Genomic DNA, 40,931 nt, shown 5'->3' with positions numbered 1-40,931 from the left:
GCGCCGCGCGGGCGGCGCTCGATCTCCCAGGCGCTGCATTTGCCAAGGCGAACACCTCGGCAAGGCAACCTCACCGCATCAGAACCGAACCGTAACCCCCGCATTCACCGAATGGTACCGGGCGTCCGACCCAAACTGCCCCTGATACGACAACCCCACCTCAGTCTGGCGGTTCACCTTCACCGTCGCCCCCAATTCAGTCATCGCCACATCACGCGTCTGGGCAATGCCCTGTACCGCAAAGTCCGGCCCACCGGCAAAGGCCTGCGTACTACTCGGGTCCAGGTCACCATAAGCACGGCGCCACCCCAACGACCCGTAGAACCGGGTGTCATGGTCAGCCACACGGGTGCGGGTTGAAGCACGCATGCCCACGGTCGAGAACCAGGTATCTTGCTGCTCACTGGACACATCCAGCGCCGCAGCCCCGCCTTTCTCATGGAAGCTATCGGCATCGTATTTCACATACGACACCCCCACGAACGGCTCCAGCGCCACCGAGCCCAAGCCGATGCGGTAGGCCGCTTCGCCACTGGCCTGCAGGGTGTTGGCGTCGCGCTTGCCCTTCAGGTGGTCGCTGAACCCGGCAAAGGCCACGTTGCGTTTGCTGTCCAGCTTGTGCCAGGTGTAGCCGACGTCTGCACTCAGGCGCAGGGCATCGAGTTGGGCGCCGGTGTACAGGCCCAGGTGGTAGTTGTCGCTGTGGCCTTTGGCATCGGTGTCGTCGGCATCGAACTTGGTGCGGCTGTAGCCACCGTAGAGGCCGGCGCGCCAGTCGGGGGTGAGGCTGCCGTCGGCGCCAATCAGCACGCCGCCGGTCCGCTGGTGCAAACCGCCGGCGCCGTTGTTGCCGTCCAGCTTTGACCAGTTGCCGAAGGCCTGCGCCCAGGCGCCGCCTTCCAGTTCAGGGGCGGTGGGCATGAAGCTCGATGCACCCAGCGGCATGCGCACGCTGCTGCTGTCGAACAGGGTGCGCAGGCGGGTGCCCAGCACGCCGGAGACCACTTGGCTGTTGGCGATCAGCGCGGTGCCGGTGCTGCCGTGGTGGTCGCCGGCGAGCTGATCGATGGCGTTGCGGGCGCTGTCGGCATCCAGCACCAGCAGGTTGTTGTACAGGCGCAGCGGCTCGCCGCTTTGTTGCAGCTCGCTCAGGGCGCCTGCGGTATTCCACTGGTTCTCGGTCAGCGCCACGGTCTGGAAGATGCCGGGGGTGGCTGGCCCGCCGGTTTCTGGCGGCTGCACCGGGGGTTGTACGGGAGGCTGAACCGGTGGCTGTACCGGGGGTTCAACGGGTGGCTCGACCGGTGGCTGTACCGGGGGTTCAACGGGTGGCTCTACCGGCGGTTGAACCGGGGGTTCCACAGGCGGCTGGACCGGTGGCTGCACCGGGGGCTCTACGGGGGGCTCGACCGGTGGTTCGACAGGCGGCTCTGGGGTGGTGGTCTTCTGCGCGATGGTCAGGTTCAGTTCATTGGCCGTGCGCTGCAGGCTGACGTTGAGGAACGCCGAGTTGGTAAATGCCTGGGCATAGGCGGTGCCGGCCGCAGCGCCGTCCACCACGCCGCCCTGGGCGGCCAGCAGGGTGTAGGTCTGCCCGGTCTGGTAGCTTTGCGCGTCGTTGAGCGTGGTGACATCGACCCGGGTGCCACGCAGGGTCGCGGTGCCGCTGACGTTGACGCGGTCCGAGCCGCCGTCGCCGGCAATGTCGGCGGCGTAACGCGAGCCGGCCGCCATGTCCAGGTCGCCGTTGATCGTCAGGGTACCCAGCGCGCCTTCACCCGGCGAAAGGCTACCGCCCGAGGCAACCTGGGTGCTGCCGACCTGGCCGGTACCGGCCAGCACGCCGCCGTCCAGGACCTGGGCGCGGTTGCTGTAGTTGCCGGTGCTGTCGGTGTGGCCGACGGTGCCGTTGACCACCAGGGTGCCGTTGCCAACGCTCAGGAGCGAGGAGCCGCGTGGGTTGGTCTGGTCGACATCGCCGGCCAGCACCAGGCGCCCGCCACGTACCACCGTGCTGCCGCTCATGCCGGTCAGGTCACCGCTCAGGGTGGTGTTGCCGCTGAAGGCATACACCCGGCCCGCACCGCTGATGCTGTTGCTCACTTGCAGGTCGCTGTCGGTGTGGTTGAACGCCAATGCCCCGCTCCCGGCGCCGAAGCGTATTGCGGTTTGCGGGTCGAGGCGGCCGGCGGCTTGTGCGGCGCCGGCGGTGATTGCGTCGATATCGGTGCGGCTGTCGTCCCTGACCACTGCGCCACCGATGCTCAGGGCGCCGCGTGCGGCCGAGTTGAGGCTGGTCAGCTCGCTGATGTCGATGCCGTCGGTGCTGCTCAGCTCGGCGCCGTTGGCCAGCACCAGGGTAGTGCTGGAGGTGGTGGTGCCCAGGGTCAGCGCGCGGGTGGCCAGGCGCGTGCCTTCGCCAGATACGCTGACCACGGTATTGCGGCTGATGTTGGCCGAACCCAGTTCCATCGAGTCGCTGGTAAGCACCGCGCCATCGCTCAGGCTCAGGTCGTTGCGGTTGCGGAAGCTGCCGGTGTTGTCCCAGCGGGTGTTGGTGCCGGACAGGTCGCTGATCGAGTTGATGGCCACGCGCTCGCTGGCCAGCTGCCCGCCATTTTGCAAGGTAATGCGCGAGTCGTAGAGGAAGGTGCCGCCAGAGGTCACGTTCACGGCATCCACCTTCGAGCCCGGGCCGCTGACCACCAGGTTCGCCCGCGACAGGGCATTGCCGGCATTGCCGTTGTCGCTGAGCTGCAGGTCGCGCACAAACACTTCGCCGCCGTCCTGCACGTTGAGCGTGCCTTGGCCGGCGCCGCCGATGACGATGGTGTTACCCAAAACGGCTGTAGTGCGCGGCACCACCCAGCGGGTGCCTGGGCCCTGGACCGTGACAGTGGCCATGGCCGTGCTGGCTTCGTTGTTGGTGGCCGAGCCACCGATTCGCCCACCTTTGCTGGTCAGTTCGGCGCCGTTGTTGACGGTCAGGGTGGCGGGCACGCCGTTGCCGGGGCGCAGCGATACCGTGCCATCGTAGGCGCGATCGCTGCTGAAAGTGTCCTCGCCGCTGTCGAGGATGTAGTCCGCAGCGTGGGCGTTCGGCAACAGGGCGAGGGTGATCGAGAGTGCGAGCGGGGAGAGTCTGAATAGGGGATTCATGGCGATTCCAGATATTCCATTAGAGGCCACGCAAGTGGCTGCCAGCCCCGAGGGCGCTGGCGTTCCTTGGCTGCAACGGATAGACGCTGGGAGTATCGGGAGGGGGCATCGCGATGAGAATAGTACGCATGTACTAGCGGCTTTCGAAACGTGACGCTGCGCACATAGCGGCCTGCGGTGGTGCAGCCTTGGGTGGAACCATTTTTCAGTCCACGCATTCACAGTTCAGGGAACACGTGTGAGGACTATGCCATGACAGACCAGAAACAGGATCAGCAACAAACCGAGGTGCCGGCTCACTCGACCGAAGAGGAAAAAGCGCGGCTCAAGGACAAGAACAAGGACGGTATTCCGCCAGGCGCTGAGTGATGGATGATGCGGCAGTGGGTTGCCGTAGCTGGGGCCGCTTTGCGGCCCATCGCGGATAAATCCGCTCCTACAGGGGGGACGGTGCGGAAGGCGGGCAGGTCAGCGCTGGTAGGCCTTGCCAAAATGCCGCTCGAGCCGTGCCTGCACCAGCTCCAGCAGGATCGACAACACCCAGTAGATCACCGCGGCCGTGGTCAGCATCTCCAGGTACCGATAGCTCGATCGGCCATACGACTGCGCCAGGAACATCACTTCCCAAACCCCCATCACCGAGATCAGCGACGAGTCCTTGAGCATCGAGATGAACTGGTTGGCCGTAGGCGGAATGATCACCCGCATGGCCTGGGGCAGCACGATGCTGCAGAAGATCTGCACCGGCCGCATGCCCAGCGCCAGGGCCGCTTCGTGCTGGCCGCGGGCCACGCCGAGGATGCCGGCGCGGAAGATCTCGCTCAGGTACGCACCGTAGTTCAACGACAACGCAATGATGCCGGCGCTGATGGCGCCGGGCACCAGGCCCAGCTGCGGCAGCCCCAGGTAGATGAGCAGGATCTGGATCAGCAGCGGGGTGCCGCGGAAGAACGAGGTGTAGAAGCTGGCGATGCCCACCAGCACCGCGCTGTTCGACAGCCGCGCCAGCGCTGCGGCAAAGCCGAACGCTACCGACACCACCATCGAGCACAGGCACAGGAACAGGGTCAGCGCCGCGCCCTGCAAAAAGCCGTTGGGCCCGAGCTTGAAGCCGGCGAGGTTGGGGAATTTCTCCACGATGATCGCGAACTTCAAATCGAAGCTGAGGAAGAACGCCACGAACAGGGCGAACAGCGCCAGCCAGGTCAGGTACAGCCGGGTGCGAAAGCCGAACAGGCGTGCGCCCGTGGCGCGGGCCACGGGTTTGGGGGCAGGGGGGAAGGTGCTCATTTGCTGATGTCGGCGCCGATCCATTTCTGCGAGATCTGCGCCAGCGAGCCGTCAGCCTTCAGCTCGGCGAACACCTGGCGCACCTTGGCGTCCCACTCGGGGTCGCCTTTTTCGATGGCTACCGAGTTGGGTTCTTCATACAGCGGGGCGCCGGCCAGCTTGAAGCGGTTGTCCTGGTCCAGGCGCGGCTTGGCGGTCACCAGGTTGGTGAGGATGGCGTCCAGGCGCACGCCGGCGCCCAGGCCCAGGTCCTGGAAGGCGACGTTGTCGGTGTCGTAGGGGGCGATCTGCACGGCCTCGAACGGGTAGTCGATATGGCGGTCTTCGGCGCCTTCGATCACCAGGTTCTTGTTCAGGTAGCTCTCGTAGCTGGAGGCGGCGGTCAGGCCGACCTTGCGACCGTCCAGGTCCTTGGCGCCGTGGATGCGCTCATCCTTGGCGTTGACCACGATGACGGCAGGCGAGGCGTAGTACTCCACCGGGAAGGCGAACACTTCGGCGCGGGCCTTGCTCGGGGTCATCGAGCAGATGCAGATGTCGTAGCGGCCGCTCCAGCGGCCGGCGGCGATCACGTCCCAGGACGGTGTTTCCAGGCGCAGCTTGACGCCAAGCTTCTTCGCCACCGCCTTGGCCACGTCCACATCGAAGCCGTCGAGCTGGTTCTGCTCGTTGAGGAACGAGAACGGTGGGTAGCTTTCCATCAGCACGTTTACCAGTTCCTTGTTCGACTCGACGCGCTCAAGGGTGGTGCCGGCAAAGGTTTGAGTAGCAGTAGCGAGTAACAGAAGGCTCGCGCCGAACAGGGCTGGGATGCGCATGTAAATACCTGAAGTGTTGGCAAAACGGGACAGGAGGTATTAAATAGTTATAAATAAACCAAACATAATGAATTTTATTCATAAACACCTTTAGGAACGTTATATGACACAGCGAGCGTTGGTGGTTCTGGACGGTGGCATGGGGCGGGAATTGCAGCGCAGCGGTGCGCCGTTTCGCCAGCCCGAGTGGTCGGCGCTGGCCCTGAGCGAGGCCCCCGAGGCGGTAGTCGGCGTGCATGCGGCGTTCATCGCTGCCGGTGCACAGGTGATCACCAGCAACAGCTATGCGGTGGTGCCGTTCCATATCGGTGAAGCGCGTTTCGCCCGGGAGGGCCTGCAGCTGGCCACGGTGGCGGGGCAACTGGCACGTCAGGCGGCCGATGCCAGTGCGCAACCTGTGCAGGTGGCGGGCTCGTTGCCACCGTTGTTCGGCTCCTACCGGCCGGACCTGTTCCAGCCGCAGCGGGTGACTGAGGTGCTGACGCCGCTGCTGCAGGGGCTGGCGCCCCATGTGGACCTGTGGCTGGCGGAAACCCAGAGCTCGATTGCCGAAGTGCGGGCCATTCACAGCCATCTGCCAGCGGACGGCAAGCCGTTCTGGGTGTCGTTCACCTTGCAGGACGAAGACGTCGACAGCGTGCCGCGCCTGCGTTCGGGTGAGCCGGTGGCCGATGCCATCGCTGCGGTGGCCGACCTCGGGGTGGTGGCGGTGCTGTTCAACTGCAGCCAGCCTGAAGTCATCGGCGCGGCGCTGGATGTGGCGCGCGCGGTGATCGAGGCCCGCCAGGCGGATATCGCCATCGGTGCCTACGCCAATGCCTTCCCGCCGCAATCGAAAGAAGCGACCGCCAACGATGGCTTGAGCGAGCTGCGCGAAGACCTCGACCCGCCAGGCTACCTGGTATGGGCCCGCGACTGGCGTGCGCGTGGGGCGAGCCTGATCGGTGGCTGCTGTGGCATCGGCCCGGAGCACATCGCCGAGATCAAGCGCAACTTGTGAGCAACTAGCCCGAATAGCGGTCTATAGTTTTGCTAACGTCATCTGCCAAGGATGCCCAGAAGTGGCCCGATCATCCGTTGTCACCGCCGTGATCACCGCGCTAGCCATCGCCTTCGCCTCAGGCCCGACCCTGGCCGACCCTGGTAATGGCAAAGGCCAGGGGCAAGGCCATGGCAATGCTGGCGGCCACAAGCAGGGCGGCGGCAATAACGACTGGCACAATGGGCCCTCCATCGACCGTGGCGATGTGCTGGGCATTCTCGGCGGCCATCGCAGCTACTGGAGCCCGAGCCCTGCATTGCCACCCGGCATTCAGAAGAACCTGGCGCGTGGCAAGCCACTGCCGCCAGGTATTGCCAAGAAGCTCGATGGTCGCCTGCTCGGGCAGTTGCCTCACTATGACGGTTATGAGTGGATGCAGGCGGGCGCAGACCTGATCCTCGTCGCGGTGGCCACCGGCATCATCTATGAAGTGCTCAACGGCGCGTTCGACTAAGGACCTGAATTAATTTTTGTCCGGCTGGTCAGGTATTGAGCCCTTCCTCCGCCTTCGAGGTGCTCATGCCTGTGTATACCGTTAGCTACCGCCACAATGGCCAGCCGTCCACTCACACCTTTGAACTGAAGCAGCTTCGGCTGGCCACGCACGAGGTGGCCATGCACCTGATGCTGCTGCACTTCGGCGATGGCGAGAACAGCCTGGTCATGCCCCCTGCCGATGCCAGCCCTGAGCAGATACTGGCCCAGGCACAGGTTCTGGGGCTTTCGGATATACACGTCGCTTGACCGCTGCCGCTGACAGGGCCCGCCCGCCTGATCAGAACACCGACCAGCCAATGCGCGAAATGCTGGGCCTGTGCCTGTTCATCAGTGGCTTGCTGATCCTGGCGATCCCCGCTGGCATGCTGACGCGCTCGGGCGCCGAGCCGCGCAAGCCACTGGAGCTCAAAGCAGCTTGAGTGGCACCCCTCACAAGGTCGTGGACCTGCCCATGCGGTCCAGCTCGAACACCTTGCTGCGTTGCAGGCACTCGCGCAGGTAGCGCGCCGCCGGCCCAGGCTGGCGCTTGCGGTGCCACAGCAGGTCTACCCCCACCAGCCAGTCGGTGTGGGGGTAGGCCTCCAGCTGCAGCTCCACCAGTTGCCCGCTTGCCAACGCGTGCTGCACCAGCTGGCGCGGCAGCGTCGCCCAGCCAAGCCCCCCGCGCACCATCTCCACCAGCGCCAGGTAACTCTCCGCCCGCCACAGCTGGCCGGCGCGCAGGTATTCGCTGCTGGGCAGCTTGTCGGCATGGGCGAAAAAGGCCAGCCGGCGATGGGCGTTGAGGTCGGCAAAGCTCACCGGGCACTGCCCGGCCAGGGGGAACTGCGGGTGGCAGACGTGGGTCATGATCAGCTTGCCCAGCTGCTGGAAGGCAAGCTCTGGCGGGTAGTGGGGCTGGGCAAAGCTCACCCCAAGGTCGGCCTCGCCTGTCAGGATCATCTCGCTGACATCGCCGTGCAGCGGGTGGCGGATCAGCAGGTCGACGAAAGGAAACGCCGCGTCAAAGTCTTTGAACGGCGGTATCAGCGGGCCATAAGGCACCTCGATCGCCAAGGTCAGCGCGGCTTCCACCTGGCCCGCCAGGCTGTCGGCGCTGCCCTCCAGGGCATAGCAGCGCTCAAGAATGCCCTCGGCGCGCAGCAACAGCTTGTGTCCGGCGGCGGTGAGGGCGGGGATACGGCTGGTGCGGTCGAACAGCTGCACACCCAGGTCGGTTTCCAGGTTGCTGATGGCCGCGCTGACCGTCGACTGGGTACGCCCCAGCCGCCGCGCAGCGGCAGAGAACGAGCCGGCCTGCACGGCGCTGACGAACACCTGCAACTGATCCAGAGAAAAGCGCATGGCCTGATCCTTTCTACGCGTCGATCCATCGATAGTAACGATGGTTAATCATTTGCTCCATCGCTGATTTCGCAGGATTCTCCACGTCGACATCGCGGCAGCTGCCCCTGCTTCCCTGCGCTGAATGTCACTCCGGGCGCCTTCAACAATAAAAAGAGCCGCACATGAGGAGAGTCACGACATGAGCCAACCTGTTATCCACCCCGTGGATGAAGTACTGCCTGCGCGGCAGCTGTTCACCTTCGGCCTGCAGCATGTGCTGGTGATGTACGCCGGTGCCGTTGCCGTGCCACTGATCCTGGGTAGCGCCCTGGGCCTGACCCAGGCCCAGGTGGTCACGCTGATCAATGCCAACCTGCTCACATCGGGGGTTGCCACCTTGCTGCAAACCCTCGGGCTGTGGCGCTTCGGTGCCCGCTTGCCGCTGATCCAGGGCTGCTCGTTCATTGCCTTGGCGCCGATGATCATGATCGGCAAGGAATTCGGGCTACCTCACGTGTTCGGTGCAGTGATCGCAGCCGGTGCGCTCACCGTTGCCATCGCGCCGCTGTTCAGCCGCCTGCTGCGGTTTTTCCCGCCGGTGGTGATCGGCAGCCTGATCACCGTCATCGGCATTTCGCTGATGCCGGCTGCGGCCATCTGGCTCGGGGGAGGGCAGCCAGGCACTGCGGACTTCGGCAAACCGGCCAACCTGATGCTGGGCGTGGCCACGGTGGCGATGACGCTGGTGATTCACGCACGGTTTCGTGGATTTATCGGCAACCTCAGCGTGCTCCTGGGGCTGATCGCCGGCAGCGTGGTGGCCGTGGCCTGTGGCATGGCCGACTTCAGCCGGGTGGCCGATGCCACGTGGTTCGAGCTCAGCGCGCCAATGGCCTTCGGCGCCCCGCAGTTCGCCTTCACCCCCGTGCTGATCATGCTGTTGGCGATGCTGGTGATCATGGCTGAAACCACCGGCAACTGCCTGGCCATCGGCAAGCTGACCGGCAAGCCCACCGACCAGCGCACCTTGGGCAACGCGTTTCGCGCCGATGGCCTGTCGACCATGCTCGGCGGCCTGTTCAATAGCTTTCCGTACAACGCATTCACGCAAAACACCGGCCTGATCGCGCTTTCCGGGGTCAAGAGCCGCTTCGTGGTCGCGGCAGCGGGCGCCATCATGGTGCTGATGGGGTTGTTTCCCAAGTTGGGTGCGCTGATCGCCAGCGTGCCGACGCCTGTGCTCGGTGGCTGCGCCATCGTGATGTTCGGCATGACCACGGTGGCCGGCATCCAGGAACTGGCCCGCGTACGTTTCGAGGGCACCCGCAACGGCCTGGTCGTGGCGGTGTCGGTCAGCCTCGGTGTGTTGCCGATGTCGATGCCGGCGCTGTTCGAGCATGTCAGTGGCCCGCTGAAGCTGGTGCTGGAAAGCGGGATCTTCCTTGCCGCTGTCAGCGCCATCCTGCTCAACCTGCTGCTCAACCGTGAAGCCGAACCCGGCAGCCAGGACGCCGTCGATACCAGCCTGGCCAAGTGAACCTGCATTCTCACGCGCGCCAGCTGGCGCGCTTTCAAACGCCGTTCAAGGAGTAACAGCCATGACCTTCACCCGCTCCGGCGCTGACCTGTCCGAGATGGACCTGGCCCTGCTGCGCGAGTCGATCCGCCTGTCCGAGCAGTCGCGCAACGACGGCCGCCACCCGTTCGCCGCCCTCGTCGCCGATGCCCAGGGCCAGATCATCGCCAGTGCCGGCAACAACTCCATGCCCCCGGAGGGCGACCCGACCCAGCATGCCGAACTGGTCGCGGCGGCGCGCGCCGCCAAGCTGCTGACCCCGGAGCAACTGGCAGGCTGCACCCTGTACACCAGCGCCGAGCCCTGCTGCATGTGCGCGGGTGCGGTGTACTGGACCGGTATTGGCCGGGTGGTGTATGCGTTGTCGGAACACGCGCTGCTCGGGCTGACCGGTGCGCACCCGGAAAACCCCACCTTCTCGCTGCCGTGCCGCGAGGTGTTTGCGCGCGGTCAGCGCGCCGTGCAGGTTCATGGTCCGGTGCTTGAAGAAGAGGCCGCAGCTGCGCACCAGGGGTTCTGGGCATGAACGGTGGCGTCTCCGTGCATGTTGTGGACATCGCCAGCGGGCGTGCCGCGCAAGGGCTGCGCCTGAGCATCGCGTTGCCGGGCGGCGCGCCGATCGCGCAGGGTGTCATCGATGCGCGCGGGCAGTGGGCGGGGCTGGCCGATATGAACGCGCTGTTCGGGGTGGGCGTCTATGAAGTGCGTCTGCAGGTGGCGCAATTCTAACGCCAGTTGGGTACGCCGTTGCCAGACATTCCGTTTATCGACGAGCTGGTGTACCGCTTCGGTATTGGCGATGCACAGGCGCACTATCACCTGCCGTTCAAGATCACCGCCTGGGGCGTCAGTTGCTTCCGGGGTGGCGCTTGAACGGGCGCGTGGTCATGCCATTTCAGTAAAAACAGCAGCGATTTGTCCTCTTTCTGCTGCTCGCTGGCGCTGCATGGCTTATCCTTGCGCCACGCAATCAACGTAGAAGCAGTGAATTAACGATGGGTTTTGAACAACTAGCTGAGTTACGTGACCGCCTGCGGTCTGAAAAAGAGCAGCAGACAAAGGCCGAGAATCCGCCGCGCCCCGCCAAGCGCAAGCCCGCGCCACAGGCAAAGGCGCGTGAGGTGGACCCGGCGGTGGAAGCGATCTGGCCATTGCAGAAGCATTTCCCCTTGGCGTTCCCTGTAAACCCGGCCCCCAAGGTGCCGCTCAAAGAGGGCATCTTCAAGGATGCCGAGCAACACCTGGAACTGCTCGGCATCACCAGCGAACAGCTCAAGCTGGGCATCTCGACCTGGTGCCGCGGCAACCGGTACTGGGCCTGCATGGTAGAGAACGCGCCGCGCCTGGACTTGAACGGTCAGCCCGCTGGCATCGTCACCGCCGGCCAGGCGCTGTATGCCAAGCAGCAAGCTTCGCGGCAGCGCGGCAAAGACCGTAAAAACCGTGCCAAGCCCAAAGCGGCTGCGCCAGCGCCGGTCGCCGATAGCGCGGCGGAACAGGCTGCGGACTAAGCCCAGCCCTGCTCGGCCCCGCGCCTTGCAGTTTGCGAGCGCTTGGGCCGTGGCGCGCAGAACGACAGGGCAGGGTGCTCAACCTTGCCCCGTCCTGCCAACTGAGCAGCGCCACCCTGCCTGGCTCACTCAGGCCAAGCACTCGCATTCGCCTGAAATGATCATCGGGTCAGAACATCGACAGCAGCCCAATCACTGCCACAGCGGCCTGCGCCACGATCGTCACCAGCAACCATTTCGGCCACCTGCGGATAAACCAGTAAACCGTGGGTGATGTTCCTGCGGGCGTTAGTTGCCAACGCCCCACAGCGCTCAGTCGACCTGAGACCGAATGCTGAATGGTTTGTACCAGGGTGCTGCGCAATCGACGTGAACATGCGCCTGCTTTTCCGGAAAAAACGGTGTATCAAGCGTGCCCAGCGCTATCGAAATCCAGTCGGCAAACTCACCTTCAGAGCGTGACCAGAACAAGGTCGAGCCACACGCCACGCAGAACTCGCGCACTGCCGTCGGTGAAGAGGCGTAGGCCTTGATACTGTTGGCGCCGCGAAGTACACGCAGCGTGTTGCGCGGGACGCTGCCATAGGAAGCAAATGCGGCTCCATGGCCTTTGCGGCACTGGCTGCAATAGCAATGACTGACTGCCTGTGGCGGGGTAAGTAGCTCGAAACCGACTGCTGCGCATAAGCAGCTTCCTTGGTAGGCGTCTGTCATGGGTGCGTCCGTGCAGGTGGGAAGCGCCAGCGTAACCGGCCCGGTAGTATCGGTCGACTGCCTGAGTCCGCGAATAGGTAAGGAGAGCGTGATGCATCCAAACAAATCATGCCCAGTGGTGCTTTCGAATACGACGCCAGCGAAGCTGCTGCTGTTTCGGCATCCCCTTGCAGGCACGCAATTGGTGAAGGGCACCATCGAGCACGGCGAGACGCCGGGTGAGGCGGCGTTGCGTGAGCTGGAAGAGGAATCCGGTATCAGGGGGGCCGCCATCGAGCGCGACCTGGGGTGCTGGGTCGCCGGGCATCTGGGGCAAGTGTGGTCGTTTCACCTGTGCCGAACTCACCAAGCGTTGCCCCAGCGGTGGGCGCATCAGACGCTGGATGACCACGGCCACGTGTTCGAGTTTTTCTGGGCTTCGCTCGAAGATCTCCCTTATGCGGACTGCCACCCCGTCTTTCAGCGGGCACTGGATTACTTGCGCGAAGTACTGAAGATACCCGGTCATTGGGCAGATGGGGCATCAGAAATCTGAAGTACTGACTTGCTCGTTCTTACTGGCCGGCGCGGATCCTGTGGGAGCGGGTTTACCCGCGAAGCAGGCAACGCGGAGGATGGCACGGGCTTCGCCCGTGTTCGCGGGTAAACCCGCTCCCACAAAGTTCTCCTCTGGCCCCAATGGTTCACTTCTAGCCCCAATGGTTCACTTCTAGCCCCAATGGTTCACTTCTTGCCCCAATGGTTCACCTCTGGCCCCAATGGCGGTGTCAAACAGCGCCCTTGGCCTGCTGCTCCAGGTGCACCTGCAATGTCGGGTCGATCTGCAGCGCACTGGCCAGCTCGTCAAGGTAGGCCCGCTCTGCATCCTGCTGGTCATCCACCAGCATCACGCTGGCCAGGTACATTTCCGCGGCCATGGCCGGGTCCTTGGCCGACCGCGCGACCTCGCCAGCATCGAGCGGCTTGCTGACTTCTTCATCCAGCCATTGCTGCAGTTGCGGGTCGTTGGTCTGCCGTTTGATCTGCGCGTAGATCAACTGTTCTTCCTGCTCGTCGATACGACCATCAGCCTTGGCGGCGGCAATCAGCGCACGCAGGATCGCGTGGCTATGATCTTCCGCCTCGGGCCCGGACAATTGATCGACAGTGCGCACCGCCTGTTGCGGCGCTGCCGCCTGGCTACGTTGCCAGCTCTGGTAGGCCTGGAACGCCATCATGCCCAACGACGCCAGGGTAGCGTAATTGATACCACCTGCCGGGCGCCCCTGCGCAGCGCCGCCAGCGCTACTGCCACCCAACAGGCCGCCCAGCAGACCACCCAGGCCGTTGCCACCTCCAGCTGAGCTTGCGCCGCCAAGCAGCCCGCCCAGCAAGCCACCAAGGCCGCCTTGCGAGGAAAGGCCGCCGCTGCCTTGTTGCGTTTGCGAACCCTGGCCGGCCCGGAGTAATTGTTCGAGCAAATCACGGGTGTTCATGGCTCTGCCCTCGATCGGTAGCGGTTGCCCAGACAAGCAACGATAGCCCCCTCAAGCCGAACCGCCATGACCGTCTGGCTGCTGCTCAGAACACCGACCACCCAATCCGTGAACTCAGCAATTCGAGCGCTGCCATCCCCGCCAGGGAGTTGCCCGCCGCATTCAGCTCCGGCGACCACACGCACACGGTGAATTGCCCCGGCACGATCGCCACGATCCCGCCGCCCACGCCACTCTTGCCTGGCAAGCCCACGCGGTAGGCGAAGTTCCCCGCTTCGTCATACAGCCCGCTGGTGGCCATGATCGAATTCACCTGCTGGGTCTGGCGCCGGCTGAGGATTTGCTCGCCGCTGTGCTTGCAGAACCCGTCGTTAGCCAGAAAACAGAAGGCCCGGGCCAGGTCCAGGCAGCTCATCTGGAGCGCGCAGTAACTGAAGTAGCTGCGCAACACCGTCTCGACCTCGTTATGGAAGTTGCCAAAAGACTGCATCAGGTAAGCCATGGCCGCATTGCGCGCGCGGAACTGGTATTCCGAATCCGCAACGCGGGCATCGATGGCAATGTGCGGGTTGCCCGACAGCCGCCGCACGAAATCGCGCATCGACAGGGTGGGGGCGGCGAAGCGCGACTGGTTGATGTCGCAGATCACCAGCGCGCCCGCATTGATAAAAGGATTGCGCGGGCGGCCGCGCTCGAACTCCAGCTGTACCAGCGAATTGAACGGCTGGCCCGAGGGCTCATGCCCAAGCCGTTCCCAGATGGCTTCACCGGAGTGGCCGATCGCCTGGACCAGGCTGAACACCTTGGAAATACTCTGCACCGAGAACGGTACCTGGGCGTCGCCTGCGCAATGGTAACTGCCATCGTTGCCATACACGGCGATGCCCAGCTGCTGCGCCGGCACGTCGGCCAGCGCAGGAATGTAGTCAGCCACTTTGCCCTTGCCGATCAAGGGGCGCACTTCGTCGAGAATCTCGTTCAACAGCGTTTGCATGGAAGGCCCTGTCCTCACTCCCCCAGGCGACGGCAGGGGGTAGCGTTTCAGACGCAGGCTCAGCCGGAGAGATCACACTTTCGCACCAACATGGCGCAGTCGATCATTCGGCTCAGATCTGCACACATCTTCTGATTGGCACGGGTCTGTGGGAGCGGGCTTGTCGGATCGCCGCACCGCCGCGAACACCGGCAAAGCCGGTGCCATCCGCCGCGTAGCCTGCTTCGCGGGCAAGCCCGCTCCCACAGGAACATCACCCGCTTTCAGCGCTACAGGGCGTATTTCTTGGCCCCGGCAACACAGATGACAGCCCCCAGCGTCACCACCAGCATCATCCAGCTGACCTGCTCGTGCAGCAGCAGCGCGGCCAGCCCAAGCCCCATGAACGGCTGGAAGAGTTGCAGTTGGCCAACCGCCGCAATGCCACCCTGGACCAGCCCCCGGTACCAGAACACAAACCCGATCAGCATGCTGAACAGTGAAACGTAGCCAAGGCTGAACCACGCAGGGGCGCTGACCTTGGCGAAGGCATCTGGCGCCGGAAGATGAGTGACGGTCAGTAGCAGCATCAGCGGCAACGCCACCAGCAACGCCCAGCTGATCACCTGCCAACCCCCCAATGTCCGCGACAGACGCGCCCCTTCCGCATAACCCAAGCCACAGACGACTACCGCTGCCATCATCAGCAGATCGCCCACCGCCGACGCCTCGCCGCCATTGATCAATGCATAGCCCGCGACGATTCCGGCACCCATCAACGAGAACAACCAGAACAGTGGCCGGGGCCGCTCGCCGCCCCGCAGCACGGCAAACCCAGCGGTACACAGTGGCAGCAGCCCGACAAAGACAATGGAATGAGCGGAAGTGACGTGCTGCAGGGCCAGCGCTGTCAGCAATGGGAAACCGATAACGACGCCCGCCGCTGTTATGGCCAATGACCACAAGTCACTACGTTTGGGGCGAGGCTGGCGTAGCACGAGCAGGAACAGCGCACCCAGCAGGGCGGCAATCGTTGCCCTGGCACAGGTCAGAAACGTAGGTTCAAAGGCTGTTACTGCCACACGGGTGGCCGGCAACGAGCCCGCGAAGATAGCGACGCCAATGAAGCCGTTGATCCACCCGCTTGTTGATTTTTCCATCGCCCAGTCCTCGAAAAGTCCGGGTTCAGTACATCACTGACGGGTTCACCAAGGCCATGTACAATCCAACACAGTTTGGCCGAACTGTTATGCACAGTAACCCAGCACAGTTGAGGGCGCGATGAAACGCAGTGCAACGCTGATCCGCACCGTAATGAGTGAAGTCCAGTCCAGGATTACCTCCCGAACCTACACGCCAGGAGCAAGAATTCCTTCGGTCCGGGCAATGGCGCAGACCATGCAGGTATCGGTTTCCACCGTCCTCGAAGCTTATGAACGGTTGATGGCAGAGGGTGTACTCAGTTCACGCCGTGGCTCCGGTTATTACGTGGCCGGGCCCGTGGCGCCACTGGCACTGACCGAACTCGGCCCCAGGCTCGATCGTGAAGTCGACCCATTGTGGATCTCGCGCCAGTCCCTTGAAACGCCCAGCGATGCGCTGAAACCTGGGTGTGGGTGGCTACCTGCATCCTGGATGTACGAAGCCGGCATGCGTAAGGCGCTGCGCGTCGCTGCCCGTTCCGACACCTTGGAACTGACGGAGTACGCTTCACCCCTTGGGCATCCGCCGCTCAGGCAGTTCCTGTCGCGACGGTTGGCGGGCATCGGGGTCGATGCAGCTCCAGAGCAGATCATGCTCACCGATTCCGGCACCCACGCCATCGACCTGATTTGCCGGTTTCTGCTGGAGCCGGGAGACACCGTCCTGGTCGACGACCCCTGTTACTTCAACTTTCACGCAATCCTGAAAGCACACCGGGTGAACATTGTGGGCGTACCCTACACGCAGACGGGCCCAGATATCGAGGCGTTCGGCGCTGCCCTGCTCAAGCATTCCCCCAGGTTGTACATGACCAATTCCGGCATCCACAACCCGACCGGTGCCACCCTGTCTCCGGTCACGGCGCACAGGCTGCTGAAGCTGGCCGACAGCTCCGACCTGGTGATCGTAGAGGACGACATCTTCGCGGATTTCGAGAACACGCCCGCGCCCAGGCTGTCTGCCTTCGATGGCCTCTCCCGCGTCATCCAGATAGGCAGCTTTTCCAAGACCATCTCCGCGTCGATACGGTGTGGCTACATCGCCGCGCGGCGTGAATGGATCGAGAGCCTGGTCGACCTGAAGATTGCGACCACATTCGGGGCTGGGCGCTTGGCTGCGGATATCATCCATCAAGCCATCACTGATAGCGGGTACCGAAAGCACCTGGAGAGTGTTCGCCTGCGGTTGGCCGAGGCAATGGACAGTACGGTAGCGAAGCTTCAAGCCATTGGTATCAAGCCCTGGAGGATTCCCCAGGCAGGTATGTACCTCTGGTGCCAACTCCCTCAAGGCAAGGATGCAGCCACGCTGGCCAGAGCCTGCCTGACTGAAGGTGTGTTGCTGGCGCCCGGCAATGCGTTCAGCCAGTCCATGACGGCGGGGGATTTCCTGCGTTTCAACGTTGCCCAATCGAGCGACGGCAAAATTTACGAAGTGTTGAAACGGGCGCTGAGTGCTGAGTCGCGAGTTCAATCCGCACCGCCAGTGTGATGGCATCACTGGCATCTGTCGGCCTACAACGTGCGCAGCATCTCCCAGAACGATGCCCCCACCCCCATGATGCTTTCCCCGGCAATCAACCCTGCCGCCGCAGTGATCGCAAACCGCTCGGTAACGCTCGGCCACCGGCAACTGACCAGCCAGGTCACCACCGCCCCCAGCCCCATCATCAGGCTGATCGACGCCGGCAGGATGAACGCCAACCCCAGCGCTGCCGTACTCGGCAACCAGCGCGCCGCGCGCTGCGGCAGCAGGCTGTCCAGCGCGCCCAGCAGCACGCCAACCCCGCTGCCGGCCACAATCGCCCAGCGCAACGCCAGCGGCAGCGCCCCCAACCCTTGGGTCAATGTCTGCGCCACCGCCTTCCAGGTCGCTGCGGCCGGTGCCGGCCACTGCTCGGTGAGCAGCAAGGCCTGCGGGTCGGGAATCAGCACCCGATACACCAGCACCCCGACCACGCTGCCGATGAAGATCCCGATGCATTGCGCAATCAGCTGCTTGTGTGCCGTCGCACCGATCGCCAGGCCTACCTTGAAGTCGTTCATCAGGTCGGTGGACTGCCCGGCCGCGCCACCGGCCGTGTTGGCGCTCATCAGGTTGATCGCCACTTGCCCCGGCGCAATCAGGCCGAAGCTGAGCTGCGACAGCTTGCCGATGGCACCAATCGGTGCGATGCCGGTGGCGCCGACCACGCGTGCGGCGACCACGGCAAGGCACACTGCCAAAGGAATGCTCAGCAGCGCCATCCACCCGTCGATCCCGAACAACAGGGCTTGCAGGGTCACGATCAGCACGATGGACAACAGCAGCCCCGACGCAGGCCATGGGGTGAATCGCACCCTGGCGCGCGGCACGCGCAGGTTGGCGGGGGAGCGCCGGGGTACCTGGAAAAGTCGAACTATCAACGAAGTCAGGGTCGCACACACCATCAGGCTTACACCCGGCCACAACAGCCATTCCACCAGTGCGGCGAACTGTGGGCCGCTGGCGTCCGGGGCAAGCACCACCAGGGCATGTTCGATCAACCACGGCGCCAGCCCGCCCCAGGCCAACGCGGCGCCGATCAGCAGCGTCAGGCCTACACGTATGCCGATGATGCTGCCGAAGCCGATCAGCATCAGCGAAGGGTCGAGCGTGAAGGTCAGGCGCTCAAGAGCAGGTGTGGGCGCCCAGCGCGGTATCGCCCAGACGAAGCCGTCGATCCACTTCACCAGCCCGGACAACAGCGCGGCGCTGCACAGCACCTTGATCCGCGCCATGGCTTCGCGCCCGTGGTTATAGATTTGCTGCAGTGTTTCCAGGGTCGCCATGCCCTCGGGGAATTTCAGGCCATGGTCGTTGAGCAGGGCAGGGCGCAGATACCAGGCGATCCAGATGCCCAGAAAACTTACCGAGAACACCCAGGCCATCATCGGCACCGGGTCCAGTTGGTGACCGGTAAGCAGGGTATAGGCGGGAATCGGCGCGACCAGCCCGCCAGAGACGATGGAGGCGGCGGCCGAGGCCACGGTCTGGTTGATGTTGCTTTCGTGCAATGTCCACGCAGGCCGGTTTTCCCTGCGCCCCGCGAGCCCTTGCCACAGGGCGAAACCGATCAGCAAGGCAATGATCGACATGTTGAAGGACCAGCCGATCTTCAGCCCCGCATACACATTCGACGGCGTGAGCAAGATGCCCAACAGCGCCCCAGTGAGCACCGCCCGCAGGCTCAGTTCACGTTCTACGCGCATCGCGGGGAGGGTGGTGACGGGTGCATGGGGCATGGCAATCCTTTGTCGAAGTCGCAAGCGTGCTCTGCACAACTGAGCCGCGAACGCCACGAAGGTTCATTGCTGCTCATGCACCCTCACCGTCAACGGCCCTTCGCGACTGCAGGCGTTGACTCAACGCGCCATGACATAGGAGCCAGGTGCGGGGCACAGGGGCGGGTACTTGCGCGAACCGGGTTTCTTCGGTGCAGCCCGGCTGTCGCCCGAACGCTGGCCGATCCATTCGCGCCAGTGCGGCCACCAACTACCTTGCTGGCGATCCCCGGCGCTCTGCAGCCAGGTTTCCGGGGCCTCGACGTCGGCCGGTGCGGCGTAGAAGAACGATTTCGGGTTACCCGGCGGGTTTACCAGGCTCTGCAAGTGGCCGGCGTTGGACAGCACGTAGGTGGTGTCTGCGCCAAACAGCCGGGCAGTGCGGTAGCAGCCCTGCCAGGGGGTGATGTGGTCGGTGGTACCGCCAATCACATAGGCGCCCACCTGCACCTGGGTCATGTCGATCGACTCGCCGGCAATCTGCAGGGTACCCGGGTGGGTGTAGGGGTTCTGCTGGATCAGGTCGAGGTAGTCAGCGTGCAGCTGGGCCGGTAGCCGCGTGGTGTCGTTGTTCCAGGCCAGGATGTCGAAAGCCGGCGGTTTGTTGCCCAGCAGGTAGTTGTTGACCCAGTAGCTCCAGATCAGGTCGTTCGGGCGCATCCAGGCGAACATGCGCGCCATGTCCTGGCCGCTCAGCACACCTTTGCGCCGCGAGCAGGCTTTGGCCGCGCGCAGGGCCGAAGGGGTGTTGAACAGCCCCAGGGTGGTGTCGCCCAACGCCGAGGGCATGTCGAGCACGCACACCGCCCAGCTGGTATTGGCCACCTTGTGGCCCTCGCCACGCGCCGCCAGCCAGCCCAGGTAGGCGGCCAGGGTGATACCGCCCGAGCAGGAGCCCCACATGTTCACATCCGGGCTGCGGGTGATGCTGCGCGCCACGTCCACCGCCTGGTCCAGGCACAGCGCGTAATCGGCCAGGCCCCAGTCGCGATGCTCGCGGGTGGGGTTGCGCCAACTGATGACAAACAGGGTTACCCCGCTGTCCTGAATCCACTTGATCAGGCTTTTTTCCGGCGACAGGTCGATGGCGTAGTACTTGTTGATTTGCGGTGGCGACATCACCAGTGGCCTGGCATGGACATTTGCGGTGGTGGCGGCGAACTGCAGCAGCTCGAACATCTCGTTGCGAAACACCACTTCGCCCTTGGCCGTGGCGATGTTTTCCCCAACCTTGAACGGTGTGCTGTCGACCTGCCTCGGCAGGCCGCGGTTATGCAGGATGTCCTGGCCGAACTGGCCGATGCCCTTAGCCAGGCTCATGCCACCAGTGTCCACCAGCTTGCGCAGCGCCGCCGGGTTGGTCAGCGGTGAGTTGCTGGGGGCCAGGGCATCGGCCAGCAGTGCCGCAATGAACCGGGCACGGTTCTTTTCCATTGGGGCAAGGTCGCTGGTCTCGATGAAGCGGGTCAGCTCACTCTGGCCGGCCAGGTAGCTTTGCAGCAGTGCGCGCAAGAAGGCATTGGACTGCCAGGCCGGATCGGCAAAGCGCTTGTCCTTCGGGTCTGGCGCGATGCCGGAATGGCCACCGACGATGCCGCCCAGCGCCTTCAGGTAACCCCCTACATGGGCGCCAGCCTTGAGCGGCGACTTGCCCACGGCCTTGAGCAGGCAGCCGGCCCAACCGGCCAGGTCGGCCGGGCGCATGCTGACCAGCGGGTTGGCCGCCAGGGTCTGGTTGGCTGCGGCGTCGATCAGCGCTTGATACGGAGAGTCTTCCGGCAGGTCGTCCCGCTTGCGCGTGCGACGGTTTCGGCCGGATGCGGGCGCTTGCGGGGTAGCGGTGTCGCTCGTTCGGGTGGATCTGCTCATGGCTGCTCTCGTGATTCCGGGCACGGTCTTGTTGTGCACCGACTCTATGGCAGCCGTGGCAGCGGCCACTTCACATCGCACGTCAGCGAATTTTCATTTCATGACGAGAGGGATCCAGGGCCGACGGTTTGTACTGCCCAATGAGGTTGAACGGGTTGGCGAAAGGTGCGAACAGGCTCGGGTGAACGCGGCTGAATGCGACAATCGTTTTCTTCATGACCCGGTATGACCTTGATGACTGGATTGAGGGTGCGGCTTTGAGGTGCGGTCAGCCGGAGGCAAAAACGCAGTGCCAGCCGCGCGCGAGCGCGCAGCTGGCAGCGGCGATGCGCTTACTCTTGTAGGGCGTACGGTTTGGTCTTGTTTTCGTTTTTCTCCTGCTTCAACGCGGCGACTTCACGTTTGGCAGTTTCGACGTCGAACGCCTTGTCCCATTTGGCAATGGCGATGGTGCCGATACCGTTGCCAATCAGGTTGGTGACTGCCCGGGCTTCATTGAGGAAGCGGTCTATGCCGAGCAGTAGGACCAGACCAACCAGTGGGATCGAGTGAAGGGTGGTCAGCGTGGCAGCCAGCGTGATGAACCCGGCCCCCGCAACCCCAGCCGAGCCTTTGGAGGTGAGCAGCAGCACGCCTAGCAAGATCATCTGATCCATGAGCGAAAGAGGCGTGTTGGTTGCCTGGGCAACGAAGATCGCGGCCATGGTCAGGTAGATACAGGTGCCATCGGCATTGAAGGTGTAGCCAGTAGGCAGAACCATCCCCACGACGGATTTCTTGCAGCCCAGTTTTTCAAGTTTTGCCATCATCCGTGGCAACACGGCCTCGGTCGAACAGGTGCCCAGCGTGACCAGGATTTCATCCTTGAAGTAGCGCAGAAACTGCATAAGCGGCAAGCCAGACCAGCGCGCGACAGTTCCCAGAATGACGACGATGAACACCAGGGTGGTCATGTAAAGCGCAACGAGCAATTGCCCCAGCGACAGCAGCGTGCCCACGCCATATTTGCCGATGGTAAACGCCATGCCCGCCCCCGCGCCGAGAGGGGCAAGCCGCATGACCATGGCGACGATCTTGAACAGGCCATGCAGGAAAAGGTCAATGACGTTGATCAGGGGTTTACTGGTTGGCCCCATCTGAACCAGCGCTACGCCCATCAGTACCGACAACAGAATCACCTGGAGCATGGAGCCCTTGGCAAAGGCATCGACGAAGGTGCTGGGGATGATGTTCAGCAAGAAATCAACGGTGCCGCCCTGTTCCTGAGCCGCCTGGCTGTACTTCCCGATGGCACTGCCATCGAGGGTGCTCGGGTTGATGTTCATGCCAACGCCTGGCTTGACGATGTTGACAACCACCAGGCCGATGACCAAGGCAATCGTGGACAGGATTTCAAAATAGATTAACGCTTTGACGCCTATGCGGCCGACTTCCTTGATGTCGCCCATTTTCGCAATGCCAACGACTACGGTGCCGAAGATGATGGGCGCCAACAGCATCTTGATAAGCTTGATGAAGCCATCGGCGAAGGGCTGCAGCTTTGTACCGATATCCGGCTCCAGGTAGCCGACCAAGCCACCGATCACGATGCCAATCAGTACCTGGACATAGAGCTGGCCATACCAGCGGGATTTGGACGTTTCCACGAGCGCACCTCATTTTATTGTTGTGATCGGCTGTGTGGTCAGGCGTCGATGTACGACGCTTGTAACGCAGCTGCCTTGCAACACAAGGCAGCTGCTGGCTTGCATCAGCCTTCGCCCAGCTCGCGCATCACGTTGTACAGTGCAGATTTCGCTTCGAAACCGACGCCTGGGATATCCGGCAGGCCCACATAGCCGTTCTCGACGCGGATGCCATCGGCGAAGCCACCGAAAGGCTGGAACACATCCGGGTAGGACTCGTTGCCGCCCAGGTGCAGGCCTGCTGCGATGTTCAGCGACATCTGATGGCCGCCGTGGGGAACGACGCGGCGAGAGGACCAGCCCATTTCTTCCATGACGTTGAGCGTGCGCATGTATTCAACCAGCCCGTACGACAGGGCACAGTCGAACTGCACGTAGTCACGGTCCGGGCGCATGCCGCCATGGCGCAGCAGGTTGCGAGCGTCCTGGTGCGAGAACAGGTTTTCCCCGGTCGCCATTGGCAGGTCGTAGTGCTTGGCCAGCTCGGCCTGCAGTGCGTAATCCAGCGGGTCGCCTGCCTCTTCGTACCAGAACAGGTTGTAGGGCTTGAGGGCTTCGGCATAGGCAATAGCGGTTTGCTGATCGAAGCGGCCGTTGGCGTCGACTGCCAGGCGACGACCATCGCCAACGACTTTGATGACGGCTTCGATGCGGCGGATGTCATCGGCCAGGGGGGCGGCACCGATCTTCATCTTGACGACGTCATAACCGCGGTCCAGGTAACCGCGCATCTCGTCTTGCAGCTTGGTGTCGTCCTTGCCTGGGTAGTAATAGCCACCGGCGGCGTACACCCAGACCTTGTCGTCGGCTTTGCCGCCACGGTAGCGGTCGGCCAGCAGGCGATAAAGCGGCTTGCCTTCGATCTTCGCGACGGCATCCCATACCGCCATGTCGATGGTACCGACGGCAACCGAGCGCTCGCCGTGGCCTCCCGGCTTCTCGTTGGCCATCAGGGTTTTCCAGATGGCGAACGGATCGAGGTTGTTGTGTTCCTTGTCGATCAACGACTCTGGGTCAGCTTCAGTGATTCGAGCCAGGAAGCGATCACGCATCAGCGCGCCTTGACCATAGCGACCATTGGAGTTGAAACCGTAGCCAATCACTGGCTTGCCATCACGGATGACATCAGTCACCACCGCTACGACAGAGCAGGTCATCTTGGAAAAATCGATATAGGCGTTGGCAATTGGCGAGGCAATGGAAACGGTCTTTTCGCGGATGTCGACGATACGCATGATGCGCTCCTCTTGTTGTTGAGGGCTTCAAATTAAGCCTGGCAACGAGGTCCGCCCAATGCTATTAATGCAGGCCCCCATGCTGAAACGGCATTGCCCATGGAACTGGTCTGGCTTGAGGATTTCATCGCCCTGGCAGAGAACGGCAGCTTCGTTCGAGCCGCCGATGCGCGCCATGTAACCCAGCCTGCTTTTAGCCGCAGGATCAGGTCGTTCGAGAGCTGGATAGGCGTTGAACTGTTCACCCGCACGCCGCAAGGCGCCAACTTGACCGAGGCGGGGAAGCACATTCTGCCGAGTGTTCTGGACGAGGTGAGCCGGATTTATCGAATCCGTTCAGAGGCCCAGGAGCTTGCCGGGAAGGCAGCCAAGGTCCTGCAATTTGCCGCGACTCATTCGCTGTCCTTTACCTTCTTCCCGCGGTGGATCAGAGCGGCCGAGCGCGGAGCGCCGATTGAAGCCATCCGGCTTCACTCTGACAGTATGGCCAGCTGTGAACAGATGCTGGTACATGGGCAAGTGCAGTTCCTGCTCTGTCACCGTCACCCTGAAGTGCCACCTCAGCTACCCCATGACCAGTACATCAGCAAAAAGGTCGGTGACGATATTCTCGTTCCTCTTGCAAGCCCGGCACTTGCTCTTGAAAGCGAAGAAACGTCCATGCCCTATCTTGCCTACACGGAAGAGTCGGGCCTTGGGCGGATCGTCAGGCATCGCTTGCAAGGAAAGGATGAGTACCTCCAGCTCAAGCCTCACTTCAGCAGCCATCTGGCCGCCGTCTTGACGTCCATGGCCCTGGAAGGCAAAGGCATCGCGTGGCTACCCAAAAGCCTGACTGAGCAGGAAGTCCTTGATGGCAGGCTGATCAGAGCGCTCGATGAGCGCTGGGATATTCCTCTGGATATAAACCTCACGCGTCCCACTGCGCCTATCAATACCTCTGCCGAGACGTTCTGGAGCAGTTTGAACGTTTGATGGTTTCAGTGCCTATGGATTCATGCATTTCTGAATGCGGGCTGTTCCTTGCCTGTAGAATCCCCGTTGCATAAGGCAATCAACCCAGGACTGGAATGCCATGAACCCTTACCTACACGAAGTCATCGACCTGCACGTACTGATCGAGGCGCTGTTCGCCAGAGGCGAAGGCCAGGTTGAGGCGATGATCGAGCGATTCACCCAGGACTTCTCCATGATCACGCCCACCGGTGTTCAGGTATGCCTGCAGGATGTGGCAACCCTGTTCGCAAAACGAGCGGGTGGCCAGCCAGGCTTGACCATCGAGCTGACCGAGCTGGAAACATTGGCGCAATGGCCGGAGGGCGCAGTGATCCGCTATCAGGAGACACACCGCCAGCCCGGCCAGGACGCGAAGGCACGGATCTCGACCGCCTTGTTCAGCCGCCAAGGAGATCGCGTTTTATGGCGTCATCTGCATGAAACCTGGGCGGCGTGATGTTACGAGCAGCCGCTGGCCCATGCAGCCACAACCTGCACGGGCCACTGGCTACGCTTAACGTTTGAAATTACCCACCAGTACTTGCAGGCCCGCACCCAGCCGGGCCAGCTTGACACTGGATGCGGCGGTTTCCTCGCCGGCAGTCGCCGCCTGCTCGGACACGTCGCGAACGTTGAGCACGCTGCGATTGATCTCCTCGGCCACAACGCTCTGTTGCTCCGAAGCCGTGGCGATCTGCTGGGCGACCGACTTGATCACATCCCCGGCACGGTGGAAGCCATCTCGTTCATAGGGCACTGAATTGTGGACATGATTGGCTGATTTATCTGAGCCATTTCGCCGTGGAAGTCGTTCTGAACTCACCTTCAGCCAAGCCGATGGCAGAGGTACGCGTGGGTCTGGTAGGGAAACGCGATGGTTTGCTGGCCCCGTAGCGCCGGATGCGTCTGGATCAGTTCGCGCAGTTGCCGGGTAACCTCGGCCTTGTCCGCAGGCGGCAGGCTGGCGATGAAACTGACCGACAGAAAACGGTCCATGATCACCGTTTCGGCGCTACCGCGGTGAGTGTGCTCGAAGCATGTCAGTTCCGGTGCCGAAAAACCTGAGCCGTCGAACGCATCGCGCCAATGACCTGTGTGAAAGCGCGGCGTATCACCCTCGTAAGGGGTGATGATTCGGGTAATCGCCGCGACCCAATCGACCGACGCGTCCCGTACGTTCCACACAAGCCCCAGGCGCCCGCCAGGCGTGAGCACCCGATGGATTTCTGCCAGTGCCTGGGCGTCTGCGAACCAGTGGAAGGCCTGGGCGCACAGCACCACGTCTGCGCTGGCAGCGGGCAAAGGCAATGCCTGGGCTGTTCCGGCAAGCACCTCGATACCGGGCACACACTTGGCGAATTCCTGGCGCATCGCATCGATGGGCTCGACGGCAACCAGTCGATCAGTCAGCGGTAGCAGCAGGCGGGTGAACTTGCCGGTGCCGGCGCCAACATCGACCACACGGGTGTGCCCGTCGATCATGATCACCTGCCGCAGCCAGGAGGATAACGCTTCGGGGTAGGTTGGCCGGCCCTGGGTGTAGGTCTGTGCCTGGCGAGAAAATCCGGTCTGGGCGGCGTCATGAACGGGAGGCATGCTGGGTGGCTCCTGGCAGGGCTGGCGATCAGCGAAGTATAGAAACCGTGTGGTGCATGAAGATGCCTATCCTGGTCTTACACATCGGCCCGGCGAAGTGGCCCAGATCGCCAGGTATCTACCAAGGGTCCATAGATGCCAGTCACGAACAATCGCTTTCGACCCAAGCCGTACACTGATCCAGCGCGCTGTTGCCGGTGCCGGCCTCATCGCCGGCAAGCCAAACGCTCACGGGATGATCACCAGCCTTCAATCCTGCACTGAGCCGGTTGGGCGCCGCGCTGGCCGGCGATGGGCCGCAGCGCGGCCCCAGGATCTGCGCATGTTCGAGAGACTTACAGGCAGCATGCGAGGGCTTCCCCCTCGATCGCCGGCAAGTGCGGCTCCCACAGGGCCGGCACAGGTCAGATCAAGCCTTCAGCCTGCAAGGTCTTCTGCACGGCCGGTCGGCTGGCGACGCGCTTCTGGAACTGCACCACCGTTGGCCAGGGCGAGAGGTCAATACCTAGCATGGGCGCCCAGTTGACGATGGTGAACAGGTAGGCGTCGGCCACGCTGAAGGCCTTGCCGGTCAGGTAGTCCTTGCCTTGCAGTGCCTTTTCCACAACGCCCAGGCGTTTGCCGAAGGTGTCGATGGTCTTGCTCTTGGCCTCTGGGGTGATGCTCGGGTTGAACAGGGCGGCGAGGGTCTTGTGCACCTCGGTGCCGATGAAGTTCAGCCATTCCTGCACCCGCGCGCGCTCCAGCGAGCCCGCAGGGGGCAGCAGGTTGGCCTGGGGTTTCTGATCGGCGAGGTACTGGATGATGGCCGGGCCCTCGGTGAGGACTTCACCGCTATCCAGTTGCAGGGCTGGCACGTAGCCCTTGGCATTGAGCGTGTAGAAATCCGCGCCGCTGGCAGTGGTGTGGGTCTTGAGGTCGACTTTTTCGACGGTGTAGGGCAGGTCCAGTTCGTTAAGGACGATGTGCGGCGAGAGTGAACAGGCACCTGGCGTGTAAAAGAGCTTCATTGTCTTCTCCCATTGAACGGGTAACCGTGATACGGCGAGATGAGGCATCTGTGCAGCAGTCTGGTTATGGCATCAAAGCGGGATTTCATGCAAGCGGATGACCCGTCGCTAATGCGTAGGCGGGCTCAATGCTCATCCATGATTTCCCGCGCCAGGGTCAGGCGGCGAGTGTGGAAGTCGTACTCGAACAGTTCGGCATAGCGCCCCCACTCGATGGCCACCTTGAGTACGCGCTCGGCTTCGTCGGCGTCCATGTACTCCGTCAGGCGCTCGAGCACGGTTTTTTCCAGCAGGCCGGCAGGCTCCAGGTGCAGGCTGTCGAGGATATAGCCGATCAGTGACACGCGGCCTTTGCACTGGCGTGCGAACAGGTCCTGGCGCCGCGCCTGGCGGGCGGTCACGTAGTTGCGGCCGTGGCGCGTGAGGCGGATGTCGCCCTCGACCACCTGGGCGAAGCCGAGCAGGCCCAGGGCTTCGTAGATCGGGAACAGCACCTCGTCGGGCAGCTCGGTTTCTTCGGCCAGGTGCGGCAGGTCGGCCTCACCGTTGAACGGTTCGCCGGCGATCAGCTCAAGCACGCTCTCCATCCGCGCGATGTCGGCGTCGGGCAGCCGGTAGCCAAGCTCCACGGCTGGCGGCGCGCCCGCAGCGGCGATGGCTTCGGGGCGCAGGGTCATGAGTGCGTAGACCTCGTCGACCAGCGCGCGAACCTCCGCTGAATCGGCATTGCGCGGGCGCGGCAGGTCGATGTGCAGTTCCGAACGCACTCGGCCTGGGTCGCTGGAAAGGATGAGGATGCGGTCGGCCATCATCACCGTCTCCTCGATGTTGTGCGACACCACCAGCATGCTACGGGTGGTGATGCGGCGTTCTTCCCAGAGCTCGAGCATGTCGTCGCGCAGGGTTTCGCCGGTGAGCACGTCGAGCGCCGAGAAGGCCTCGTCCATCAGCAGCACCTCGGGGTTCATCACCAGGGCGCGGGCGATGCCCACGCGCTGGCGCATGCCGCCGGACAGTTCGCGCGGCAGGGCGCCGCCGAAGCCGGACAGGCCAATCAGCTCCAGCGCCGCGTCGGCCAGGCGCTGGCGCTCCGCCGGGGGCACGCCCTGGGCTTCCAGGCCGAGCTCGACGTTCTGCTGCACGGTCAGCCAGGGGAACAGCGCGAAAGTCTGGAAGACCATGGCCACACCACCCACCGGCCCGTGGATCGGCCGGCCCTGGTATTTGACAGTGCCACGGTCGGCGCCGACCAGGCCGGCGATGATCCGCAGCAGGGTCGACTTGCCCGACCCAGAGCGGCCGAGCAGGGCGACGATCTCGCGTTCGCGCAGGTGGAAGTCGACACCTTCGAGGATGGTGCGCGGTGTGCCGTCGGAGGCCTGGAAAGCCTTGCTCACGCCCTTGAGTTCGATCAACAGTTGTTTCATGGCAGGTCCTCAACGACGGCTTTCGGCGAGCAGGTACAGGCGGCGCCAGAAGAAGCGGTTCAGTAGCATCACGTAGATGCACATCACGCCGATGCCCAAGGCAATGCGGTGGAAGTCGCCGGCATCGGTCATCTGCTTGATGTAGCTGCCCAGGCCGTCGGCCACCAGCGAGGTGTCGCCCCAGCTGACGTACTCGGCGACGATGCTGGCGTTCCACGAGCCACCGCTGGCGGTAATGGCGCCGGTGACGAAACTGGGGAACACCGCCGGCAGGTACACGCGCTTCCATTTCAGCCAGCCGCGCAGGCCGAGGTTGTCGGCGGCCAGGCGCAGTTCGTAGGGGATGGTCGCCGCGCCCGCGACCACGTTGAACAGGATGTACCACTGGGTGCCAAAGACCATCAGCGGGCTCAACCAGATGTTTGGGCTTAGCTGGAAGTGCACCAGCAGCAACACCACCAGCGGGAACAGCAGGTTGACCGGGAAGGCGGCAAGGAACTGCGCCAGCGCCTGGACCTTCTGCGAGTAACGTGGGCGCAAGCCGATCCAGATTGACAGCGGCACCCACACCAGCGAGGCCAGGCCGATCAGCAGCATCACCCGGCACAGTGTGATCAGGCCCAGGCCGAGCACGTGCAAGGCTTCGCCCCAGCCGACGTCCTGGTGCACGAACAGCCCCAGGCGCAAGAAGGCAAAGGCGCAGGCCAGCACCAGGAAAATGTCCCAGGCGCGTGGCCACCAGGCCGGCAGGCGCAGCCACTGGCGCCGTGCCACGCTGCCGTCGTGGCGCAGGACGAACCAGCCCATGGCGTTTTGCATGCCCTTGGCCAGCCGCTCGCTGAAGGCGCTCAGCCAACGGCTACGGCGGGCAAAGTCAAGCACCCAGGAGCGCTGTGCGGTATCGCCTTGGGTGTCTTCGAAGCGGAAGCGGTCGGCCCAGGCCAGCAGCGGGCGGAAGAACAGCTGGTCGTAGAGCAGGATGCCGGTGAGCATCGCGCCGATGGCCCAGACGATGGCGCCAAGGTTGCGCTGGTCGATGGCCACGGCGATGTAGGAGCCGATGCCGGGCAGCTTGATGTCTTGCCCGGCCACCGAGATGGCCTCGGCGGCTACCAGGAAGAACCAGCCGCCGGACATCGACATCATCATGTTCCACAGCAGGCCGGGCATGGCGAACGGCAGCTCCAGGCGCCAGAAGCGCTGCCAGGGCGAGAGGCGGAATACCCGCGCGGCCTCGTTCAGCTCCGGCGGCACGGTGCGCAACGACTGGTACAGGCTCAGCGCCATGTTCCATGCCTGGGAGGTGAAGATGGCAAAGATCGCCGCGCACTCCACACCCAGCAGGTTGCCCGGGAACAGCGCGATGAAGGGCGCGATGGCGATGGCCTGGAAGCCCAGGATGGGCACCGACTGGAGCACGTCCAGCAGCGGGATCATGGCCTTCTCGGCGGCGCGGTACTTGGCTGCCAGCGCGGCGAAGATGAAGGCGAACAGCAGCGAGAGGCCCAGCGCGATGAACATCCGCAGGATGGTGCGCATCAGGTAGTAGGGCAGGTTGGCCGGATCGAGGGAAATCGGCAGCGCCTCGCCGACCACGAACGGCCGGCTCATCTGCATGGCGCCATAGGCGGCGAGCACCAGCAATACCAGCACCAGCGGCAGGAGGATCCAGTCCCAGCGATTGGGCGCGGCGCCACGCAGGCCTGGCGACGGGTTGAACAGGCGGGCCATGTGCAGGTCTCGATCGTCAGGGGTGGAAAGGGTGGATGCCAGCACGTGAGCCAGTATGGTTCAGTTCCCTGACAGTTCAATGTGTCAAAAACGGACGTTCAGATGGTAGTGCCCACGCTGTTCGGCTAAGGTTCGGCTGTCTGAAATGGAATGTCACGTGAAGGCACGAGGGTCATGGATAACTTTTCTGATATGTACGAACGCTTGCACAACCGTCGATTCACCGTTGCCAGCAACAGCCAAGGGCTGTCCGGTGACGGCACGATTTTCCGTTACTTTGTTGACGGTGAGGCCATCACCAGCACCTACCAGGGCGGCCGCATCCGTGTGGGCAATCAGGTAGGCCGAGTGACGGGCACCGACACCTTCGAACTGCTTTTTCAGTGCGTCACCACGGAGGGTGAGCTGCTCGCTGGCTGGTCGCGCGGCGAGGTGAGCCAGAATTCAAGTGGGCGTACAACGCTGCACTTTGTCTGGGGCTGGTTGTCCGGTGCAGAGGGCGGGGGCGAGTCCAGCTACGTCGAGCTGGTCGACTAGAAACCCGCGCAATGATCGCCAATGGAATACACCTCAGATGAATAGCGAAGCCTTTGCCCCGTTCCAGACCCTCGCCGACCAGTTGCTGAAATGCCTGCCGGTTGGTCAACAGGATGGCTCCCACGACTTGTCCCATATCCATCGTGTGTGGGTAAACGCGCAGCGGATACAGCGGGTGGAAGGTGGCGACCTGCAAGTGCTGCTCGCGGCGACGCTGCTGCACGACTGTGTCGCAGTAGAAAAGAACTCGCCACTGCGTGGCCAGGCGTCGACGCTGTCTGCGAACAAGGCCGCGTCGATCCTGGCTGACCTGGGCTGGCCCTCGCAGCGCATCGAGCAGGTGGCACATGCCGTCAAGGCCCACAGCTTCTCGGCGGGCTTCGAGCCGCGCACACCTGAAGCCAGGATCCTTCAGGACAGTGATCGGCTGGATGCCTTGGGTGCGGTGGGCATTGCCCGGTGTTTTTACACGGCTGGGCGAATGGGGTCGGCGCTATACGACTTCGAGAACCCCGCTGCGCAGGGCAGGGAGTATCGGGATACGCTGTATGCGATCGAGCACTTCCAAACCAAGCTGCTGAAACTCGCCTCAGGTTTCACGACCGGTGAAGGGGCCCGCCTGGCGGCCGAGCGCCATGCGCGGCTTGAGGTGTTTCTTGCTGATTTCAGGGATGAGGTCGGCGTGGGCAAGGGGTAGCGCTTTGTGAGCGTACGACTGGCGATGGTTTTACCATTCAATCACTCGTCCGTCCCACGCCCAGAACCCTCCGCTGTCCGAAGGCCCCAACCGCGCCACCTGCTCGATGACACATTGCGCCGCAAACGCAGGGTCAAACAGCTTGCCTGCTGGCACATTCCCTTGAAACGGTCGCGACAGCTGCGTGTCCGTGGTCCCAGGGTGCAGCGCCAGCACCGTGGCTGCAGGGTTCAGGCGCCTGAGCTCGATACTGGCGGTGTGCAGCAACTGGTTGAGCGCCGCCTTGCTTGCCCGATAGCTGTACCAACCTCCCAGGCGGTTATCGCCGATAGAACCCACCCTGGCTGACAGCGCTGCAAAGGTGGCAGGCTCCTTGCGTAACAAGGGCAGCAGATGCTTGAGCAGTAGTATCGGTGCGAAGGCATTGCTCGCAAAGCTCGCCTGCAGGCCGGCCAGATCCAGCTGCGCCAAGGATTTCTCTGGCTTGGCGCCGTCCTGATGAAGCGTGCCCAAGGTGCTGATGACCAGGTGAAGGTGATCGCAGGTATGCCCAAGCCCGGTTGCCAGGGCTGCGAGTGCGTGTTCGTCACGCGCGTCGCAATCCACCAGCACCAGGCGCTCGCCGTGTTGCCTGGCGAGCTGCGCAAGCGCGTCATTGCCTTTGGCGTTGCGTGAGACGGCCCAGAGCCGGGTTACCTCGTCACGGGCCAACAATGCCGTACACAGCGCCAAACCGATGCCTCGGCTAGCGCCGGCTATCAGGGCATTGGCTCGACCATTCAGGTTGGGTATCAGGCTCATGCAACACCTCATGTTCGCAAGTGGGCATCATCGTCTGGTGAATCAGTGCCAGTCTGGCATTGAACTCGCCCTATGACGCGCTACTATTTGGGCAAGAATCTTTTCTTATGCCAAGCCTCCGCCCTTCAATGGAGTGAGTGAGCAGATGATTCGCAAACCCCTTCTTGTGATTCTCACCGCTTTGTTGCTGGCGGCCTGCGGCGACGACGCTTCCCACTATGCAGTGTCCGATGAGCACTGCCAGCCCGACCGTTTGAAGACACTGCCCAACAATGCCAACCGGGATACGCTGGTCGAGAAGTGCATGCCTCGGCAGTCGCCCTGAGGCCGCAAACCGGCCCCCATGCCCTTCGCGATGCTCAAACGCCTTTCAGCATCGATGCCGAGTCGCCATTGGCGGGCGGCAAGCCTTCGACAAATGCCCTGACTTGCCGTTTCCCCCGCAAATGCAGCACAGGCACCTGCGGCCCGACCTGCTGGCGCACGGCCTCGATGCCTTGTCGGTAACCGCGGTCGAACGTCCACACGAACGTGAGGAACTCGATGTCGAGCCTTTCTTCACAACCATCCGCCCGATCAGGGCGTGGCTGGTTACGCAGCAGGCGCTGCAGTACCCGCATGAAACAGGTCAGCCGAGGCGTGTCCAGCCAGATGACCAGGTCGGCGCGCGGCAGGCGCAGGTCGAAGGTGCGGCGCGCATAGTTGCCCTCGCAAACCCAGGCATCGCCGGCGACTGCCTCGCGCACTCGTTCGCGGAACTGCTGGGCGTCCGGCTCGGCCCAGCCGGGCTCCCAGAACAGTTTGTCCAGGTGGACGACGGGCAGGTCAAGGCGCTCGCCGAGCAAGCGGGCGAGGGTGGACTTGCCGCTGCCACCGTTACCGAGGATGACGATTCGTTGCATGGGGACTTCCTGTCGCAAGCAAACCGGCGATTGTATCCACGCGCGCACCGGCCAACAAATGCTCATGCCTTTTCGGCGAACCGGTCATCAGGCTTCTGCGCTGTGAGCGGTGTTCGACCGTTACCCCTTATTGTCGAGTCGTTCTGAACCCCACGTGCGAAGTCGCCATGAATACCGGTTGCGGTTGGCGTGCCGAGGGCCGGTAGCGCATGCACCGGTCCGCCGAGCACAGGTGCGAGCCGCCTTTGATCACGACCACCGGCACGCCGGGGTCGGCGGGGTCCATGCTTTCACGCAAGGACGGCCCCGGCGGGTCAAGTGCGGCGTCGCGCAGGGCATCGTGGCCTGGCGTGTAGCCGGTGTGGGTCAGCTCCCAGACATTGCCTCCAGCATCAAACAGGCCGAAGCCATTGGCGGGGAAGCAGCCTACCGGTGCGGTACCGGCAAAACCATCGGCCGCCGTATTGTGGTAGGGGAACTGGCCCTGCCAGGTATTGGCCATCAGCTTGCCCAGCGGCAGTTCGGACACACCCCAGCTGAAGTCGGCATCTGTCAGGCCACCGCGCATGGCGTATTCCAGCTGCGCCCGCTGGGCAGCTCGCGGCCGGCCCAGCGGGCGTAAGACTGGGCATCTTCCAGGGCGATCTGCACCACCGGATGGTTGTCCAACCCCGCAAGATTGCTGTCAGGGCCTTGTGGGTGTTGCCAGCTTCGTTCGTTTCCGTGCGCGCCACCTACAGGCTTTGAGTCCCTGACTGATGGGTAGAACTTGTTTTTGTGGATCCATAATCAAGGGTAAAAAACGATAATAATTGACTTAAAGTCGTTTTTTGCCATTCAATGGATCCACAAAAACAAAATCCTTGGAGAGTTCCATGTACCCGAAAAATGCCTGGTATGTCGCCTGCACCCCCGACGAAATCGCCGACAAGCCCTTGGGTCGGCAGATCTGTGGGGAAAAAATGGTCTTCTACCGTGGCCTGGAAAATCAGGTGCACGCCGTCGAGGACTTCTGCCCGCACCGTGGCGCGCCGCTGTCCCTGGGCTATGTCGAGGATGGCCAGCTGGTCTGTGGCTATCACGGCCTGGTGATGGGCAGCGACGGCAAGACCGTGTCAATGCCCGGCCAGCGCGTGCGAGGCTTCCCTTGCAACAAGACCTACGCTGCCGTCGAGCGGCATGGCTTCATCTGGGTGTGGCCTGGCGAGCAGGACAAGGCAGACCCTGCCACCATCTGCCACCTGGAATGGGCCGAGAACGAGCAGTGGGCTTACGGCGGCGGGTTGTTCCACATCCAGTGCGACTATCGCCTGATGATCGACAACCTCATGGACCTGACCCACGAAACCTATGTCCACGCTTCCAGCATCGGCCAGAAGGAGATCGACGAAGCCCCTCCGGTGACCACCGTCCATGGCGATGAGGTCGTCACTGCCCGGCATATGGAGAACATCATGGCTCCGCCGTTCTGGCGCATGGCCTTGCGTGGCAACAACCTGCCCGACGACCAGCCCGTCGACCGCTGGCAGATCTGCCGTTTTACCCCGCCCAGCCATGTACTGATCGAAGTGGGTGTGGCGCTGGCGGGCAAGGGCGGCTACGACGCAGCACCCGAGCACAAGGCATCGAGCATCGTGGTCGACTTCATCACCCCCGAGACTGAAACCTCAATCCACTACTTCTGGGGTATGGCGCGCAGCTTCAACCCGCAGGATCAGGCCTTGACTGCCAGCATCCGCGAAGGGCAGGGGAAGATCTTCAGTGAAGACCTCGACATGCTCGAGCAGCAGCAGGCGAACCTGCTGGCCAACCCGCAGCGCAATCTGCTCAAGCTCAACATCGACGCTGGTGGCGTGCAGTCGCGCAAGGTCCTGGAGCGCCTGCTCGCCGAGGAACGGGCGCAGGTGACAGCGCCATTGATCGCCACCGCCCAATAACGCTCCCAGTCGATCTCGAGCACGGCCACCGCGTTGGCCGTCAACGGAAGGTGCACCATGATGGAAGTTGTCGTGAAATCCCGAAATCACGAAGCCGAAGGTATCTGCAGCTACGAATTGACCTGCGCCCAAGGCAATCCCTTACCCGCGTTCAGCGCCGGGGCGCATATCGACGTACACCTGCCCGGCGGGCTGGTGCGCCAATACTCCCTATGCAACTCTTCCCAGGAACGCCACCGCTACCTGATCGGCGTGCTCAATGACGCCGCTTCGCGAGGGGGGGCTCGCTGCCTGCACGAGCAGGTTCAGGCCGGGCAGCGACTGCACATCAGTGCGCCCCGCAACCTCTTCGAGCTGATGCCCGGGGCCGCACGCAGCCTGCTGTTCGCCGGGGGTATCGGCATTACGCCGATACTCTGCATGGCTGAGCAGCTGTGGCTGCAGGGCGATGCGTTCGAACTGCACTACTGCGCACGTTCAAGCGAGCGGGCGGCGTTTCTCCAGCGTCTGGCCGGCGCGCCATTTGCCAGCCGGGTGCACCTGCACTTCGACGAAAACCCCGAGTCACGTCTCGATGCGGCCAAGGTGCTGGCGCGGCCGAGCGCTGATGACCACCTGTATGTCTGCGGCCCGGCCGGGTTCATGCAGCATGTGCTGGACGCTGCTCGCGACCAGGGATGGGCGCAAGCGCAACTGCACCGGGAGTACTTTGCCGCCACACCGGTCGACACCAGCAGTGATGGCGCCTTTTCGGTCAGGCTCGGCAGCACTGGGCAGGTGTTCCACATTCCGCCGGACAAGACGGTGGTCCAGGTGCTGGAAAGCCACGGGGTGTCGATTGCCGTTTCCTGCGAGCAAGGGGTGTGCGGCACCTGCCTGACACGGGTACTGGACGGGGTGCCGGAGCACCGCGACCTGTACCTGACCGAAGCCGAGCAGGCGGCCAACGACCAGTTCACACCCTGCTGCTCACGCGCCAGGTCTGCCGAGCTGGTGCTGGACCTGTAGGCCAGGGGTCAGTCGCCCCTGGAAATGACCTGTACCCCACCCGCCGCGCTGGCTGCGCCGAACACTTCGGCGTAGCGCAGCGTGGCGTTGGCGTGTTCGCGCATGATGCCTTCGGCGCGCGCACCCTGGCGGCTGCGCAGGGCATCGAGCAGCGAGTGGTGCTGCATGTGGGCGAAGTTGAAGCGGCGGTACTCACGCGCCATGTCGTCGCGGTCGAAGGCCAGCGCCGACACCGAAGCGAAAGGGCGATGGTCATTGCGCGCCAGGGCCTCGGCAATGGCCGGGTTGCCGCTGCCCTCGACGATCACCTGGTGAAAGCGCAGGTTGAGGTCGTGGAAGGTCTCCAGGTCCTGCTCGGTGATGTAGCCCTTGTCGAACAGCACATCACCTTGGTCCAGGCATTGCTGGAGCGTGGTCAGCGCCTCGGGTGTCAGGCCGCGCTCTGCGCACTGCCGCGCCGCCAGGCCCTCCAGCACACCGCGGACCTCCACGGCACCGGCGATGTCCTCGACGCTCAGGGCCCTGACTTGAAAGCCCTTGCCACCGTGGCGCACGAGCAAGCCTTCCTGCTCGAGGGTGCGAAATGCCATGCGCACTGGCATGCGCGAGACGCCGAAGCGCTGCGCAGTAGGGACCTCCATCAAGCGCTCGCCGCCGGCCAGTTCACCGGAAGCGATCATCTTGCGTAGGGCGACCAGGATGGTCTGGCCGTGTTTGCTCATTGCAGGCGACCTCAGGAAAGAGGCCGCCATGGTAGCGCAACGAATCAAGGCTGTGCAGGTCGGGGGGCATGCCGCATCAGGGCCGCAAGGTTCAGGCGTTGGACAGTGCGCCGGGTTGCCGCACCTCAGGCCGTGGGAGGAACAGCAGCAACGCCGCGGCCGCGATCACGAACACCACGGCGAACACGCCATACAGGTGCAAGGGTTGCCAGCCATCGTCAAGCAGCAGCCCGGCAACGCTGGGCGAGAGGATTGCGCCGATGCGGCCAATGCCGATCCCCCAGCCCACGCCGGTGGCGCGCACCGACGCGCCGTAGAGCATCGGCGACAGCGCATATAGCCCTGCAACGCAACCATTGGCGGCCAGGCCGATCAGCAGGCCCAAGGCCAGCGCGAATGTCACCGAACTGGCCGTGCAAGCAAACAGCACCAGTAGCCCGGCCGTGACCAGCATGAACAGCGAGAGCACCGTCTCCAATCGCCAGCGCGATGCCAGCAGGCCGATCAGTGCGGCGCCGACGATGCCGCCGACACTGAGCAGCACGCCGCCGCTGATGCCCTGCTGCGCGGACAGCCCGGCGGACGCCAGCAGTTTCGGCGTCCAGCTCATGACAAAGTAGAAGCCGGCCATCACCAGGAAAAACAACCCCCACAGCAGCAAGGTGGTGCGTCGCGTCTGTGCGCTGAGCAACTGCAGCAGAGCGCTGCGCTGTGCTGCTTGCGGGGCCGCTGTGGCGGCAGGGAAGGCCCCAGGGGCAGGCTGGCCGAGCTGGATGGCCAGGCGGTCGAGCTTCGCGACACCCTTGGCCGGGCGTCTGGCCAGCAGAAAGTCCAACGACTCGGGCAGGCACAGCATGACCACCGGTAGCGTGGCAAGGGTAGCCCAACCGCCGGCAGTGAACACCGAACGCCAGCCGTAGTGAGTCAGCAGCCACACCGACAACAGCCCGCCGAACGTTGCGCCCAGGGCGTAGCCGGTTGACTGCAGGCTCACCGCCAACCCGCGCCAGCGTTTGTTGGCGTACTCGCCGGCAATGACGTTGCTGCTGGCCAGTATGCCGCCGATCCCCAGCCCGGTCAGCCCGCGCAGCAGGGCCAGTTGCAAGGGGGTCTGGGTATGAGCTGACAGCAGCATGCCGACACCTGACAGTGCCAGGCAGCACAGGATCACCGGGCGGCGGCCGTAGCGGTCTGCCCATGGCGCGATGAACAGCGAGCCTGCCGCCATGCCGAACAACCCCGCGCTCAGCAGCAAGCCGATCTGGGCGCCATTGAGGTTCCATTCGCTGGCGACCGACGAGGCGGTGAATGCCATCACCAGCACGTCGAAGCCATCGATCATGTTGAGCACGATGCAGACGCCGATGGCCAGGTATTGGAACGGGCGCATCGGGTGTTCGTTGATCATCTCTTTAAGGCACTGGCTCATGGCAGCACCTCGGTTGCGGGGGCAGCAAGGCAGGAAGGCGTATGCAGCCGCAAGGCGGCTTCGTAGGGTTCGGACATTGAAGCACCTTTGTTCTTGTTATCGGTACCGGCCCGAGTGCCAGCACGTCAGGTGCGAATCAAAGCGTTTGTGGATCCATACATCAAGAGGCTTGCTTGGCTGCCTAACAATTCCAGAGCAGGTTTTTTGTTTTATTTTTCAAAAACCAATATAAATCAATAATTTGCTTAAATCTGTAAGTGGCTAATTCAGTTCGATTATCGAACGGCGTTTGATTTGTCGTTTATGGATCCACTCGCCCCGTGACGGTCCTGCAGTCTTGCGCCGCTGCCGGGCTCGGTGCCGTCGCGTCGACGGTCTGGGGCAACGGACGCTTGTGTGTGCCGTTGTTCGCCACGCCGAACGGCACATGCACCATCGGCAGATCCCCCGCCGCCGAGTACAGATGACTGCGCTGGTCATCGAAGAACATATGCGGCTTGAGAATCTGCAGCACCCGCTCTTTCTCCATTCCCCCGAGGAAGAAGGATTCATCCGCCGAAACGCCCCAGTTTTTCAAGGTCGTCACCACCCGCTCATGGGCCGGTGCATTGCGCGCGGTGACGATGGCGATGCGCAGGATGCGCTTGTACTCAGGGTCCAGCGCAAGCTTGCGGTCTTCGAGCTGGCGGATCAGGGACAGTTTCCTGTACAGGTCCGCCAAGGGGCCGGGTTGATGCGGGATCGCCTTACGCTCGCGTTCATGGGCCTGGAACTCATCCAGGTTCAGGCGCTGCTTGTACACGCTCTCGGCCTCGTCATCGGCAATCACGCCATCGAAGTCGAAGGCGACTCGCAACTCGGTGTCGATTTCGTCATCGTAGATCTTGGTCGGCAGCACCAGGCCGGCCGGGTAATCGGCATCGATGGCACGCTGCACATCGCCTTCATGGGCACTGAGGAACAGCGAGGCGTTGAACGCGGGGATGTATTCGTACGGCGAGCGGCCGGACATGAACGCTGCGCGGGTGATGTCCAGGTTGTAATGGTTGATCGAGCGGAACACCCGCAGGCCGGTCTCCGGCGAGTTGCGCGAGAGCAGCACCACCTCAACCGGCAGTTGCTCGGGGAAGGCCTTGTTGATGCTCAGGAAGCGGCGGATGAACGGGAAGGCCACGCCCTTGGGGAAAGGCACGTCGAGGTTTTCTTCCTGATGCAGGCGGTACGCTTCGACGCCTTTGCATTGGTAGATGTTGTCGGAGACGGTCAGGTCGAACAGGGCGCTGGAAGCGACGCCGACGACGAGTTTCTGTTCGATGGGGTAAGGCATGGGCTTTCCTGGAAAGGGCGGGGGGCCAGCCACCATCATAGGCTAACGCCATGCTAATCTGCGCCCGAGTTCCACCGAGGCCTGAACCCGCATGCCCACCGTCGACAACCTGATCGCCTTTACCCTGGCAGCCACGCTGCTGACCCTGACTCCAGGCCTGGACACTGCCCTGATTCTCAGGACGGCCACGGTAGAGGGCCGTCAGCAGGGCATGCGCGCAGCCCTGGGCATCAACGCCGGTTGCCTGCTGTGGGGCGCAGCCGTCGCTTTCGGCCTGGGTGCATTGATCGCGGTATCAGCGTTTGCCTACAACATCCTCAAGTACTGCGGGGCCGCCTACCTGGCCTGGCTTGGCGTCAACATGCTGGTGCGCCCGCGGCAATCGCTGGCACCCGCCGGTGAGGATGGCCAGCGCGCCGCCAACTGGTTTCTCAAGGGCCTGATGGGGAACCTGCTCAACCCCAAGGTCGGGATCTTCTACGTGTCGTTCCTGCCCCAGTTCATCCCTCAAGGCCAGCCCCTGGTGGCCTGGACCTTCGGCCTGGTCAGCATCCACGTGGTGCTCGGCCTGTTGTGGGCACTGCTGCTGATTGGCGCGACCCGTCCGCTGGCGGGGCTGTTGCGTCGGGACAAGGTCATCCAATGGATGGACCGTGCGACCGGGCTGGTATTCGTGCTGTTTGCGGCTCGGTTGGCGCTGGGCAAGCGATAGGTGCCGTACGCAGCGTGGTTACATCACCTTGAACGACCCATCCAGGTCGCATTCCCGGTTATCACCCCCCCTGTCTTCAGGCAGAAAGGCCGTCAGGTCATAAGGCAGTAGCACCGTATCCAGCGCAATAGAGAAGGGCACGTCGATCAGACCAACCCAGCCGCCAGCACCATTCTGGGTGGCAAAGTTCCAGCCAAAGCGTGTGCCCGGATACACGCAGCGCTCGCCATCGAGGTGAATGAGCGTGCTCCAGCAACCACTGAGCATCAGCGGCACCGTGAGCGCCAGGCACTTGGCAATTTTTTTCATACGCTTCGTTGAACCTTCCTTGTCGTTCATCATTGTTGCCCTTCAACCAACAGGCGCAATAGTCTGCCTGAAGACCTTCAGCGCCTATGAGATCGAGCGCCGCCCGCGCGGCGC

General features: G+C 63.2%; 42 protein-coding genes and 2 pseudogenes. 19 read left to right on the top strand and 25 right to left on the bottom strand.

Features of this window, described 5'->3' with window-relative positions:
- Nucleotides 1-78 precede the first annotated feature (78 nt).
- The 3 genes from APH27_RS21555 to APH27_RS21545 form a co-directional block, all read right to left on the bottom strand.
- Nucleotides 79-3,159, bottom strand: a complete 3,081-nt coding sequence (locus APH27_RS21555) for an autotransporter domain-containing protein (protein WP_082435233.1) — start codon at nt 3,157-3,159, stop codon at nt 79-81.
- A gap of 468 nt (nt 3,160-3,627) precedes the next feature.
- Nucleotides 3,628-4,449 carry an amino acid ABC transporter permease gene (locus APH27_RS21550; RefSeq protein WP_060485870.1) on the bottom strand — a complete coding sequence of 274 codons (822 nt, stop codon included), beginning with the start codon at nt 4,447-4,449 and terminating at the stop codon, nt 3,628-3,630.
- A complete protein-coding gene (locus tag APH27_RS21545; protein WP_060485869.1) occupies nt 4,446-5,267 on the bottom strand; it encodes an ABC transporter substrate-binding protein in 822 nt (273 codons plus the stop codon). The genes APH27_RS21550 and APH27_RS21545 overlap by 4 nt, the downstream gene beginning before the upstream one ends.
- A gap of 103 nt (nt 5,268-5,370) precedes the next feature.
- On the opposite strand from APH27_RS21545, the gene APH27_RS21540 reads away from it, so the two are divergent.
- From APH27_RS21540 to APH27_RS26960, 4 genes are all read left to right on the top strand, one after another.
- Entirely contained in the window at nt 5,371-6,267 is an 897-nt protein-coding gene (locus tag APH27_RS21540; RefSeq protein WP_033696563.1) for a homocysteine S-methyltransferase family protein, read from the top strand.
- A 61-nt stretch (nt 6,268-6,328) separates the two neighbouring features.
- On the top strand, nt 6,329-6,763 hold the full coding sequence (locus APH27_RS21535) for an anti-virulence regulator CigR family protein (protein ID WP_027920491.1): 435 nt from the start codon (nt 6,329-6,331) through the stop codon (nt 6,761-6,763).
- A gap of 65 nt (nt 6,764-6,828) precedes the next feature.
- Nucleotides 6,829-7,053, top strand: a complete 225-nt coding sequence (locus tag APH27_RS21530; RefSeq protein WP_027920490.1) for a hypothetical protein — start codon at nt 6,829-6,831, stop codon at nt 7,051-7,053.
- A 50-nt stretch (nt 7,054-7,103) separates the two neighbouring features.
- Nucleotides 7,104-7,226: a hypothetical protein gene (locus APH27_RS26960; RefSeq protein ID WP_256250680.1), complete on the top strand. Its 123-nt coding sequence runs from the start codon at nt 7,104-7,106 to the stop codon at nt 7,224-7,226.
- A gap of 10 nt (nt 7,227-7,236) precedes the next feature.
- Here the strand turns inward: APH27_RS26960 and APH27_RS21525 are convergent, their stop codons facing one another.
- Nucleotides 7,237-8,151, bottom strand: coding sequence for a LysR family transcriptional regulator (locus tag APH27_RS21525; protein ID WP_027920489.1), 915 nt, complete (start codon nt 8,149-8,151; stop codon nt 7,237-7,239).
- A 181-nt stretch (nt 8,152-8,332) separates the two neighbouring features.
- Here APH27_RS21525 and APH27_RS21520 point away from each other — a divergent pair, with 181 nt between their 5' ends.
- From APH27_RS21520 to APH27_RS21505, 5 genes are all read left to right on the top strand, one after another.
- The gene (locus tag APH27_RS21520; protein ID WP_060485868.1) at nt 8,333-9,670 is read left to right on the top strand and encodes a nucleobase:cation symporter-2 family protein; all 1,338 of its coding nucleotides are present in this window, start codon (nt 8,333-8,335) and stop codon (nt 9,668-9,670) included.
- A 61-nt stretch (nt 9,671-9,731) separates the two neighbouring features.
- A complete protein-coding gene (locus APH27_RS21515; RefSeq protein WP_027920487.1) occupies nt 9,732-10,235 on the top strand; it encodes a nucleoside deaminase in 504 nt (167 codons plus the stop codon).
- On the top strand, nt 10,232-10,438 hold the full coding sequence (locus APH27_RS26650; RefSeq protein WP_177331703.1) for a hypothetical protein: 207 nt from the start codon (nt 10,232-10,234) through the stop codon (nt 10,436-10,438). The genes APH27_RS21515 and APH27_RS26650 overlap by 4 nt, the downstream gene beginning before the upstream one ends.
- Nucleotides 10,439-10,456: 18 nt before the next feature.
- The gene (locus APH27_RS26955) at nt 10,457-10,582 is read left to right on the top strand and encodes a hydroxyisourate hydrolase (protein ID WP_256250678.1); all 126 of its coding nucleotides are present in this window, start codon (nt 10,457-10,459) and stop codon (nt 10,580-10,582) included.
- Nucleotides 10,583-10,704: 122 nt separating this feature from the next.
- Nucleotides 10,705-11,220, top strand: coding sequence for a ProQ/FinO family protein (locus APH27_RS21505; protein ID WP_060485867.1), 516 nt, complete (start codon nt 10,705-10,707; stop codon nt 11,218-11,220).
- Between the two features lie 312 nt (nt 11,221-11,532).
- Here the strand turns inward: APH27_RS21505 and APH27_RS26175 are convergent, their stop codons facing one another.
- On the bottom strand, nt 11,533-11,934 hold the full coding sequence (locus APH27_RS26175) for a GFA family protein (protein WP_082435231.1): 402 nt from the start codon (nt 11,932-11,934) through the stop codon (nt 11,533-11,535).
- A gap of 91 nt (nt 11,935-12,025) precedes the next feature.
- Between APH27_RS26175 and APH27_RS21500 the strand changes: the two genes are divergently transcribed.
- The gene (locus APH27_RS21500) at nt 12,026-12,469 is read left to right on the top strand and encodes an NUDIX domain-containing protein (RefSeq protein ID WP_060485866.1); all 444 of its coding nucleotides are present in this window, start codon (nt 12,026-12,028) and stop codon (nt 12,467-12,469) included.
- 232 nt (nt 12,470-12,701) lie between these two features.
- Here APH27_RS21500 and APH27_RS21495 read toward each other — a convergent pair whose 3' ends face one another.
- The 3 genes from APH27_RS21495 to APH27_RS21485 all read right to left on the bottom strand — a co-directional run bounded on the left by APH27_RS21495 (nt 12,702) and on the right by APH27_RS21485 (nt 15,542).
- Nucleotides 12,702-13,409 (bottom strand): tellurite resistance TerB family protein, encoded by a 708-nt coding sequence (locus tag APH27_RS21495; protein WP_060485865.1) that lies wholly within the window; start codon nt 13,407-13,409, stop codon nt 12,702-12,704.
- A gap of 85 nt (nt 13,410-13,494) precedes the next feature.
- Nucleotides 13,495-14,403 (bottom strand): glutaminase B, encoded by a 909-nt coding sequence (gene glsB, locus APH27_RS21490; RefSeq protein ID WP_027920482.1) that lies wholly within the window; start codon nt 14,401-14,403, stop codon nt 13,495-13,497.
- A 269-nt stretch (nt 14,404-14,672) separates the two neighbouring features.
- The gene (locus APH27_RS21485) at nt 14,673-15,542 is read right to left on the bottom strand and encodes a DMT family transporter (RefSeq protein ID WP_060485864.1); all 870 of its coding nucleotides are present in this window, start codon (nt 15,540-15,542) and stop codon (nt 14,673-14,675) included.
- 121 nt (nt 15,543-15,663) lie between these two features.
- Between APH27_RS21485 and APH27_RS21480 the strand changes: the two genes are divergently transcribed.
- Complete coding sequence (locus APH27_RS21480; RefSeq protein ID WP_060485863.1) at nt 15,664-17,076, top strand: PLP-dependent aminotransferase family protein; 1,413 nt, start codon at nt 15,664-15,666, stop codon at nt 17,074-17,076.
- 23 nt (nt 17,077-17,099) lie between these two features.
- Here the strand turns inward: APH27_RS21480 and APH27_RS21475 are convergent, their stop codons facing one another.
- The 5 genes from APH27_RS21475 to APH27_RS21460 all read right to left on the bottom strand — a co-directional run bounded on the left by APH27_RS21475 (nt 17,100) and on the right by APH27_RS21460 (nt 23,676).
- Complete coding sequence (locus APH27_RS21475; RefSeq protein WP_060485862.1) at nt 17,100-18,848, bottom strand: OPT family oligopeptide transporter; 1,749 nt, start codon at nt 18,846-18,848, stop codon at nt 17,100-17,102.
- Nucleotides 18,849-18,968: 120 nt separating this feature from the next.
- A complete protein-coding gene (locus tag APH27_RS21470) occupies nt 18,969-20,756 on the bottom strand; it encodes an alpha/beta fold hydrolase (protein WP_060485861.1) in 1,788 nt (595 codons plus the stop codon).
- An 82-nt stretch (nt 20,757-20,838) separates the two neighbouring features.
- On the bottom strand, nt 20,839-20,973 hold the full coding sequence (locus APH27_RS26950) for a hypothetical protein (protein ID WP_256250675.1): 135 nt from the start codon (nt 20,971-20,973) through the stop codon (nt 20,839-20,841).
- A 115-nt stretch (nt 20,974-21,088) separates the two neighbouring features.
- Nucleotides 21,089-22,402, bottom strand: a complete 1,314-nt coding sequence (gene dctA, locus APH27_RS21465) for a C4-dicarboxylate transporter DctA (protein WP_060485860.1) — start codon at nt 22,400-22,402, stop codon at nt 21,089-21,091.
- 104 nt (nt 22,403-22,506) lie between these two features.
- Nucleotides 22,507-23,676 (bottom strand): mandelate racemase/muconate lactonizing enzyme family protein, encoded by a 1,170-nt coding sequence (locus APH27_RS21460; RefSeq protein ID WP_060485859.1) that lies wholly within the window; start codon nt 23,674-23,676, stop codon nt 22,507-22,509.
- 99 nt (nt 23,677-23,775) lie between these two features.
- On the opposite strand from APH27_RS21460, the gene APH27_RS21455 reads away from it, so the two are divergent.
- Both APH27_RS21455 and APH27_RS21450 read left to right on the top strand, forming a co-directional pair.
- Nucleotides 23,776-24,651: a LysR family transcriptional regulator gene (locus APH27_RS21455; protein ID WP_060485858.1), complete on the top strand. Its 876-nt coding sequence runs from the start codon at nt 23,776-23,778 to the stop codon at nt 24,649-24,651.
- 100 nt (nt 24,652-24,751) lie between these two features.
- Nucleotides 24,752-25,129, top strand: a complete 378-nt coding sequence (locus APH27_RS21450; protein WP_060485857.1) for a hypothetical protein — start codon at nt 24,752-24,754, stop codon at nt 25,127-25,129.
- Nucleotides 25,130-25,186: 57 nt separating this feature from the next.
- Here APH27_RS21450 and APH27_RS21445 read toward each other — a convergent pair.
- The 5 genes and pseudogenes from APH27_RS21445 to APH27_RS21425 all read right to left on the bottom strand — a co-directional run.
- Nucleotides 25,187-25,378 (bottom strand): annotated as a pseudogene (locus APH27_RS21445) (methyl-accepting chemotaxis protein); the annotation flags it as partial.
- 119 nt (nt 25,379-25,497) lie between these two features.
- Nucleotides 25,498-26,268 carry a class I SAM-dependent methyltransferase gene (locus APH27_RS21440; RefSeq protein ID WP_060485855.1) on the bottom strand — a complete coding sequence of 257 codons (771 nt, stop codon included), beginning with the start codon at nt 26,266-26,268 and terminating at the stop codon, nt 25,498-25,500.
- A 404-nt stretch (nt 26,269-26,672) separates the two neighbouring features.
- On the bottom strand, nt 26,673-27,278 hold the full coding sequence (gene gstA / locus APH27_RS21435) for a glutathione transferase GstA (protein ID WP_027920471.1): 606 nt from the start codon (nt 27,276-27,278) through the stop codon (nt 26,673-26,675).
- A gap of 125 nt (nt 27,279-27,403) precedes the next feature.
- On the bottom strand, nt 27,404-28,705 hold the full coding sequence (locus APH27_RS21430) for a nitrate/sulfonate/bicarbonate ABC transporter ATP-binding protein (RefSeq protein WP_060485854.1): 1,302 nt from the start codon (nt 28,703-28,705) through the stop codon (nt 27,404-27,406).
- A 9-nt stretch (nt 28,706-28,714) separates the two neighbouring features.
- Nucleotides 28,715-30,436, bottom strand: coding sequence for an ABC transporter permease subunit (locus APH27_RS21425; protein ID WP_060485853.1), 1,722 nt, complete (start codon nt 30,434-30,436; stop codon nt 28,715-28,717).
- Nucleotides 30,437-30,610: 174 nt separating this feature from the next.
- On the opposite strand from APH27_RS21425, the gene APH27_RS21420 reads away from it, so the two are divergent.
- Nucleotides 30,611-30,973 carry a hypothetical protein gene (locus APH27_RS21420; RefSeq protein ID WP_060485852.1) on the top strand — a complete coding sequence of 121 codons (363 nt, stop codon included), beginning with the start codon at nt 30,611-30,613 and terminating at the stop codon, nt 30,971-30,973.
- A gap of 37 nt (nt 30,974-31,010) precedes the next feature.
- Complete coding sequence (locus tag APH27_RS21415) at nt 31,011-31,670, top strand: HD domain-containing protein (protein ID WP_027920467.1); 660 nt, start codon at nt 31,011-31,013, stop codon at nt 31,668-31,670.
- A gap of 30 nt (nt 31,671-31,700) precedes the next feature.
- Here APH27_RS21415 and APH27_RS21410 read toward each other — a convergent pair whose 3' ends face one another.
- Nucleotides 31,701-32,471: an SDR family NAD(P)-dependent oxidoreductase gene (locus tag APH27_RS21410; protein WP_060485851.1), complete on the bottom strand. Its 771-nt coding sequence runs from the start codon at nt 32,469-32,471 to the stop codon at nt 31,701-31,703.
- A 145-nt stretch (nt 32,472-32,616) separates the two neighbouring features.
- Here APH27_RS21410 and trbK point away from each other — a divergent pair, with 145 nt between their 5' ends.
- The gene (trbK, locus tag APH27_RS21405; protein ID WP_060485850.1) at nt 32,617-32,796 is read left to right on the top strand and encodes an entry exclusion lipoprotein TrbK; all 180 of its coding nucleotides are present in this window, start codon (nt 32,617-32,619) and stop codon (nt 32,794-32,796) included.
- A gap of 34 nt (nt 32,797-32,830) precedes the next feature.
- Here trbK and APH27_RS21400 read toward each other — a convergent pair whose 3' ends face one another.
- Both APH27_RS21400 and APH27_RS21395 read right to left on the bottom strand, forming a co-directional pair.
- On the bottom strand, nt 32,831-33,373 hold the full coding sequence (locus APH27_RS21400) for an AAA family ATPase (RefSeq protein ID WP_060485849.1): 543 nt from the start codon (nt 33,371-33,373) through the stop codon (nt 32,831-32,833).
- Between the two features lie 127 nt (nt 33,374-33,500).
- A pseudogene (locus APH27_RS21395) lies at nt 33,501-34,042 on the bottom strand (SUMF1/EgtB/PvdO family nonheme iron enzyme).
- A 206-nt stretch (nt 34,043-34,248) separates the two neighbouring features.
- On the opposite strand from APH27_RS21395, the gene APH27_RS21390 reads away from it, so the two are divergent.
- Nucleotides 34,249-35,310: an aromatic ring-hydroxylating dioxygenase subunit alpha gene (locus tag APH27_RS21390; RefSeq protein WP_027920464.1), complete on the top strand. Its 1,062-nt coding sequence runs from the start codon at nt 34,249-34,251 to the stop codon at nt 35,308-35,310.
- A 57-nt stretch (nt 35,311-35,367) separates the two neighbouring features.
- Nucleotides 35,368-36,318 (top strand): PDR/VanB family oxidoreductase, encoded by a 951-nt coding sequence (locus tag APH27_RS21385; RefSeq protein ID WP_060485848.1) that lies wholly within the window; start codon nt 35,368-35,370, stop codon nt 36,316-36,318.
- Between the two features lie 8 nt (nt 36,319-36,326).
- On the opposite strand, the gene APH27_RS21380 is transcribed toward APH27_RS21385, so the two are convergent.
- From APH27_RS21380 to APH27_RS21370, 3 genes are all read right to left on the bottom strand, one after another.
- Nucleotides 36,327-37,040, bottom strand: coding sequence for a GntR family transcriptional regulator (locus APH27_RS21380; RefSeq protein WP_027920462.1), 714 nt, complete (start codon nt 37,038-37,040; stop codon nt 36,327-36,329).
- Between the two features lie 91 nt (nt 37,041-37,131).
- Nucleotides 37,132-38,469, bottom strand: a complete 1,338-nt coding sequence (locus APH27_RS21375) for an MFS transporter (RefSeq protein ID WP_060485847.1) — start codon at nt 38,467-38,469, stop codon at nt 37,132-37,134.
- Nucleotides 38,470-38,770: 301 nt separating this feature from the next.
- Entirely contained in the window at nt 38,771-39,796 is a 1,026-nt protein-coding gene (locus APH27_RS21370; RefSeq protein WP_060485846.1) for a 5'-nucleotidase, read from the bottom strand.
- Nucleotides 39,797-39,887: 91 nt separating this feature from the next.
- Here APH27_RS21370 and APH27_RS21365 point away from each other — a divergent pair, with 91 nt between their 5' ends.
- A complete protein-coding gene (locus APH27_RS21365; protein WP_060485845.1) occupies nt 39,888-40,508 on the top strand; it encodes a LysE family translocator in 621 nt (206 codons plus the stop codon).
- 18 nt (nt 40,509-40,526) lie between these two features.
- Here the strand turns inward: APH27_RS21365 and APH27_RS21360 are convergent, their stop codons facing one another.
- A complete protein-coding gene (locus APH27_RS21360) occupies nt 40,527-40,847 on the bottom strand; it encodes a YceK/YidQ family lipoprotein (RefSeq protein WP_256250674.1) in 321 nt (106 codons plus the stop codon).
- Nucleotides 40,848-40,931: the final 84 nt, after the last annotated feature.

Source organism: Pseudomonas sp. NBRC 111123 (genome assembly GCF_001320205.1).
Lineage (GTDB): Bacteria > Pseudomonadota > Gammaproteobacteria > Pseudomonadales > Pseudomonadaceae > Aquipseudomonas > Aquipseudomonas putida_J.
This window is presented reverse-complemented; position numbering and strand designations above follow the sequence as displayed.

Bases quoted from the DNA above. Each gene is read 5' to 3' on its own strand.
- APH27_RS21555 (WP_082435233.1), bottom strand. From the start codon at position 3,159: ATGAATCCCCTATTCAGACTCTCCCCGCTCGCACTCTCGATCACCCTC.
- APH27_RS21550 (WP_060485870.1), bottom strand. From the start codon at position 4,449: ATGAGCACCTTCCCCCCTGCCCCCAAACCCGTGGCCCGCGCCACGGGC.
- APH27_RS21545 (WP_060485869.1), bottom strand. From the start codon at position 5,267: ATGCGCATCCCAGCCCTGTTCGGCGCGAGCCTTCTGTTACTCGCTACT.
- APH27_RS21540 (WP_033696563.1), top strand. From the start codon at position 5,371: ATGACACAGCGAGCGTTGGTGGTTCTGGACGGTGGCATGGGGCGGGAA.
- APH27_RS21530 (WP_027920490.1), top strand. From the start codon at position 6,829: ATGCCTGTGTATACCGTTAGCTACCGCCACAATGGCCAGCCGTCCACT.
- APH27_RS26960 (WP_256250680.1), top strand. From the start codon at position 7,104: ATGCGCGAAATGCTGGGCCTGTGCCTGTTCATCAGTGGCTTGCTGATC.
- APH27_RS21525 (WP_027920489.1), bottom strand. From the start codon at position 8,151: ATGCGCTTTTCTCTGGATCAGTTGCAGGTGTTCGTCAGCGCCGTGCAG.
- APH27_RS21520 (WP_060485868.1), top strand. From the start codon at position 8,333: ATGAGCCAACCTGTTATCCACCCCGTGGATGAAGTACTGCCTGCGCGG.
- APH27_RS21515 (WP_027920487.1), top strand. From the start codon at position 9,732: ATGACCTTCACCCGCTCCGGCGCTGACCTGTCCGAGATGGACCTGGCC.
- APH27_RS26650 (WP_177331703.1), top strand. From the start codon at position 10,232: ATGAACGGTGGCGTCTCCGTGCATGTTGTGGACATCGCCAGCGGGCGT.
- APH27_RS21505 (WP_060485867.1), top strand. From the start codon at position 10,705: ATGGGTTTTGAACAACTAGCTGAGTTACGTGACCGCCTGCGGTCTGAA.
- APH27_RS26175 (WP_082435231.1), bottom strand. From the start codon at position 11,934: ATGACAGACGCCTACCAAGGAAGCTGCTTATGCGCAGCAGTCGGTTTC.
- APH27_RS21500 (WP_060485866.1), top strand. From the start codon at position 12,026: ATGCATCCAAACAAATCATGCCCAGTGGTGCTTTCGAATACGACGCCA.
- APH27_RS21495 (WP_060485865.1), bottom strand. From the start codon at position 13,409: ATGAACACCCGTGATTTGCTCGAACAATTACTCCGGGCCGGCCAGGGT.
- glsB (WP_027920482.1), bottom strand. From the start codon at position 14,403: ATGCAAACGCTGTTGAACGAGATTCTCGACGAAGTGCGCCCCTTGATC.
- APH27_RS21485 (WP_060485864.1), bottom strand. From the start codon at position 15,542: ATGGAAAAATCAACAAGCGGGTGGATCAACGGCTTCATTGGCGTCGCT.
- APH27_RS21480 (WP_060485863.1), top strand. From the start codon at position 15,664: ATGAAACGCAGTGCAACGCTGATCCGCACCGTAATGAGTGAAGTCCAG.
- APH27_RS21475 (WP_060485862.1), bottom strand. From the start codon at position 18,848: ATGCCCCATGCACCCGTCACCACCCTCCCCGCGATGCGCGTAGAACGT.
- APH27_RS21470 (WP_060485861.1), bottom strand. From the start codon at position 20,756: ATGAGCAGATCCACCCGAACGAGCGACACCGCTACCCCGCAAGCGCCC.
- APH27_RS26950 (WP_256250675.1), bottom strand. From the start codon at position 20,973: ATGAAGAAAACGATTGTCGCATTCAGCCGCGTTCACCCGAGCCTGTTC.
- APH27_RS21460 (WP_060485859.1), bottom strand. From the start codon at position 23,676: ATGCGTATCGTCGACATCCGCGAAAAGACCGTTTCCATTGCCTCGCCA.
- APH27_RS21455 (WP_060485858.1), top strand. From the start codon at position 23,776: ATGGAACTGGTCTGGCTTGAGGATTTCATCGCCCTGGCAGAGAACGGC.
- APH27_RS21450 (WP_060485857.1), top strand. From the start codon at position 24,752: ATGAACCCTTACCTACACGAAGTCATCGACCTGCACGTACTGATCGAG.
- APH27_RS21440 (WP_060485855.1), bottom strand. From the start codon at position 26,268: ATGCCTCCCGTTCATGACGCCGCCCAGACCGGATTTTCTCGCCAGGCA.
- gstA (WP_027920471.1), bottom strand. From the start codon at position 27,278: ATGAAGCTCTTTTACACGCCAGGTGCCTGTTCACTCTCGCCGCACATC.
- APH27_RS21430 (WP_060485854.1), bottom strand. From the start codon at position 28,705: ATGAAACAACTGTTGATCGAACTCAAGGGCGTGAGCAAGGCTTTCCAG.
- APH27_RS21425 (WP_060485853.1), bottom strand. From the start codon at position 30,436: ATGGCCCGCCTGTTCAACCCGTCGCCAGGCCTGCGTGGCGCCGCGCCC.
- APH27_RS21420 (WP_060485852.1), top strand. From the start codon at position 30,611: ATGGATAACTTTTCTGATATGTACGAACGCTTGCACAACCGTCGATTC.
- APH27_RS21415 (WP_027920467.1), top strand. From the start codon at position 31,011: ATGAATAGCGAAGCCTTTGCCCCGTTCCAGACCCTCGCCGACCAGTTG.
- APH27_RS21410 (WP_060485851.1), bottom strand. From the start codon at position 32,471: ATGAGCCTGATACCCAACCTGAATGGTCGAGCCAATGCCCTGATAGCC.
- trbK (WP_060485850.1), top strand. From the start codon at position 32,617: ATGATTCGCAAACCCCTTCTTGTGATTCTCACCGCTTTGTTGCTGGCG.
- APH27_RS21400 (WP_060485849.1), bottom strand. From the start codon at position 33,373: ATGCAACGAATCGTCATCCTCGGTAACGGTGGCAGCGGCAAGTCCACC.
- APH27_RS21390 (WP_027920464.1), top strand. From the start codon at position 34,249: ATGTACCCGAAAAATGCCTGGTATGTCGCCTGCACCCCCGACGAAATC.
- APH27_RS21385 (WP_060485848.1), top strand. From the start codon at position 35,368: ATGATGGAAGTTGTCGTGAAATCCCGAAATCACGAAGCCGAAGGTATC.
- APH27_RS21380 (WP_027920462.1), bottom strand. From the start codon at position 37,040: ATGAGCAAACACGGCCAGACCATCCTGGTCGCCCTACGCAAGATGATC.
- APH27_RS21375 (WP_060485847.1), bottom strand. From the start codon at position 38,469: ATGAGCCAGTGCCTTAAAGAGATGATCAACGAACACCCGATGCGCCCG.
- APH27_RS21370 (WP_060485846.1), bottom strand. From the start codon at position 39,796: ATGCCTTACCCCATCGAACAGAAACTCGTCGTCGGCGTCGCTTCCAGC.
- APH27_RS21365 (WP_060485845.1), top strand. From the start codon at position 39,888: ATGCCCACCGTCGACAACCTGATCGCCTTTACCCTGGCAGCCACGCTG.
- APH27_RS21360 (WP_256250674.1), bottom strand. From the start codon at position 40,847: ATGAACGACAAGGAAGGTTCAACGAAGCGTATGAAAAAAATTGCCAAG.